General features: G+C 60.9%; 45 protein-coding genes, 3 tRNA genes and 1 pseudogene (2 of these 49 running past the window's edge). 14 read left to right on the top strand and 35 right to left on the bottom strand.

Annotated elements, in window-relative coordinates; all coding sequences use genetic code 11:
- Positions 1-1,112, top strand: partial view of an ABC transporter ATP-binding protein gene (locus N8H22_RS05280; protein WP_264589568.1) — the 3' portion only. It extends 535 nt beyond the left edge of the window; the window shows 1,112 of its 1,647 coding nt (coding positions 536-1,647); its start codon lies beyond the left edge, outside the window; its stop codon occupies positions 1,110-1,112.
- Positions 1,093-1,887: an enoyl-ACP reductase FabI gene (fabI, locus tag N8H22_RS05275; RefSeq protein ID WP_264589567.1), complete on the top strand. Its 795-nt coding sequence runs from the start codon at positions 1,093-1,095 to the stop codon at positions 1,885-1,887. The genes N8H22_RS05280 and fabI overlap by 20 nt, the downstream gene beginning before the upstream one ends.
- 66 nt (positions 1,888-1,953) lie before the next feature.
- Here fabI and N8H22_RS05270 read toward each other — a convergent pair whose 3' ends face one another.
- The 16 genes from N8H22_RS05270 to N8H22_RS05195 form a co-directional block, all read right to left on the bottom strand.
- Positions 1,954-3,798 carry a SurA N-terminal domain-containing protein gene (locus N8H22_RS05270; RefSeq protein WP_264589566.1) on the bottom strand — a complete coding sequence of 615 codons (1,845 nt, stop codon included), beginning with the start codon at positions 3,796-3,798 and terminating at the stop codon, positions 1,954-1,956.
- Positions 3,799-4,004: 206 nt separating this feature from the next.
- Positions 4,005-4,277 carry a nucleoid-associated protein HU-beta gene (gene hupB, locus N8H22_RS05265; RefSeq protein WP_003282502.1) on the bottom strand — a complete coding sequence of 91 codons (273 nt, stop codon included), beginning with the start codon at positions 4,275-4,277 and terminating at the stop codon, positions 4,005-4,007.
- A gap of 133 nt (positions 4,278-4,410) precedes the next feature.
- Entirely contained in the window at positions 4,411-6,807 is a 2,397-nt protein-coding gene (lon, locus tag N8H22_RS05260) for an endopeptidase La (protein ID WP_264589565.1), read from the bottom strand.
- Positions 6,808-6,932: 125 nt separating this feature from the next.
- Entirely contained in the window at positions 6,933-8,213 is a 1,281-nt protein-coding gene (gene clpX / locus N8H22_RS05255; RefSeq protein ID WP_264589564.1) for an ATP-dependent Clp protease ATP-binding subunit ClpX, read from the bottom strand.
- A gap of 97 nt (positions 8,214-8,310) precedes the next feature.
- The gene (gene clpP, locus N8H22_RS05250; RefSeq protein WP_264589563.1) at positions 8,311-8,949 is read right to left on the bottom strand and encodes an ATP-dependent Clp endopeptidase proteolytic subunit ClpP; all 639 of its coding nucleotides are present in this window, start codon (positions 8,947-8,949) and stop codon (positions 8,311-8,313) included.
- Between the two features lie 89 nt (positions 8,950-9,038).
- Positions 9,039-10,349 (bottom strand): trigger factor, encoded by a 1,311-nt coding sequence (tig, locus tag N8H22_RS05245; protein ID WP_264589562.1) that lies wholly within the window; start codon positions 10,347-10,349, stop codon positions 9,039-9,041.
- Positions 10,350-10,561: 212 nt separating this feature from the next.
- A complete protein-coding gene (locus tag N8H22_RS05240; RefSeq protein ID WP_264589561.1) occupies positions 10,562-13,633 on the bottom strand; it encodes an error-prone DNA polymerase in 3,072 nt (1,023 codons plus the stop codon).
- Positions 13,630-15,042, bottom strand: a complete 1,413-nt coding sequence (locus tag N8H22_RS05235; RefSeq protein ID WP_264589560.1) for a DNA polymerase Y family protein — start codon at positions 15,040-15,042, stop codon at positions 13,630-13,632. The genes N8H22_RS05240 and N8H22_RS05235 overlap by 4 nt, the downstream gene beginning before the upstream one ends.
- A 7-nt stretch (positions 15,043-15,049) precedes the next feature.
- On the bottom strand, positions 15,050-15,664 hold the full coding sequence (gene imuA / locus N8H22_RS05230) for a translesion DNA synthesis-associated protein ImuA (protein ID WP_264589559.1): 615 nt from the start codon (positions 15,662-15,664) through the stop codon (positions 15,050-15,052).
- Positions 15,665-15,976: 312 nt separating this feature from the next.
- Positions 15,977-16,225, bottom strand: coding sequence for a hypothetical protein (locus N8H22_RS05225; RefSeq protein ID WP_264589558.1), 249 nt, complete (start codon positions 16,223-16,225; stop codon positions 15,977-15,979).
- Between the two features lie 377 nt (positions 16,226-16,602).
- Positions 16,603-18,558, bottom strand: a complete 1,956-nt coding sequence (locus N8H22_RS05220; protein ID WP_264589557.1) for a PhoX family phosphatase — start codon at positions 18,556-18,558, stop codon at positions 16,603-16,605.
- A 47-nt stretch (positions 18,559-18,605) separates the two neighbouring features.
- Positions 18,606-19,385 carry an energy transducer TonB gene (locus N8H22_RS05215; protein ID WP_264589556.1) on the bottom strand — a complete coding sequence of 260 codons (780 nt, stop codon included), beginning with the start codon at positions 19,383-19,385 and terminating at the stop codon, positions 18,606-18,608.
- A complete protein-coding gene (tolR, locus tag N8H22_RS05210) occupies positions 19,382-19,828 on the bottom strand; it encodes a protein TolR (RefSeq protein ID WP_264589555.1) in 447 nt (148 codons plus the stop codon). Before tolR ends, N8H22_RS05215 begins: the two co-directional genes overlap by 4 nt.
- Positions 19,829-19,838: 10 nt before the next feature.
- Positions 19,839-20,546 carry a protein TolQ gene (tolQ, locus tag N8H22_RS05205; RefSeq protein WP_264589554.1) on the bottom strand — a complete coding sequence of 236 codons (708 nt, stop codon included), beginning with the start codon at positions 20,544-20,546 and terminating at the stop codon, positions 19,839-19,841.
- 120 nt (positions 20,547-20,666) lie between these two features.
- Positions 20,667-22,613 carry a phytase gene (locus N8H22_RS05200; RefSeq protein WP_264589553.1) on the bottom strand — a complete coding sequence of 649 codons (1,947 nt, stop codon included), beginning with the start codon at positions 22,611-22,613 and terminating at the stop codon, positions 20,667-20,669.
- Between the two features lie 64 nt (positions 22,614-22,677).
- Positions 22,678-25,194, bottom strand: a complete 2,517-nt coding sequence (locus N8H22_RS05195) for a TonB-dependent receptor (RefSeq protein WP_264589832.1) — start codon at positions 25,192-25,194, stop codon at positions 22,678-22,680.
- Positions 25,195-25,535: 341 nt separating this feature from the next.
- Here N8H22_RS05195 and N8H22_RS05190 point away from each other — a divergent pair, with 341 nt between their 5' ends.
- Together N8H22_RS05190 and N8H22_RS05185 are read left to right on the top strand one after the other, a co-directional pair.
- On the top strand, positions 25,536-26,450 hold the full coding sequence (locus tag N8H22_RS05190) for a GGDEF domain-containing protein (protein WP_264589552.1): 915 nt from the start codon (positions 25,536-25,538) through the stop codon (positions 26,448-26,450).
- 6 nt (positions 26,451-26,456) lie between these two features.
- Positions 26,457-27,491: an AraC family transcriptional regulator gene (locus N8H22_RS05185; RefSeq protein WP_264589551.1), complete on the top strand. Its 1,035-nt coding sequence runs from the start codon at positions 26,457-26,459 to the stop codon at positions 27,489-27,491.
- A gap of 69 nt (positions 27,492-27,560) precedes the next feature.
- Here N8H22_RS05185 and N8H22_RS05180 read toward each other — a convergent pair whose 3' ends face one another.
- Both N8H22_RS05180 and N8H22_RS05175 read right to left on the bottom strand, forming a co-directional pair.
- Positions 27,561-28,040, bottom strand: coding sequence for a VOC family protein (locus tag N8H22_RS05180; protein ID WP_264589550.1), 480 nt, complete (start codon positions 28,038-28,040; stop codon positions 27,561-27,563).
- Between the two features lie 194 nt (positions 28,041-28,234).
- Positions 28,235-28,369: pseudogene (locus N8H22_RS05175) on the bottom strand (aromatic alcohol reductase); the annotation flags it as partial.
- 116 nt (positions 28,370-28,485) lie between these two features.
- Between N8H22_RS05175 and arcD the strand changes: the two are divergent.
- From arcD to arcC, 4 genes are read left to right on the top strand one after another with little or no spacing between them, the layout of a single operon-like run.
- Positions 28,486-29,913, top strand: a complete 1,428-nt coding sequence (arcD, locus tag N8H22_RS05170) for an arginine-ornithine antiporter (RefSeq protein WP_264589549.1) — start codon at positions 28,486-28,488, stop codon at positions 29,911-29,913.
- 50 nt (positions 29,914-29,963) lie between these two features.
- The gene (arcA, locus tag N8H22_RS05165) at positions 29,964-31,220 is read left to right on the top strand and encodes an arginine deiminase (protein ID WP_264589548.1); all 1,257 of its coding nucleotides are present in this window, start codon (positions 29,964-29,966) and stop codon (positions 31,218-31,220) included.
- Positions 31,221-31,230: 10 nt separating this feature from the next.
- A complete protein-coding gene (locus N8H22_RS05160) occupies positions 31,231-32,241 on the top strand; it encodes an ornithine carbamoyltransferase (protein ID WP_264589547.1) in 1,011 nt (336 codons plus the stop codon).
- A gap of 15 nt (positions 32,242-32,256) precedes the next feature.
- Complete coding sequence (gene arcC / locus N8H22_RS05155) at positions 32,257-33,186, top strand: carbamate kinase (RefSeq protein WP_264589546.1); 930 nt, start codon at positions 32,257-32,259, stop codon at positions 33,184-33,186.
- 206 nt (positions 33,187-33,392) lie between these two features.
- Here the strand turns inward: arcC and N8H22_RS05150 are convergent.
- The 3 genes from N8H22_RS05150 to N8H22_RS05140 all read right to left on the bottom strand — a co-directional run bounded on the left by N8H22_RS05150 (position 33,393) and on the right by N8H22_RS05140 (position 33,718).
- Positions 33,393-33,477, bottom strand: a tRNA-Leu gene (locus N8H22_RS05150).
- 53 nt (positions 33,478-33,530) lie between these two features.
- A tRNA-His gene (locus tag N8H22_RS05145) sits at positions 33,531-33,606 on the bottom strand.
- Positions 33,607-33,641: 35 nt separating this feature from the next.
- A tRNA-Arg gene (locus N8H22_RS05140) sits at positions 33,642-33,718 on the bottom strand.
- Between the two features lie 274 nt (positions 33,719-33,992).
- Between N8H22_RS05140 and folD the strand changes: the two genes are divergently transcribed.
- Positions 33,993-34,847, top strand: coding sequence for a bifunctional methylenetetrahydrofolate dehydrogenase/methenyltetrahydrofolate cyclohydrolase FolD (folD, locus tag N8H22_RS05135; RefSeq protein WP_264589545.1), 855 nt, complete (start codon positions 33,993-33,995; stop codon positions 34,845-34,847).
- 62 nt (positions 34,848-34,909) lie between these two features.
- Here the strand turns inward: folD and cysS are convergent, their stop codons facing one another.
- On the bottom strand, positions 34,910-36,295 hold the full coding sequence (gene cysS / locus N8H22_RS05130) for a cysteine--tRNA ligase (RefSeq protein WP_264589544.1): 1,386 nt from the start codon (positions 36,293-36,295) through the stop codon (positions 34,910-34,912).
- Positions 36,295-37,965 (bottom strand): glutamine--tRNA ligase/YqeY domain fusion protein, encoded by a 1,671-nt coding sequence (locus N8H22_RS05125; RefSeq protein ID WP_264589543.1) that lies wholly within the window; start codon positions 37,963-37,965, stop codon positions 36,295-36,297. Before N8H22_RS05125 ends, cysS begins: the two co-directional genes overlap by 1 nt.
- Positions 37,966-38,162: 197 nt before the next feature.
- Between N8H22_RS05125 and N8H22_RS05120 the strand changes: the two genes are divergently transcribed.
- Positions 38,163-38,657 (top strand): peptidylprolyl isomerase, encoded by a 495-nt coding sequence (locus tag N8H22_RS05120; protein WP_264589542.1) that lies wholly within the window; start codon positions 38,163-38,165, stop codon positions 38,655-38,657.
- A gap of 7 nt (positions 38,658-38,664) precedes the next feature.
- Positions 38,665-39,387, top strand: a complete 723-nt coding sequence (gene lpxH / locus N8H22_RS05115) for a UDP-2,3-diacylglucosamine diphosphatase (protein WP_264589541.1) — start codon at positions 38,665-38,667, stop codon at positions 39,385-39,387.
- Between the two features lie 4 nt (positions 39,388-39,391).
- On the opposite strand, the gene miaE is transcribed toward lpxH, so the two are convergent.
- Positions 39,392-40,024: a tRNA isopentenyl-2-thiomethyl-A-37 hydroxylase MiaE gene (miaE, locus tag N8H22_RS05110; RefSeq protein WP_264589540.1), complete on the bottom strand. Its 633-nt coding sequence runs from the start codon at positions 40,022-40,024 to the stop codon at positions 39,392-39,394.
- Positions 40,025-40,292: 268 nt separating this feature from the next.
- Between miaE and N8H22_RS05105 the strand changes: the two genes are divergently transcribed.
- Complete coding sequence (locus N8H22_RS05105; protein ID WP_264589539.1) at positions 40,293-41,153, top strand: universal stress protein; 861 nt, start codon at positions 40,293-40,295, stop codon at positions 41,151-41,153.
- 31 nt (positions 41,154-41,184) lie between these two features.
- Here N8H22_RS05105 and N8H22_RS05100 read toward each other — a convergent pair whose 3' ends face one another.
- A complete protein-coding gene (locus tag N8H22_RS05100) occupies positions 41,185-41,661 on the bottom strand; it encodes a DUF1289 domain-containing protein (protein WP_264589538.1) in 477 nt (158 codons plus the stop codon).
- A gap of 402 nt (positions 41,662-42,063) precedes the next feature.
- On the opposite strand from N8H22_RS05100, the gene acnB reads away from it, so the two are divergent.
- Positions 42,064-44,673: a bifunctional aconitate hydratase 2/2-methylisocitrate dehydratase gene (acnB, locus tag N8H22_RS05095; RefSeq protein WP_264589831.1), complete on the top strand. Its 2,610-nt coding sequence runs from the start codon at positions 42,064-42,066 to the stop codon at positions 44,671-44,673.
- Between the two features lie 273 nt (positions 44,674-44,946).
- Here acnB and N8H22_RS05090 read toward each other — a convergent pair whose 3' ends face one another.
- The 7 genes from N8H22_RS05090 to ppsA all read right to left on the bottom strand — a co-directional run bounded on the left by N8H22_RS05090 (position 44,947) and on the right by ppsA (position 51,950).
- Positions 44,947-45,933 carry an OmpA family protein gene (locus N8H22_RS05090; RefSeq protein WP_264589537.1) on the bottom strand — a complete coding sequence of 329 codons (987 nt, stop codon included), beginning with the start codon at positions 45,931-45,933 and terminating at the stop codon, positions 44,947-44,949.
- Between the two features lie 99 nt (positions 45,934-46,032).
- On the bottom strand, positions 46,033-46,623 hold the full coding sequence (gene sigX, locus N8H22_RS05085) for an RNA polymerase sigma factor SigX (RefSeq protein ID WP_264589536.1): 591 nt from the start codon (positions 46,621-46,623) through the stop codon (positions 46,033-46,035).
- Positions 46,624-46,705: 82 nt separating this feature from the next.
- Positions 46,706-47,530, bottom strand: a complete 825-nt coding sequence (locus N8H22_RS05080) for a mechanosensitive ion channel domain-containing protein (protein ID WP_264589535.1) — start codon at positions 47,528-47,530, stop codon at positions 46,706-46,708.
- A 2-nt stretch (positions 47,531-47,532) separates the two neighbouring features.
- Positions 47,533-47,775, bottom strand: coding sequence for a CrfX protein (locus N8H22_RS05075; RefSeq protein ID WP_264589534.1), 243 nt, complete (start codon positions 47,773-47,775; stop codon positions 47,533-47,535).
- A 56-nt stretch (positions 47,776-47,831) separates the two neighbouring features.
- Positions 47,832-48,827 carry a CorA family divalent cation transporter gene (locus N8H22_RS05070; RefSeq protein WP_264589533.1) on the bottom strand — a complete coding sequence of 332 codons (996 nt, stop codon included), beginning with the start codon at positions 48,825-48,827 and terminating at the stop codon, positions 47,832-47,834.
- A gap of 82 nt (positions 48,828-48,909) precedes the next feature.
- On the bottom strand, positions 48,910-49,398 hold the full coding sequence (rraA, locus tag N8H22_RS05065; protein ID WP_264589532.1) for a ribonuclease E activity regulator RraA: 489 nt from the start codon (positions 49,396-49,398) through the stop codon (positions 48,910-48,912).
- 182 nt (positions 49,399-49,580) lie between these two features.
- Positions 49,581-51,950, bottom strand: a complete 2,370-nt coding sequence (ppsA, locus tag N8H22_RS05060; protein ID WP_264589531.1) for a phosphoenolpyruvate synthase — start codon at positions 51,948-51,950, stop codon at positions 49,581-49,583.
- A 156-nt stretch (positions 51,951-52,106) separates the two neighbouring features.
- On the opposite strand from ppsA, the gene N8H22_RS05055 reads away from it, so the two are divergent.
- The gene (locus N8H22_RS05055) at positions 52,107-52,925 is read left to right on the top strand and encodes a pyruvate, water dikinase regulatory protein (RefSeq protein WP_264589530.1); all 819 of its coding nucleotides are present in this window, start codon (positions 52,107-52,109) and stop codon (positions 52,923-52,925) included.
- 107 nt (positions 52,926-53,032) lie between these two features.
- Here the strand turns inward: N8H22_RS05055 and prpF are convergent, their stop codons facing one another.
- The 3 genes from prpF to prpC all read right to left on the bottom strand — a co-directional run.
- Positions 53,033-54,220, bottom strand: coding sequence for a 2-methylaconitate cis-trans isomerase PrpF (gene prpF / locus N8H22_RS05050; protein ID WP_264589529.1), 1,188 nt, complete (start codon positions 54,218-54,220; stop codon positions 53,033-53,035).
- Positions 54,221-54,334: 114 nt separating this feature from the next.
- Entirely contained in the window at positions 54,335-56,938 is a 2,604-nt protein-coding gene (gene acnD / locus N8H22_RS05045) for a Fe/S-dependent 2-methylisocitrate dehydratase AcnD (RefSeq protein WP_264589528.1), read from the bottom strand.
- A 75-nt stretch (positions 56,939-57,013) separates the two neighbouring features.
- A protein-coding gene (gene prpC / locus N8H22_RS05040) for a 2-methylcitrate synthase (protein WP_264589527.1) crosses the window boundary here: on the bottom strand, positions 57,014-57,671 show its 3' portion. Its footprint extends 470 nt past the window's final position; only the last 658 of its 1,128 coding nucleotides appear in the window; its start codon lies off the right edge, out of view; the stop codon is at positions 57,014-57,016.

The raw sequence follows: 57,671 nt of genomic DNA, 5'->3' as shown, positions 1-57,671 counted from the left end.
TCGCCGATGAACCGACTACCGCCCTGGATGTCACCGTCCAGTTAAAGATTCTCGAACTGCTGAAGAATCTGCAGGCCCAGCTGGGCATGGCCTTGCTGCTGATCAGCCACGACCTCAACCTGGTGCGACGTGTCGCGCATCGCGTATGTGTCATGCAACGCGGTCGCGTCGTCGAACAGGCATCGTGTGAAGATCTGTTCCGCTCGCCCCAACATCCTTACACCCAGGAGTTGCTCGGGGCGGAACCAAGCGGTGGTCCAGTGCCAGTCGCAGAGTCAGCTCCGTTGCTGGAAGTCGAAGACTTGCGTGTCTGGTTTCCGATAAAGAAGGGCCTGCTGCGGCGGACGGTGGACCATGTCAAAGCGGTGGATGGCGTCAGTTTCAGCCTACCGAAAGGACAGACACTGGGCATCGTCGGCGAAAGCGGCTCCGGCAAGTCGACGCTGGGATTGGCGATCCTCCGCCTGCTGGGTAGTCGCGGAGTGATCCGCTTCCAGGATCGCGACCTGCAACAGTTGTCACAGCGCGAGATTCGTCCGCTGCGGCGGCAGATGCAGGTGGTGTTCCAGGATCCGTTCGGCAGCCTGAGTCCGCGCATGTCGGTGGGCCAGATTATCGGTGAGGGCCTGCACATTCATCGCATGGGATCCGCTGCCGAGCAGGAACAGGTAATCATCGATGCACTCCGGGAGGTAGGCCTGGATCCGGAAACCCGGCACCGCTACCCTCACGAGTTTTCCGGCGGGCAACGGCAGCGCATTGCCATTGCCCGAGCTCTGGTATTGAAGCCGGCGCTGATCCTGCTAGACGAGCCCACCTCGGCGCTCGATCGAACAGTCCAGCGGCAAGTGGTAGAGCTTCTGCGCTCCCTGCAGGCCAAGTACAACCTGACCTACCTGTTCATCAGCCATGACTTGGCAGTGGTACGGGCATTGAGCCATCAGATGATGGTCGTCAAACAAGGACAGGTAGTGGAACAAGGCGTGGCAGCCGAGATCTTCGCCGCGCCGCAACATCCATATACGCAGCAGTTGCTGGAATCCGCCTTGCTGGCGCCGGCCACTGATGAACAACCAGAAGAGGGAAAAGCACATGGGTTTTCTTACCGGTAAGCGCGTACTGATCGTCGGCGTTGCCAGCAAATTGTCGATCGCCTCGGGCATTGCAGCCGCGATGCATCGTGAAGGTGCCGAACTGGCCTTTACCTATCAGAACGACAAGCTTAAAGGCCGGGTTGAGGAGTTCGCCACCAGCTGGGGGTCCAGCGCCGAGTTCTGCTTCCCCTGTGATGTGGCCAACGACGAGGACATCGCCAAGGTTTTCGAAGCACTGAGCAAGAAGTGGGATGGACTGGACTGCATCGTCCACTCGGTCGGCTTCGCCCCGGGCGACCAGCTCAACGGCGATTTCACCGAAGTAACCACCCGTGAAGGTTTCAAGATCGCGCACGATATCAGCGCTTACAGCTTCGTGGCCCTAGCCAAGGCTGGCCGCGAGATGATGAAAGGCCGCAACGGCAGCCTGCTGACGCTTTCCTATCTGGGTGCTGAACGCACCATGCCCAACTACAACGTGATGGGCATGGCCAAGGCCAGTCTGGAGGCGGGCGTACGCTATCTAGCTGGCAGCCTCGGCCCAGAAGGCACACGTGTGAACTGTATTTCCGCCGGGCCAATCCGCACCTTGGCCGCGTCCGGCATCGCCAGCTTCCGCAAGATGCTCGCGGCCAACGAAAAGCAGACCCCACTGCGTCGTAATGTAACTATCGAAGAAGTCGGCAACGCTGGTGCCTTCCTCTGCTCCGATCTGGCCTCCGGGATCAGTGGCGAGATTCTCTACGTCGACGGGGGATTCAACACCACAGCAATGGGTGCCCTGGAAGACTGAGCCGATCCCCACAGGCAGAAAAAAACCCGCTTTAAGCGGGTTTTTTTCTGCCTGTGGGGACGCCAGTCAGAAGCGCTCGATCTCCGCTTCAGCCTGCAGTTTCTGGCGATACGCGGCGAAGTCCTGCTGACCAATACGGGACGCTAGGAAGCGCCGGTAATTATCCTTCTCTTCTTCGGAAAGCGCCTTCTCCGGCTCATTGACACCACTGAGCCGCAGCACGACGAAATCACCGTTGGCGAGCGATACGCCGGCATAGCTTGGCTGATTTTTGAGAGCGGGTTTCGGCATACGGAATACCGCCTGCAACACAGCCGGCTGAACACCTTCCTGGTTGCGCGTAGCGGCTTCTGTGACCTGCCATTTCCCTTCTCCCGGCTGTCCGTCACGCAGCTGCGCAAGCAGACCCTGGCCGTCGTTACGCGCCTTGTCCGCAGCCTTGCTACGTTGCAGCTGCTGCACGATACCGTCTCGAACCTGCTCAAGTGGCAGCGCTTCCGCTTTCAGGTGCTGTTTGACTCGCAACACGATGGCCGTGTCTGGATCCAACTCGATCAGCGAACTGTTCGCGCCGTCAACCAATACTTCATCGCTGAACGCCGCCTGGATGACCTGACGATTTGCAGCGATACCTTCTCCACCTTCACGGGGGAAAGCAGGCGTCGTTTTTACCGTAAGCTTAAGCTCTTGGGCAGGCTGCAGCAGATCAGCAGCTTCGAATGCCGAATCTTCCAGCTGCTTGCTGACCTCGACATAACGCTGCTCCACTTGCTGCGCCTTGAGCTCACGCACCAGCTCGGACTTCATACTGTCAAAGCTCGGGACTTCAGGCGACTGAACACCCAGTAGCTTAATCAGATGCCAGCCGAACTCGGTTTGCACCGGAGCGGAGACCTGTCCCTCCTGCAGTGCGTAAAGGGCCTCCTCGAAAGCGGGGTCATACACGTCACGGCCAGCAAAACCAAGATCACCGCCCTCGCCCGCCGAACCCGGATCCTGCGAGTACTCCTTGGCCAGCGTCGCGAAATCCTCGCCGGCCTGGAGGCGATTGGCGAGCTCTTCAAGCTTGCTCTTGGCCTGAGCGTCGCTTGCTTCGATCAGGATATGCGCCGCCCGGCGTTGTTCCGACAGGTTGGCGATCTGCTTCTGGTAGAGCTCCTGCAGTTCCTCTTCAGAAACCTCGACCTGATCGAAGAAGGCCTCCTTGTTCAACTCGACATACTCAAGAACGACCTGTTCCGGCGACCGGAAGCGTGCAGCGTTCTCAGCATAGAACTGACTGATTTCGTCTTCAGTTATCTGCACCGCGCTCGCATCCGCGGCAATGACCAGGCTGGCAAAATCACGGGTCTGCATTTCCAGGCGAGCGAAGCTCTCGACCTGTTGCTCCGTTACGAACCCTGTTCCGGAGATGCCTGCCCGTACCTGGCCAATCAGCATTTCCTGCTTGAGCAATTCGCGGAACTGGAGACGCGAATACCCCATCTGCTGAATCACCTGATCGAAACGTGCTGCACTAAAAGCGCCGTCAACTTGGAATTCCGGGGTTTGCAGAATCAGCTGATCCAACGCTTGGGAAGAAAAGTCGAAATTCGCCTTTTGTGCGCCCTGCAACAGCAACATGCGCTCGATCAGCGAGCTCAGCGCCGCATTACGCAGCAGTTTGTCATCAAGCAACGAGGCATCAAAATCGCCACCCAATTGCTGCGCCAACTGGCGACGCTGCATGTTCACCGCCTGCTCAAGATCGTAGCGGGAAATCTTCTCGCCATTAACCTCGGCAGCATTTTGGTCATTGCTGGCCGCATTGAAGATTGCATCGAAGCCCGTCAGTGCCAGCAGCACTACAATGACACCGATGATAGTTTTGGCAATCCAGCCTTGTGAATTGTCCCTGATGTTCTGAAGCATGCGTCCCCCAAGGAGTCAGCGGCGCGATGGGATGCGCAGCGCGGGTGGAAACCGGATAAAAGAAAGGCGCATCCAGGGATGCGCCTTCTCGGAGCTTTGGAGCGGTTGGCCTCTTCCCCAAGCCATGATGCAATGGTTAAGACCTTTTCGAGCAACCGCCCCGAGCCAGGGTCAGCGTAGTTGACAACTGGCCGGATCGAAGACGCTTAGTTAACCGCGTCCTTCAGAGCCTTACCAGCCTTGAAACCCGGGATCTTCGCAGCGGCGATGTTGATCGGCTTGCCAGTCTGCGGATTGCGGCCAGTACGTGCAGCGCGCTCTTTGACAGCGAAGGTGCCGAAACCAACCAGCACTACGGAATCACCAGCCTTCAGGGCGCCGGTGACGGATTCGATCACTGCATCCAGCGCGCGGCCAGCAACAGCTTTTGGGATATCAGCAGATGCAGCGATAGCATCGATCAGTTCCGACTTGTTCACTCTAAGTCCCCTTATTTCTGTTGAGTCGTATCTTTAATTTTCGGGTGTAAGCAAAGCGGTGCTGGAACGGCACTGACATAAAGGGCCGATTTATAACAAGGGCCCTGAAAATATGTCAAGAAAGCCTCCCCGGCTAATGCGTGCTGATTCGCTCCTTGGAATCAGACTCGCGATTGTCTTCCTTTGCAACAATCTCGGGAGCCGCATCGGGCAAGGGCTCCGGCGCGTATTGCAGCGCAATTTGCAGGACCTCGTCAATCCACTTGACCGGTTTAATCTGCAGGTCCTGCTTAATATTTTCAGGAATCTCTTTCAGATCACGCTGGTTTTCTTCCGGGATGATTACCGTCTTGATTCCGCCACGGTGAGCAGCCAGTAGTTTTTCCTTCAAACCGCCAATGGCAAGTACCTGCCCCCGCAGAGTGATTTCACCTGTCATTGCGACATCTGCGCGCACCGGGATCTGCGTCAATGCTGAAACAAGCGCAGTGCACATGCCGATACCCGCGCTGGGGCCATCCTTCGGTGTCGCACCCTCCGGCACATGAATATGGATGTCCTGCTTTTCGTGGAAGTCCGGCGCGATTCCCATCGCTTTTGCCCGACTGCGCACGACGGTCAGCGCGGCGGTGATCGACTCACCCATCACTTCACCCAGCGAGCCCGTTTTGGTCAATCTGCCCTTGCCAGGCACGACTGCCGCCTCGATGGTCAATAGCTCGCCCCCCACCTGAGTCCAGGCCAGGCCAGTGACCTGACCAACCTGGTCCTGCAACTCAGCCAGGCCATAGCGGAACTTGCGAACCCCTAGGAAATGCTCAAGCGTCTCGGCATTGACCTCGACATGGAAGCGCTTCTCGGCCGCATGCTCCTTAACCACCTTCCGGCATACCTTGGCGATCTGTCGCTCGAGACTGCGCACTCCCGCTTCGCGGGTGTAGTAGCGAATGATGTCGCGAATCGCCGACTCGTCGATGGTGAGCTCATCCTTCTTAAGGCCATTGGCCTGGATCTGCTTGGGCGCCAAATAGCGAGTCGCGATGTTGATCTTCTCGTCTTCGGTGTAACCGGGCAGCCGGATAACCTCCATGCGATCAAGCAATGGCGCCGGGATGTTCATAGAGTTTGCGGTACAGATGAACATCACGTCCGAGAGGTCGTAATCCACCTCAAGATAATGATCGTTGAAGTTGTGATTCTGTTCGGGATCGAGCACCTCGAGCAGTGCAGATGCCGGATCGCCGCGCATGTCGCTCGCCATCTTATCGATCTCATCGAGCAGGAATAGCGGGTTGCGTACGCCAACCTTGGTCATTTTCTGGATCAAGCGTCCAGGCATGGAACCGATATAGGTACGGCGATGGCCACGGATCTCCGCTTCGTCACGCACGCCACCGAGCGCCATGCGCACGAACTTGCGATTGGTCGAGCGGGCAATGGACTCTGCTAGCGATGTTTTGCCAACACCGGGAGGGCCTACCAGACAAAGCACGGGGCCTTTGAGCTTCTTGACTCGCTTCTGAACCGCAAGATATTCAAGAATACGATCCTTGACTTCGTCCAAGCCGTAATGATCCGTATCCAGCACCTCTTCTGCCTTGGCGAGATCCAGGCGCACCTTGCTGGCAGCCTTCCAGGGCACGTTCACCAGCCAATCGATATAGGTGCGAACTACTGTCGCTTCTGCTGACATCGGCGACATCTGCTTCAGCTTGTTCAGCTCGGCTTGCGCCTTGGCATAAGCGTCCTTGCTCAGTCCGGCGTTTTCGATGCGCTTCTTCAGATCATCGATTTCGTTGTGCCCTTCATCGATGTCGCCGAGTTCCTTCTGAATGGCCTTCATTTGCTCATTCAGGTAGTACTCGCGCTGGCTGCGCTCCATCTGCTTCTTCACGCGACCACGGATGCGTTTTTCTACTTGCAGCAGGTCGATTTCGGCATCTAGCAGCGCCAGGACATGTTCTACACGGGCTGGAAGTTCGGTGATTTCCAGAATCGCTTGTTTCTGCTCGATCTTGAGCGCCATGTGCGCCGCCATCGTATCGACCAGCCGCGCCGGATCATCGATACCGGTGAGCGACGATAGCACTTCGGCTGGAACCTTCTTGCCCAGCTGCACATATTGTTCGAACTGTCCGAGCAGGCTTCGGGTGAAGACCTCCGCTTCGCGGGAGTCGACAACCGACTCATCGATCAGCTGAACCTCCGCACGGCAATGCTCGTCAACCTCGAAGAAACGCTCTATGACGCCCCGCTGTTCGCCCTCTACGAGAACCTTCACAGTGCCGTCAGGCAGCTTGAGCAGCTGCAACACGGTAGCAACCGTGCCGACGCGATAAAGAGCATCTTCAGCAGGATCGTCGTCTGCCGGGTTCTTCTGGGCCACGAGAAGAATCTGCTTCTCACCGGCCATGGCGGACTCGAGCGCTTCGATGGATTTCTCACGGCCAACGAAGAGCGGGATCACCATGTGCGGGTACACCACGACATCGCGCAGTGGCAAAAGGGGCAATTCGATGGTTGTCTTCATAAATTCAGCTCTGCGACGGCCATACGGCGATAAACGGACGGGTTGCCTGTGCAACTAAGATGGGGGCGTACCTGCTAAAAAACAAGGAGCCTAAAATGCGAAGGGGCCCGCAGGCCCCTTGTCTATCATGCGTCAGGCGCAGCCTTGGCCGGCGGTTCGTTATTTTCGTAGATCAGCAGCGGCTTGGAGGTCCCCTCGATCACACTCTCGTCGATCACGACTTTACTAACATCTTTCTGCGAGGGAATCTCGTACATGGTGTCCAGCAACACCCCCTCGAGAATCGAGCGCAGACCGCGCGCGCCTGTCTTACGCTCCAACGCACGGCTTGCGATGGCCTTAAGCGCATCGGGACGGAACTCCAGATCCACCCCTTCCAGTTCGAAGAGTTTGGCGTACTGCTTGGTCAGGGCGTTCTTGGGCTCGGTGAGAATCTGAATCAGAGCAGGCTCATCCAGCTCGTCGAGGGTCGCAATGACCGGCAGGCGTCCGACAAACTCGGGAATCAACCCGAACTTGACCAGATCGTCCGGTTCCACAGAGCGCAGTGCCTCGCCAATTTTCTTGCCTGGGTCCTTGCTGCGAACCTCAGCACTGAATCCAATGCCACCCTGAGTCGAGCGCGCCTGGATGACCTTCTCCAAACCAGCGAATGCACCACCGCAAATGAAGAGGATATTGCGCGTATCGACTTGCAGGAATTCCTGCTGTGGATGTTTGCGTCCGCCCTGCGGCGGTACTGACGCGACGGTGCCCTCGATCAGCTTGAGCAATGCCTGCTGCACGCCTTCACCTGACACATCACGAGTAATGGATGGGTTGTCAGATTTGCGGGAAATCTTGTCGATTTCGTCGATATAGACGATGCCCATCTGGGCCTTTTCGACGTCGTAATCGCATTTCTGCAGCAGCTTCTGGATGATGTTCTCGACATCTTCGCCCACATAACCCGCCTCAGTGAGGGTGGTGGCATCGGCGATGGTGAATGGCACATTGAGCAGGCGGGCCAATGTCTCGGCCAATAGGGTCTTGCCCGAGCCGGTTGGACCGATCAGCAGAATGTTGCTCTTGCCCAGCTCAACTTCTTCCTTCTTGTCTCGCTGGTTGAGGCGCTTGTAATGGTTGTAAACCGCCACGGCCAGGATCTTCTTAGCGCGCTCCTGACCAATGACGTACTGGTCGAGAATGCCGCTGATCTCCTTGGGCGCAGGCAGCTTGTGCGCGCTGCTTTCGGCCTGAGCTTCCTGCACCTCCTCGCGGATGATGTCGTTGCACAGGTCGACGCACTCGTCGCAGATGAAAACGGAGGGTCCGGCAATCAACTTGCGTACTTCATGCTGGCTTTTGCCGCAGAAAGAGCAATAAAGCAGTTTGCCGGAATCCTCGCCGTTGCGGGTGTCAGTCATTCGATCGATCCAATCGGGAAGGCTTGAAACACAAGATGAAGGCAATCGTGGGCTTTTTCAAGCCCACGGCACAGCCACATATCGAGGGCTGTAGAGATCAGACCGCCAGCTGGCGCTGCGTCAGAACCTGGTCGATCAAGCCGTACTTGACGGCCTCTTCGCCACTCATGAAGTTGTCGCGGTCAGTATCACGCGCAATGACATCCATCGGCTGGCCAGTGTGGTGCGCCAGAACCTTGTTCAGTCGCTCACGGATGGTCAGGATCTCCCGAGCATGGATCTCGATATCCGAAGCCTGACCTTGGAACCCGCCCAGAGGCTGGTGGATCATCATGCGCGAATGAGGCAAGCAGTAGCGCTTGCCAGCCGCCCCGCCGGTCAGAAGCAACGCGCCCATGCTGCAGGCTTGACCAATGCAGATGGTCGACACATCCGGCTTAATGAACTGCATCGTGTCGTAAATCGACATGCCGGCAGTCACCGAGCCACCTGGGGAGTTGATATAGAGGTGGATGTCCTTCTCCGGATTCTCCGCCTCAAGGAACAGCAACTGGGCGACGATCAGGTTGGCCATGTAGTCCTCGACCTGACCCACCATGAAAATCACCCGCTCCTTCAGGAGCCGGGAATAGATGTCATAGGCGCGTTCGCCGCGTGCGGACTGCTCGATCACCATCGGGACCAGGCCACCGGCGGCCTGAATGTCCGGAACTTGCATAAAAGGATTGCGGGACATGTTCCAACGATACTCCCTATGTCATGCCTCAAAAGACATAAGCCAGCACGAGGCTGGCTTATGTTTGTGCACTCGGATATATGAAGAAATCAGGCTGCTTGCGGGGCTTCCGCAGGCTTGACAGCTTCTTCGTACGAGACCGATTTATCGGTCACTTTAGCCTGCTGCAGGACAGTATCTACAACTTGCTCTTCGAGCACAACCGAACGGACTTCGTTCAATTGTTCAGCGTTCTTGTAGTACCAGGCAACTACCTGTTCCGGCTCCTGATAGGCCGAAGCCATCTCTTCGATCAGCTCGCGAACGCGGGCCTCATCAGGCTTCAGCTCTTTCTGCTTGACGACTTCCGCGACGATCAGCCCCAAGACTACGCGGCGCTTGGCCTGCTCCTGGAAAAGCTCGGCTGGCAGCTGGTCAGGCTTGATGTTGCCACCAAACTGCTGAACAGCCTGAACGCGCAAGCGGTTCACCTCATTGTCGATCAGGGCCTTGGGCACCTCGATCGGGTTACCAGCTACCAACCCTTCCATCACCTGGTTCTTGACCTTGCTCTTGATGGCTTGGCGCAGCTCGCGCTCCATATTCTTCTTCACTTCAGCGCGGAAACCTTCGAGGCCGCCCTCTTGCACACCGAACTGAGCGAAGAACTCGTCACTCAGTTCCGGCAGCTGAGGAGCTGCGACACTGTTGACGGTCACGGTGAACTCGGCAGTTTTGCCGGCCAGATCAAGATTCTGATAATCCTCGGGGAAGGTCGGATTGATCACACGTTCTTCGCCAGCCTTGGCACCGACCAGCGCATCCTCGAAGCCCGGAATCATGCGACCCGAACCCAGCACCAGTTGGGTACCCTTGGCCGAGCCACCGGCAAAGACTTCGCCGTCGATCTTGCCAACGAAGTCGATGTTCAGCTGGTCGCCATTCTCGGCGGCACGCTCGACGTTCTCGAAGCGAGTGTTCTGCTTGCGCAGGATTTCCAGCATGTTGTCGACGTCGGCCTCGCTTACTTCGGCCTGCAGACGCTCGATTTCAATGTTTTCGAAACCGGCCACTGCAAACTCGGGGAACACTTCGAAAGTGGCGACGTATTCCAGATCCTTGCCCTTTTCGAAGACCTTCGGCTCGACGGACGGAGCACCGGCGGGATTCAGCTTCTCGGCGACGATGGCTTCGTAGAAGGTGGCCTGAATCAGATCGCCCAGCGCTTCCTGACGAGCGGCTTCTTCGTAGCGCTGACGGATCACGCTCATCGGCACCTTGCCGGGGCGGAAACCTGGAATTTTTGCACGACTGGCGGTCTGTTGCAGACGCTTGTTGACTTCGGTCTCGATGCGCTCGACCGGCACGCCAATGGTCATGCGGCGCTCAAGAGCGGAGGTGCTTTCAACAGAAACTTGCATGGATTTTCCTCGTTGCACAGACATAAGCCGGGCGTTCCGGCCCCAGAATGGGCAAGCATTCTAGTAGCTCGAATGGCAGAAGTCACCCCGCCTAAAAACCAGCACGAGAAGCACGATGCTACGTGCTGATGCTCGATGGCCTGAAGCCAATGTGACAGAGATCTTATCGGAAAGACGCCACGGATCGCCTGCAAACACCCGAACACATCGACTCACCGGAAGTCCCGACTGCGAACATCCAGACCATTGAGCAACGCGGTGAGATTCCGCAGACGCCGAGCAATCAGATGAATAACGCCATCTTGCACTTCCAGACGACCATCCACACGCAACAGGCGTGAAGCGATTAGCTCCTGCCGCTGCCGCTCGGCCAGATCGGACCAGACCACGACGTTGACCATCCCAAACTCATCTTCCAGCGTAACGAAGATCACCCCGCTAGCCGTCTGGGGTTTCTGGCGACCAGTCACCAGCCCCGCAACAGCCACGCTTCGACCATGCTTGATGCCGGCGAGCTCACGCGAACTGCGGCAGCCGCGAAGCTGCCTTCGCAACAGCGAGAGCGGATGGGGACCAAGCGTGGTTCCGACCGTGGCATAGTCGGCACTCATGTCCTCTGCCACCGATGGCAGAGGCAATGCGACAGCCGTCTCGGACACTGGCCCACCCGCAAACAACGGCAACTGCGTTTCCACCCCTGCGACCGCCCAGCGCGCCCGATGCCGATGACCGGCCAGCCCGCGCAGAGCGCCGGCATCCGCCAGGACTTCGCGCGCACGAGTATCCAGTTGCGCGCGCGCACAAAGGTCGCCGACATCGTCGTACGCGCGCAGACTGCGGAGAGCTTCGATGCGTCGCCCGTCGGCCTCTCGCAGGCCGCGCACCATGCGCAGCCCCAGACGAATACCAAGTCGGGCATCCCGTGCAGACTCAAGCGAGCAATCCCAGTCGCTGTAACGTACATCCACGGGGAAAATCTCGATGCGATGGCGGCGAGCATCCTGGAGGATCTGATCGGGGCTGTAGAAACCCATCGGCCAACTATTGATCAGTGCACAAGCGTAGGCAGCCGGCTCATGGCACTTCAGCCAGCAACTGGCATAGGTCAACAGAGCGAAACTGGCGGCATGCGATTCGGGGAAGCCATAGCTGCCGAACCCTTTGATCTGCTCGAAGATACGCGCGGCAAACTCATGACTGTAGCCACGCGCGACCATGCGCTCGGTCAGACGTTGCTGATGCGGCTCCAGCCCGCCATGACGCTTCCAGGCCGCCATCGAGCGACGCAACTGGTCAGCCTCGCCGGGTGTGTATTCGGCGGCCACGATGGCCAGTTCCATCACCTGCTCCTGAAACAGCGGCACCCCCAGTGTGCGCTCGAACACCGGTATCAGTTCCGCCTTCGGATAGCTCACCGGCTCTTCACCATTGCGCCGCCGCAGGTAGGGATGGACCATGTCGCCGACGATTGGCCCCGGACGAACGATGGCCACCTCGATCACCAGGTCATAGAAGGTTTTGGGCTTTAGCCGTGGCAGCATGGCCATCTGCGCCCGCGACTCGATCTGGAACACGCCGACGGTGTCAGCACGACCAATCATTTCGTAAGTCGCACTGTCCTCCTGGGGCAGAGTGGCGAGCGTCCAGCGCTGCCCTCGGTAGCGCTCGATCAGATCGAAACAACGGCGCAGTGCGCTGAGCATCCCCAGCGCAAGGATGTCCACCTTGAGCAAACCAATCAGATCGAGATCGTCCTTGTCCCACTGGATGATCGTGCGCTCAGCCATGGCCGCATTCTCCACCGGCACCAGGGTTTCCAGCGGCTGCTCGGAAATGACGAACCCTCCCGGATGCTGCGACAGATGGCGCGGAAAGCCGATCAGTTGCGCGCTAAGCGCCAGCACTCGCCGCAGCACCGGGCTTTCCAGATCAAAGCCACGTTCACGCAAACGCTCAGGTTTCGGCAGCTCTCCCCCCCAATGACCGCAACATGCCGCCAGGGCGTTGAGCTGATCGGGAGGCAATCCGAGAGCCTTGCCGACGTCCCGTAGTGCGCCCGTGGCCCGATAGGAACTGGCCACCGCAGTCAGCGCCGCGCGACCCCGCCCGTAGCGACGGAAGACATACTGGATCACCTCCTCCCGACGCTCATGCTCGAAATCCACGTCGATATCCGGCGGCTCGTTACGCTCTCTGGACAGAAAGCGCTCGAACAGCAGATTGCTCCGCGACGGATCCAGCTCGGTGATACCCAGTACGTAGCAGACCGCCGAGTTGGCAGCCGAGCCGCGCCCCTGGCACAGGATGCTTTGCTCTCGGGCATAACGAACGATGTCATGCACGGTCAGGAAGTAGCTTTCGTAACCCAGCTCGGCAATCAGCTCGAGCTCCTTGAAGACCTGCGCCCTGGCCTTCTCCGGAGTCCCCTGCGGCCAGCGCCAGCGCATCCCCTGCATGCTCAGCTCGCGCAGCCAGGTAGTCGGCGTCTGTCCCGGCGGCACCAGCTCACAGGGGTACTCGTAGCGCAGCTGGCCGAGGTCGAAGCTACAGCGCTCGGCGATGCGCAATGTTTCGGCAAGCAGCTGCGGCGGATACAACTCGGCGAGCTGCGCGCAGCTGCGCAAATGACGCTCGCCATTGGCGAACAGACGCAACCCCGCTTCCGCCACGGTGCAGTGATGGCGGATAGCTGTCATGCAGTCCTGCAGCGCGCGACGTCCGCGAGCATGCATATGCACGTCGCCGGCGGCGACCAGCGGAAGGCCCAGGCGCGCTGCCAGCACCTGCAACTCGGCCAACTGCCGTGCGTCGTCGGGCCCGCGATGCAGTTCGACCGCTAGCCACAGGCGATCGGCAAAGACCTCGCGCAACCAGGCACCGACCTCTGCGTCGCGTGGCGAATCCGGCGTCCAGAGGGCCAGCAATCCCTCTGGCAGTGCCGCCAGATCTTCGGGCAACAAGATGTACTCGCCCTTCTTCGCCCGGCGTCGGGCCTGGGTGATCAATCGGCACAGGGCCTGATAGCCATCCAGGTTCTCGACCAGCAGCACCAGCTTGGGTCCACCACGGACACGCATTTCGCTGCCGACTATCAGCGGCACCCCGACTTCCCTGGCGGCCTGCCAGGCACGCACGATACCCGCCAGGGTGCATTCATCGGTGATCGCCAAGGCCTTGTAGCCATGCTGGCTGGCACGCTCGAACAGTTCCCTTGCGCTGGAGGCCCCGCGCTGGAAGCTGAAGTTGGACAGGCAATGCAGCTCGGCATAGCCAGCAATGTTCATGCAAACCACCCGTGCAGCAGCAGCGGCCCGCGCTCGCCCACCACGCGATAGGCCCAGCCTCGCTGCCCTTTGCGCGACTCGATCAGGTAGTAGTCACGACGGATATCGTCGCCATCCCACCAGCCGGTTTCGATACGCTCGGGGCCGGCGAGCACACGCCAATCGTTATCACGCAAAACCTGCGGCCGGGACAGCAGCCAGCCGGGGCGACCGGCTGCATATGCGGCTATCACTGCACCTTCGCCGTCCGTCTGCCAGGCGCGTTCGGGGCGGTGATCGGCCTGAGCAGTCAGTCCGTGGACAGCCTCATCACCCAAGCGGGCCCGAAGTCGTTCACGCAGTTTCTCCCAAGGCAAAGTCTGCTGCGCTCGCTCATCGAACAATGCCCGATGCTCCGGCACGAACGCCGGCAGATCCCGTGCCGTCAGCTGCATCGCCTGAGTCGGTGCGCACAGACTGACCTGTTCCAGGCGCCCGCGGGCCAGCTCGAAAAGCATGGCCGGGTCGCGCTCCGCGCTCAGCAACCCGACCGCAACCTCCGTGCGCGCCCTTTGGGCATGCTCGAGATAAAGAGTGAAGCGCTGCACACCGCTGTCCCGTCCGGCGAGGAAAGCCGCCAGATCTGCAGTCAGTCGACGCAACGGAAACAGCAGTGCCTGATGGGAGGTGACGTCGAAATTCAGCTCGATGCGCGAGTCAAAGAAATCCGGCGGAGCATAGAACTCCAGCACCAACGCCCGCTCACCCAGCAGAACATCCAAATGCTGCAGCACCGTCTGGGGAAAACGTCGCGCCAGCGCATCACGCGGCAGCGCCAGCACCTGACGCACAGTACGCAACCCCATGCGTGACAAAGCCGTAGCCACCTCGCGGGGAAGCCCGACCCGCTCCACCGGCATGTTTCCCAACCGCTGGCAAAGCGCCTGTCGATCCGCAACGGCCAGGCCATCATGCGCGTTGGCCAGCGCACGAGCTGCCGCCGGATTCGGCGCCACGACGATGCGATGACGAAATCCCAGGGCCGACAGCTCCTCACGCAATCGCGCCTCCAGCTGCGGCCAGGGGCCGAACAGGCCGAGACTCGAGCCGACCTCCATCAACAATGTCTGTGGGTAATGCAGACTGACTTGGGAGCTGAAGCGGTACGCCCAGGCCGCCAGGAAGCCCCGCCAACGCTCGATCTCCAGCGGATCGTATTCCGCCACCCGCAGATTGCTGGCCAGGGTTCGCGCCGCACTCAGCGATTGCCCCGGTCGCAGCCCGAGCGCACGCGCAGCTGGGCAGATGGCACGCACCACTCGCCGCTGGGGTGGACCACTGACCAGCGCCAGCGGCGCTCCATCGGCATGATCACGGCGCAACACGCCATCGAGAGCCAAGTGCGGAAACAGTACACAGACCCAGCGCATGACCGCCTCAGTGCCATGCTGAAACAGGAATGGCGGCCGGATCGACAAAGCCACCGCGACTCTTGAGCACGCGCAACTGTGCCGGCCGGGCATCCACGGCGATACGCAAGGCGGCCGGCGAAGGATTCAGCGCTTCCTTCAGCGGACGATAGGCAAAAGCCCGTGTCTGCCCGGTCTCAGCAGCCACCTGCAAGCGCCGCAAGGCGCGATCGTCCGCCTGTTTCGGCCAGCACAGCACTGCACCACAACTACCAGAACGCAGACACTGCTCTGCAGCCCATAACGCCTCCTTGCCGCTCGCCTCGATCAATGCCAGATGGCGCAAATCAATCCCGGCCGCCATCCAGCGCTGCGGATAAGGCACATACGGCGGCGCAACCAGTACCACGCGTTCGGCTGCAGTCGTCAGACGGGCCAGCGCCGGCCAGAGCAGCTGCAGCTCACCGATGCCTTCCGCTTCGATCAGAATCTCGCTAAGCGCCGCCTCCGGCCAGCCTCCGCTGGGGAGCCGCTCATCCAACTGCGTATGCCCGGTCGACAGCCCCGACGACAGACGCGCGGCGGGTTGCCCCTTCCAGACCCGACGCTGATCCAGCAGCGAATCCAGAGCCACTACACCCATCAGCGAGGCCCTGCAAAACCGCGCGCAGGCGAAGCCATCGGCGACTGCACTGACATGCGGATGGTGGCCACAGAGCGTTCATGTAGCCGCACAGGCAGGCCCCGGCAGCACGCAGGCGCCCCCCAAATGGTGAAATAAACAGCCTGGTCCGCAACACTGATCAACATGGCTCACACTCCTGATTACTGTCTAAATATACAGTATCCAAAAATCGAGAACCATGACCATTCACCGGGAGATACCCGGAGCAAGACCGAGCAACTGCCAGCCTCAGGGACTTCGGCTAGCTGAAAGGCTGTGACTTGCTTGCAGCTACCGCTGCGCTACGCAGCGAATGTGCAGCTCGGCCCGGTTGAACCCCTGCTCCGCACTCAGGGTTTCATAGCCGTCCGGGCAGGCTTCTGCTGCTTTCTGCGCGCACATGTCGTCTTGACCGGCCTGATCGCAGGCCAAGACATACTCGTCAGCGCCCTCAACGGGCGGCACTGTCTCGACCAGCGAACAGCCGCCAAGCAGAACAGCCACGCCGAAACCGCACCAGTGATGGATCAGCTGCTTCATAAGTTCCCCCTTCGCAGTGAACCCATTAGGGCCCCCCGCTGCGGGGTTTGTTGCATGCCCTGGGCAAGCCAGCCATCCGAGAGCCGCGATACGCTGCTTCCCTGACTTAAGCTGGCCGCCCGCACCAACAGCCGAACCGCGGTGAGCTCGCGGCCGTTCGCCGCAGGTTAGGATTGAACCGATAAAACCTTGATTGAAAAGGAAAATTTACCACTGATGAAAAATCAGCCAGTCTGTACGCAGAGCACGCCTCCTCTGCTTTCGCAGCCGGATCGGAGGTTGATATCCACGTGCTTATCCACAGTTTTTGTGGATTAAGTCTTTGCGCCCGACCTTGAGCAGCTCCAGCTCGGCCGAAACATCCGCTCAACCTGCCATCAGCTCCCGATGACACCGCCATCAACACGGGTGATCAACAGCGTGGTCGAGCGTGGACGACTCTTGCCGTCGCTGGCCGGGAAACTCAGCTCGGGATGCTGGATATTGGCCCACATCGCCCTGCCGTCCGGACTCCAGGCCAGGCCGGTGATCTCGCAGCCGCGCGGGCCGACGAGAAAGCGGCGAACTTCCCGACTCACCGGATCGGCACACAGCAACTGATTGCAGCCCATGTTGTGCATGGCCGGTTCGCGATCATCGTAATCAGTCTGAATCCACAGGCGGCCCGCCGCATCGAAGGCCAACCCATCGGGCGAGGAGAACAAATCGCCACTGATGGTTCCGGTGACGTTGGCGGGCACCGGCTTGCCATCCTTACCCCTGGCACCGCTGGCCTCGCCGGCAAGAAGAAAAATTTCCCAGGTGAAACGTGTGGCCGTCGGATCGTTGCCCTGCTCCTGAAAGCGCAGGATCTGCCCATGCAGGTTGTGCGGCCTCGGATTGGCCTTGTCCACCGGCTGCTTGTCACCGCGTTCATCGTTATTGGTCAGGGTTACATACACCTCCCGCGTCTGCGGATGGACCGCAGCCCATTCCGGACGGTCCAGCGGAGTGGCGCCGACGTGGTCGGCCGCAGCCCGCGCATTGACCAGCACCTCGGCCTGGCTGGCGAAGCCCTGCTCCGCGCTCAGACCATTCTGCCCATGCTGCAGCGCCAGCCACTGACCACTTCCATCGGCAGCGAGCTGCGCCACATAGAGCATGCCGTCGTCCAGCAGATCGCGGTTGGCCTGCGGATCGGCCGCGTCGTAGCGACCGCTGGGAACGAACTTGTAGAGGTATTCGCCCCTGGCATCATCACCCGAATAGAACGCCATGCGGCCATCGGCACCGAGGCTGAGCGCCGCGCACTCCCGGCTGAATCGGCCAAAGGCCGTGCGCTTGATCGGCTGCGCCTGGGGGTCGAACGGATCGATCTCCACCACCCAGCCAAAGCGGTTGGGCTCGTTGACATGCCCGCCGTAAGGCTGGTCGGCATGAGGCGTGGCATCGAATCGAGGGTCGGCGGTTTCCCACGCGTAATTCTTGCTGGTGCCCTCACAGGCCAGGCCGTAGCGCTTGTGCGCCACTCGGGCGGCGTAATCCCGCTGGTCACGATTGATGAAATAGTTCGGCCAGTTCTCCTCGCAAGTGAGGAAGGTACCCCACGGGGTAACACCGGTGGCGCAATTGTTGAGGGTGCCAAGCACTTCCAGCCCCCGCGGGTCGCTGGCGGTTTTCATCAGTTCATGGGCCGCCAAGGGGCCAGCCAGACGGATTGGCGTAAGCATGCTGATTCGCCGGTTGTAGGGCGAATCCATCACCCGCTGCCACTGGCCATCGGCAGCCTGTTTCACCTCGATTATCGAGACCCCGTGGGCCGCCTGCTCCTTGCGCACTTCGCCAAGCGGGCGCGGCCTGGATTGGTCGATCCGGCCGGAGGGATGCAGCGACGGGTTGACGTACTCGTGATTCATCACCAACAGGCCACGACGATCGTCGCCGGGGAAGGCGAAGAAATTCATGCCATCGTGATTGTCGCCAGCCTGCTTGAGCTGGGCCTGCCAGTCGTCGCTGGCGTCCGCTTTCCAGGCGGGCGCTCCGGGTTCAACCGGGTCCCCCCAGGAGAAAAACGGCACGGCGCGATACCCCTGCGCCAGCAACACGCGGTCGAAGTTGGTGTCCAGCTGTACCGGTACGCTGTTGAAACCCAGCAACGGACTGGTCCCGACCTTGCGGCAGGCACCGATACCGCCGGCAAAGAAGCCCAACGCGGCCAGGCCAAGACCGCCCTTGAGCACATGGCGGCGGGCCGGGTTGACCAGTCCCGTCAAAGGGGCGTTACGGCTGGGGTTGATGACGACGTCATCATGAGCTTGCAGACGCTCATGGAATTGGCTGTGCTCGTGACTCATTGCGGTACTCGATAGTCGTGCCCGATTGAACCAGCGCTGGCGCGGGTCTATTCGATGCGGTAGTGGAAAGTGTTCTTCACGTTGGGCACGCGCACCGCGCGGCCGTCGACGATGCGCGGCCGATAGCGAAAGGTGCGTGCCGCCGCCAGCGAAGGCCGGACGAACAAGGGGTGGCAATCGCCCAGCACCTGCGGATTCTCCACACGGCCGTCGGGCGTCACGCCGTAGGTCACCGTGCAGTCGCCTTCGATGCCTTTGTCCAGCGCGCGGTCCGGGTAGTCGGGCGCTTGCTTGCTTATCGGGAGGTAAGGCCGGCTGGCGGCAGCCAGCGCCTCGGCCGCCGCACGGGCCTTGGCCGCCGCGGCCGCCTGCTCCGCTGCAACGGCCTGCTGACGTTGCTCTTCAGCACGCGCCTGCGCCTCGGCAGCCAGTTGTCGCTCCCGCTTCAGCCGGGCGGCACGCTGCAGTTCGGCCACCCGTCGCACCTCGTTCTGGCGCGGCTCGACGCGCTTGCGGGCCAGGGCCGCAACCTCTGGTTCAGGCGACTCGACCCGCGGCGAGGGCTCAACCGGTTCAGGCACCGTTTCAGCTACCGGCCTGATGCGCTCAGCCACGGCAACAGCTGGCGGTGGCAGACTGATCAATCGCGTCGACAAGGTGCGGACCTGCGGCTCGACCGGCGGCACAACCTGCCAGTGCCCGAGCAGAGCGGCGAGCACCAGGACGTGCAGCCCTATGGCCACGCTCAGAGCCAGTGCATGGCGACGACGGCCGCGGCTCGGCCAATGCGCTCGCTGCATCGACATCGGCATCGAAATGCCCGTCATGGCCGGGGCGCCTCGGTGATCAGCCCGAGGTTTGCCACGCCGCCCTGCTGCAAGGCAGCCATACCCGCCACCACGGTGGCGTAGTCGGCGTGCTGATCGGCGCGGATATACACCTGAGTGTCGCCGCTCGAGGCGATGATCGCGCCAACCTTGGCGGTCATTTCCTCCAGGCTCACAGCGCTGTCGGTGTGCTGCTCCGTCTCGAGCTCACTACCCAGGTTCCAGTAGTAGCTGCCGTCAGCCTTCACCGAAAGCGTGAGAATCTGCTGCTGGCTGTTGCTGGCCAGTGCCTCGGCGGCGACCTTGGGCAACTCGACCTTCACGCCCTGGGTGAGCATCGGTGCGGTGACCATGAAGATCACCAGCAGGACCAGCATCACGTCGATGTAAGGCACCACGTTCATTTCGGCCTTGGGGCCATGCTTGCGACAGGGCTTGCGCATCGGCTGACCCTCAGGCGGCTTGCGACAGGCAACTGGCGGCCTGCAGCTTGCGATGCAGCCGGCCCTGCAGCTCGTTGCCGAAGGCATAGAAGCGCGTGCTGAGCGTCTCGACGCGGGCGGCGAAGCGGTTGTAGGCCACGACCGCGGGAATCGCCGCGAACAGCCCGATAGCAGTCGCGATCAGCGCTTCGGCGATGCCCGGTGCTACGGTACTGAGCGTGGCCTGCTGTACCTGCGACAGGCCGATGAAGGAATTCATGATCCCCCATACCGTGCCGAACAAGCCGATATAGGGACTCACCGAACCCACGGTGGCAAGAAAGGCCAAGCCCTTCTCCAGGCGCTCCTGCTCTTCACTGATGCTCACCAGCAAACGCCTTTCGACACCATCGATGACCGCATCGGCGCCGATGCCGGGCTCACGCTTGAGGTGGCTGAACTCGCCATAACCTTCGCGGAAAATCCGCTCCAGGCTGGCGTCTTCATCGGTATCGCCGCTGTTCTCGCGATAGAGCTGCGCCAGGTCGTTGCTGTTGCGAAAGCGCAACTGGAACTGCCTGAGCAGGCGATCGTTGCGCGCCAGCAATAGACCGCGCTGGACGATCAGATACCAGCTGGCCAGCGAAGCCAGCAACAGGGTCAGCATCACGCCCTTGACCAGCAGCGAGGCATCTCCGATCAGCCCCCAGATGGTCATGTGCTCGAGTGTCGCGTGCATGGTTTTGATTCCTCTTGATGAACGCGGGCCGGCCGTCGCCGCCCGCTGCTCTGCCCGCCAGCGCGGGAGAGTTGCCGTGTTATTCGATTACGTGCGGGTTACCGGCCGATGACAGCCGCGTCAGTCCAGCTCCAGGGCTTGCGCCACCGCCGTCCAGGGCACCAGTTTGAAGTTCTGGGTCGCCTCGGGTAGCCGCTTGCGCCCGTCCTGCACTACCAGCAGTCCCTGACTCCAGGGGCCACCGAGGTTGGCCGAGCTGACTTCCAGGCCGTCTGTCTCGGACGCCCCATCGATACCCAGCGCGCCGTTCAGACCGATACGCAACGCACCGCGCACTGCAAACGGCGGAGCCGCATCCAGCAGCACATAGCTGTCGTTGCCCTGACTGGAAACCACCAGATAACTGCCTTGCGCACCGTGATACAGCCCTAGTCCCTCGACGTCGGCCCGCAGCACATCACCCACCTTGAGCACGCTGCTCAGCTTGGCCGGTGCATGCGCACGGGCATCCAGCGTCCAGACACCGACGTCTTCCTCACCAATGAACAGGCGCTGCTGGCGGTCATCGGCCACACAGCCTTCAGGCTGACTGGCGACCTGGAAGCGCCGGACCTGTTCGCCATGCACCTGACCGGTCGCGTCGCTGCTCAGGCGGTACTGCAGAAAAGTGCCGTCTTTGGCATTGGCGAAGGCATAGAGCTCATCGCTGTGCGGCTGAAACAGACAGATGCCGTAGATATCCCCGAGCGGCGTGCGGATCTCACCGGCTTCGCGCAACTCGCCACTGAGCCGGTCGATGGCGAACAGGCTGATGCTGTTGTGATCGCGATTGCTCGCCACCGCCAGGTCCACCTGCTGCCCGCCCAGAGTGAAGCCGCTGCGCACGTCGACGTTATTCAGCCGGCCAACCGGCAGCTCCTGCAGCAACCGACCCTCCAGGTCATAGGCCAGCAGCCCCTGCTTCTTGTTGGTACCCAGTACCCGCGACAACTCAGGTTGCGTGGGATGCACCCAGATCGCCGGATCGTCGGCGGCGTCGCCATGCCGGCCAACCGGCTCGGTCTGCCGCAGTGGCACGACGTACGGCAGCGGGGGCGCGAGCAGCGGAGCCTCGGGTTTCCAGCTCAGCCGACCTTGATAGGCACGCCCCTGGTCATCGTCCTGAATCAGCAGGTCCAGCCCGTCGGTCGTGACGCGTGCATCCAGCCGCTCCGGCTCACTCAGCCCATCCAGCGGCAGGCGTGCGACGCTCTGCCAGCCTTGCGTTCGCCATTGGTAGAGGTGCAGTGCCGGTTCCTCGCCGTCCAGCGCCAGTAACCCGCCGGGCACGCTGACCAACGCTCCGGGGCTGCCCTTGAGGCCACCGAACGGCACACGCATATCCACTACCTGACGCCCGACGTCCGCTTCAGGCTGGGCTGCGAGCACCCATAGCCCCACGCCTTCCTCATTAATGAACAGGCGGTTGGTCGCATCGTCGGCGTGGCAGTACTCGGCACCCGGTGGCGTCGGCACACCGCGCAGACGCTGAGCCGCAGGCAACAGCTCATTCGCGCCGGCAACCAGCCACTGCTCACCCTGTCCCTCCTCCCCCAGCAGGAACAGATGCAGATTGCTCGCCTCGTCGCGGTACAGGCACAGCCCGGACAGGGCGAAATCACGCGGCGGCAGTTTCAGGGCGCGTTGCCAGCGGCGGCTCTGCACATCCAGCAGCACCAGCGCCACTTGCTGAGCGGTGCTGTCGAGGCTGGCTACCAATAGCTGTTCACCGAGCACACGGCTGTCCAGGCCGCTGAACGAGCCGGTCAGCCGTGCCAGTTCGCCCCCCTGACCATCCAGCAGCAGCAGGCCTCTGCGTTCGCTGGCAGCCAGACGCAGATCAGCAGCAGCGGTCAGCTCCGCCGGAACAAAGCGTACCTCTTCAGCCTCGACCCCAGCCGCCTGCCCCCAGGGGCTCAAACTCAAACCCGGCTGGGCGCTAGCGCCGGCCGGCGGCAGCGCATCGCAGGCGCCAAGTGCAATAGCCAGCCCGGCAAGCGCGAGAGAACGACTCAACGACAAATTCATGCAAAACAGATCCTTCTTGTAGACACGCAGACACCAGCCGCGCCCAGCGGGCGCGCAGCCAAGATCAGAAGTGGGTAAAGGTCAGGCCGAGCTTGTAAGTCGGGCCGTATTCCTCGTACTGGGCGTTGTAGGCGCTGCGGCCGGTGTAGACGTAGTAGGACTCGTCGGTGAGGTTTTGCGCCTCGAACGTCAGCTGCAGGTCCTTGGTCAGGAAATAGCGGGCGGTGAAGTCGACGAAGGTCTGGTCGTCGACATGCAGGTCGTGGTCCTCGTCATCCACCGCCGCGACCTCGTAGAGGTAGTCGGACTTGTAGTTGGCCGACAGGCGCAGGCTGAGCTTGTCGTTCTCCCAGCCGAGCATCAGGTTGCCGACGCTGTCGGATTGGAATGGCAGATCGATGTCCCGGCGCTGGCCCCGCGCGCCGATACTCGCATCGGAACGGCTGAAGGTGGCGTTGGCGCCTACCAGAACGCCGTTCCAGGGTGCCGGCAAGCCGCTGAACTTCTGCTGCCAGGCCAGCTCCAGGCCATACAGCTCGGCACTTTCGCCGTTGGCGTAGGTGTTGGCCTCGTCGAACGCAGCCCAGCGCCCGCTGCCGGCCAGGTCGGTGTTGTAAACGAAATTCTCGATGTCCTTGTAGAACACGAAAGCCGAGACCACGCCGTCCTTGTTCAGGTAATGCTCGATCCCCAGATCGAGGTTGCTCGACTCCAGCGGATCCAGACTCGGATTGCCGAACTCGGCTTCATCGCCGTCAATGACAAAGCCCGGCGCCAGCTGGTCGAACGTCGGCCGCACCACACTGTTGGTCCAGGCAGCGCGCAACTGCGTCTGCCGGTCCAGCTGGTAACGTACATGCACCCCCGGCAGCCAGTGGTCGTAATCGTTGCTGACCTGATTGGCGACAAAATTGCCGTCCTCGAGGCCGGTACCCTTGGCTTCGAACTCCGCGCCTTCGTAGCGCACGCCGACGATGAAGCGCCAGTCCTCCACATCCAGCGTGTGCATGAGGTAGGCGGCATTGATGTCCTCGCGCATGTCGAAGTCATTCACCCGTGACTGTTCTTCGTCGTAGAACGCGCTACGGTCGAGGCGGCCGAGCAGCGCCTCAACCGCGCCTGCACTGATCCCCGGACCGAAACGATCGAGGCCGTAATCCACCGACCCCTTGGTGAAGTTGCCGAGCAGCAACTGGTCGTCGCTGATGCCGAAACTGTCGAAGTCCTCGTAGGCCCAGGCATTGGTGTCATTGTCCTTGTCGCGGCGGCTGAGCTTGCCGCCGAACTTGAACTGCGCCGCGTGGCCGGCCAGCTCATAGTCACGCGCCAGGTCAAGCTTGAGGTTCTTCTCGGTATCGCTGGTGTTCTGCTCTTCCCACTCGACCTTGTCCAAACTGAAATTGGCCGGGTCATAGAAGGCGCTGTCGATATTCAGGCGAGGCTTGCTGGTGCTGCTGAAACCGCTGTCGGCGAAGTCGTCGTTGCCTTCGAACGCGGCCCCGGCAATGTGCCCGGGTGTGTCTTCGCTGGACTCGCTCCAGCCAGCCTGCACGTTGATCGTCCACGGGCCACGCAGATGCTCGCTACCCAGCACATAGGACTGGATTTCCTGGGTTTCCTCGCGGTCCTTCAGCTCGCGCCAGCCTTCGCTGTCGCCCAGCTCCCCGGCCGCCTGCGCATCGGCGAACTCGACACCGGCGGCATTGCGCGTCTCGCTGTCCTTGTAGCGGCTGTACAGCGTGCGCAGGTAGTAGCTGTTGAGATCATCCGCCTGGTAGTCGAAGTTCAGGCCCAGACCGCTGCGCTCACGGGTGATCTCGTAGTCGCGCTGCTCGAATTCGGCGAGCCTGGCACCGTTCTCGAAGTCCCAGGCACCACCGGTTTCGACGTTGTCCGAGCCGAAATCACGCTCGCCCCAGCTAATGGCAGCGGCCACACCGAAATTGTCGGTACCGCTACCGAGGCTGAAGCGGTTGCTCACCGCCCCGGAGAGTTTCGGGCTGTTCTCGCCGGTGTTTTCGTCGTGACTGGCCTCGACACTACCGGTGTAGAACAGGCCCTTGTGATCGAACGCCGACAGGCTTTCCACCTCGATGGTGCCGCCCAGCGAATTGGCATCCATGTCCGGCGTCAGGGTCTTGACCACCGACAGCGACTGCACCAGTTCGGACGGCAGTACGTCCAGCGCCACCGCGCGGGTACCGCTGTTCGGCGAAGGGATCAGCGTGCCGTTGATGGTCACACTGTTGAGATCAGGGCCCAGCCCGCGAACGCTGACGAAGCGTCCCTCGCCCTGATCGCGCTCGACGCTGACCCCGGGCAGGCGCTGCGCGGCCTCGGCGACGTTCTCATCGGGCAGCTGGGCCACACCATCGGCGCTGACCACGCTTTTCACGCTGTCGGACCGGCGCTGCTCCCGGATGGCCTTGTCCATGCTGACCGCCTGGCCCACCACATTGACATGCTCGGTGCCACTCTCGGAGTTTGGTTCGACCGCCAGGGCTGTCGTGGCGGCAACCGCCAGCGCCAGCGCGGTGAGGGCATGGCCGGCGCGACGGGCCGGTGCGCGGTGTTTCAACATCATCGGAATCTCCCCAGTGTCGACAAGGCCAGGCAATGGCCCGGCGAGTGGGGAGGCACGCTAGGCAGAGGGCATGACGCTTGCGTGACAGCTCTCCGGCAGCGCCGCGGCAAAGCGTCTTTTAGAGGGCTGCGACGGTACTCAATGGGCTGAAATGACCTGCGATCACGCCACTGCACCGGCAGCGCCACGATCCACAGCCCAGCAGTGACGATGGTCTGCGGCCAGTCATCGAAAAAAACCGCACGCTGCCCTGAGCCAATTTGACCTCCCGCGCTGCAACCTGGCCGTCACACGGCTCTGTTCAGCTGGACAGATTCACCGTTGAAGGACTCGTCTCCATGCCCAGCCTGCTGCACCAACATCGCCTCAAACTCGCCGCCCTGCTGGTGGCGGCGAACCTCGGTCTGCTCCTGCATCTGGCAGCCGGCGAGTTGAAGTCACTGAGCGAATGGGTCTGGCTGGATCTGATCGGCGAAGGCGGTTCCGCCCTGCTCGCCCTTGCCTGGCTGGGGCTGGTGCTCAAGAGTCGGCCGGCTGGCCGAGTGACCAACCTGCTGGCCATCGGCCTGGGCTGCGTGTTCTTCTCCTGGTGGATGGACCTGCTTGACGAGTTCATCCGTTTGCCGGACACCCTCGGCTGGGACAACTGGCTGGAATCGGCACCGATGCCGCTGGGCCTGCTGCTGCTCACCTATGGCCTGTACCACTGGCATCACGAGCAGCTGGCGATCAGCGCGCAAATGGAAAAACGCGAGCGTCTGTTTCGTGAACATCGCTTGTTCGACAAGCTCACCCCGCTAGGTGGCGCGGATTATCTACGCCGTCAGCTGGACTTGAGCCTGGCGCACAGCACGAACGAGCAACAACCGCTGTCGCTGGTGATCGTCGATATCGATGATTTCGACGGTATCAATCAACGCTACGGCCATGCCGAGGGTGATCGGGTACTGCTGGCAGTGACCCAGCAACTGCTGCTCAACCTGCGCCACCAGGATCTGCTCTGCCGTCTGGCCGGCGACCGCTTCGTCGCCCTGCTACCTAACACTGGAGAAACGCTGGCATCGCGCATGGCCACCGAATTTGCTGCGGCGATTGCGCACCTCGCACACAAGTCGCGCCAACACGGCGAGCGCATCCAGCTCAGCGCCAGCGTGGCTACGGTAATGGCCATGCAGGAAAGTCCCGAAACGCTGCTGCGCCGCCTCAACCTGGCGTTGGCCAAGGCCAAGCGGCCGCTGGCGCTACGAGCCTGAGCCACCATGACCCTGACCTGTCCCTGGTACGAATGCGACACCCGTTGCATTGCCGCACACCAACAGCCCGCCAGCCTGATCGAGCTGTGCCTGTCGCGCGGCATCGACAGCCATCGCCTGCTGCGCGGCACGGGTCTGTTTCTGGAAGATGTGCCACAGGCCGAGACACAGATCAGTCCGACCCAGTTCCTCATCCTGATCGACAATGCGCGGCGCCTGCTGGCTGCGGACGACTCCAGTTTCCTCTTCGGCCAGCGTTTGCTGCCCGGCCATCACGGCGCAGCCAGTCAGGCGCTGGGCCTGGCCAACAACCTGCAGCAAGCGCTGGAGCTGTTGGGCGAAATGCGCGCGCTGCTGTCTCCGCTGATGAGCCCCCGCCTGCTGCTGGATGAGCAACATGCTTACCTGTACTGGCTGGACAGCTGCGGGCTTGGATTACAGCGAGGCTTCATGCTCGAAGCGAGCATGACGGCGGTCGTGGCCATGAGCAGGCGGCTGAGTGGTGAACACCTGCCCTGGCAGTTCCATTTCCGCCAGGCGCTGCCTCGTCATATCGAACAGTACTGGGTTCACCTGGGCGAGGATCTGCTGTTCAACCGACCTTATGACCTTCTGCGCCTGCCACGCGAGTACCTGACCAACCCCTGGCCGCAAACGATCCAGAGCACAGCTCAGGTCGCGTACCAGCAAGCGCGCCAGCAATTGCAGGCACTCGGCGCCCGCTCCAGCCTGCTGGACACCCTGCAACGCTGGCTGCTGCGCCATGTCCGCGTGGCACCCAACCTGGAACACGCCGCCGAAGCGCTGGCCATGAGCCCAGCGACATTCAAACGCAAGCTGCATAAACACGGCACCAGCTATCAGGAGCAACACGACCAGATCCGGCTGCTGGTCGCGCTCTATCTGTACCAACTCAAGGGCTACAGCAACGAAGAGGTCGCCAATCACCTTCGCTTCCACGACGCCACCAACTTCCGCCGCTCGTTCAAGCGCTGGACTGGCCATCCGCCTAGCGCAGTGCTTGCCCTGCTGCGCAGCTGAATTCAGCGCACCGGCCCGAGCGTTAGGACGGGCAGGCGCTGGTGCATGAACGTGTTGGAGCGGCGAAGGTTATCGCCCCACAGCCACTTCGATCGCTGCAATGTCGATCTTCGTCATATGCATCATGGCGTCGAAGGCGCGCTTGGCCGTCGCTCGATCCGGGCTGGTAACGGCGCGCGTCAGGATCCGCGGTGTGATCTGCCAGGAGATGCCCCACCGGTCCTTGCACCAGCCACAGGCGCTCTCCTGACCGCCATTGCCGACAATGGCATTCCACAAGCGGTCCGTTTCAGCCTGATCGTCGGTGGCCACCTGGAACGAGAACGCCTCGTTGTGCTTGAACGCGGGGCCTCCGTTCAACCCAAGGCAAGGAATTCCCATCACGGTGAATTCGACCGTCAGGACATCCCCCTGCTTGCCGGCTGGGTAGTCGCCGGGCGCGTGATGGACGGCGTCCACGGTACTGTCAGGAAACGTTCTGGCATAGAACGCAGCGGCGTCGAGCGCAGTACCGTCGTACCACAGGCAGATGGTGTTCTTGCTGTTCATCGTGGCTCTCCGAAAAGTGGTCGCAGAAGCACGCCAAGCAAGCGCTCTCAGCGCAGCCGGCCGCCTCTTGACTGCCGTGACACCCCACCCGGCAAGCGTAGACCCTCCTCCCTGTTCAGCATGGACTCCGGAAGCCGGTGCCCGCGATTCCACTCAGCCGGCGCCCCTTGCGGCGACACGACAATACGGTGCGATCAACTCGAACGGGCACCTAGGTTCTGCCTGATCCACTCAACCGCGGTTGTCAGCTCGATTCCCTGCTTGGCATTTAAGGTGGTGGCCTGGTCCCAAGTCACGCCCCTGCCCTGGGCGAACACGGCCCGATACTTCATCGAATCGCTGGGAACGCCGGCTCTGCGAACAGTCGTAAAGCTGATGCAGGTCATCCCCAAACCAGCAACGCCGGCGCTTCATACATGGCAGTGGATGATAGGAGGGCTCTCGAATGTCTCAATCTGCGCAGAAACTGCGTCTGAGCGCGCTAGTTGCACTCGTGGTCGGTTCGATGATCGGCGGCGGTATCTTCTCGCTGCCGCAGAATATGGCGGCCAGCGCCGGGGCCGGCGCGGTGCTGATCGGCTGGGCGATAACCGGGGTCGGTATGCTCACCCTCGCCCTCGTGTTCCAGACGCTGGCCAATCGCAAACCCGAACTGGATACGGGCGTCTATGCCTACGCCAAGGCCGGGTTCGGCAACTATATGGGCTTCTCCTCGGCCTGGGGCTACTGGATCAGCGCCTGGATTGGCAATGTCAGCTACATGGTCCTGCTGTTCAGCACCCTTGGGCTGTTTTTCCCGATCTTCGGCGAAGGCAATACCGCCGCTGCGATCGCATGCGCTTCGCTGTTGCTCTGGGCTATCCACTTTCTGGTACTACGTGGCATCAGAGAGGCCGCATTTCTCAACCTGATAACCACCATCGCCAAGGTGGTGCCGCTGGTACTGTTCATCGTGATCACCGCACTGGCCTTCAGGCTCGACGTTTTTACGGCCGACTTCTGGGGTGCGGGCAACGTGGAACTGGGCAGCGTGATGGACCAGGTTCGCGGCATGATGCTGGTTACCGTCTGGGTGTTCATCGGCATCGAAGGCGCCAACATCTATTCGGCACGCGCGCAAAATCGCCGGGATATCGGCAAGGCAACGGTGATCGGCTTCTACGGCGTTCTGCTCCTGCTGGTGCTGGTGAACATGTTGTCGATGGGAATCATGAGCCAGCCGGAACTTGCCGCGCTGAAGAATCCATCCATGGCCGGCGTGCTCGAGCACGTGGTCGGGCGCTGGGGAGCGCTGCTGGTCAGCGTCGGGCTCATCGTCTCGCTACTCGGCGGCCTGCTGGCGTGGACGCTACTGTGCGCCGAGATACTGTTTGCCGGAGCGCGGGACCACACCATGCCGGAGTTCCTGCGCAAGGAGAATTCGAGGCAAGTACCCAGCAATGCCTTGTGGCTATCCAACGGTCTGATACAGCTGATGCTGATCATCACCCTGTTCAACGACGCGACCTATCTCAACCTGCTGTACCTCGCGACCTCGATGATCCTGGTGCCCTACTTCTGGTCGGCTGCCTATGCCGTAATGGTCAGCTGGCGCGGTGAGACCTACGAGAGCGACCCAGGTGCACGCAGCAAAGACCTTGCGGTATCTCTGGTCGCCCTACTGTATGCCGCGTGGCTGCTGTATGCCGGTGGCATCCAGTACCTGCTGCTGTCGGCGCTGCTCTATGCACCCGGTGCGCTGCTGTTCGCCAAGGCCAGGCGCGAGCTGGGAAAACCCGTGTTCACCACAATGGAAAGGCTTGTCTTCGCTGTCGTGCTCGCCGGGGCGCTGATCGCCGCCTATGGTCTTTACGACGGTTTCCTGAGCCTTTGACTCTCTCCTGGCCAATACCGAACAGGCCAGTCCGTGAAAGGAGATTTCCAATGCCCCTTACCACCCAGCAACTGGGCGTACATTCCGAGGTCGGCAAGCTGCGCAAGGTACTCGTCTGCTCCCCCGGTCTGGCACACCAGCGGCTCACCCCCTCGAACTGTGATGAGCTGCTGTTCGACGACGTGCTGTGGGTCAGCCAGGCCAAGCGCGATCACTTCGACTTCGTCACCAAGATGCGCGAGCGCGGCGTCGAGGTACTGGAGATGCACAACCTGCTCACCGAAGTCCTGCAGGATGCCGAAGCGAAGCGCTGGATTCTGGATCGCAAGCTCACGCCCAATCTCGTCGGCCTGGGCTTGCATGACGAAGTACGGGCGTGGCTACAAGAGATCGAACCGCGGCGGCTTGCCGAGTTCCTCATCGGTGGCGTATCCGCTGGTGACCTTCCGGCCAGCGATGGCAGCGATGTTGTACGAATGTTCAAGGAGTACCTCGGCCACTCCAGCTTCATCCTGCCACCGCTACCGAACACGCTATTCACCCGCGACACCACCTGCTGGATCTACGGCGGCGTAACGCTCAACCCCATGCATTGGACTGCGCGCCGCCAGGAGACCCTGCTAACCACGGCGATCTACAAGTTCCATCCCACTTTCGCCACCGCCGATTTCAGGATCTGGTACGGCGACCCGGACCTCGACCACGGGCTGGCCACGCTCGAGGGTGGCGACGTCATGCCAATCGGCAACGGCGTGGTGCTGGTCGGCATGGGGGAACGCTCCTCCCGTCAGGCCATCGGTCAGCTGGCGCAATCGCTGTTCCGTGGCGGCGCGGCCGAACGCGTGATCGTCGCCGGATTACCGGTCAATCGCTCGTCAATGCACCTGGATACCGTATTCAGTTTCTGCGATCGCGACCTGGTGACCATCTACCCTGAGGCTGTCCAGGCGATCACCCCTTTCAGCCTGCGTCCGGACGACAGCAAACCCGGCGGCATCGATGTACGCCGCGAGCAGAAGAGCTTCCTTGAGGTGGTTGCCGAGGCGCTGGGCATAGCGAAACTACGCACGGTGCAGACCGGCGGCGACAGCTACGAAGCCGAGCGCGAGCAGTGGGACGATGGCAACAACGTGGTAGCGCTGGAGCCCGGCGTGGTGATCGGCTACGACCGCAATACCTACACCAATACCCTGCTGCGCAAAGCCGGTGTCGAAGTCATCACCATCGACGCCAGCGAACTGGGCCGCGGGCGTGGCGGCGGCCACTGCATGACCTGTCCGATCATCCGCGACTCCGTTGACTACTGAGGCAATCGTCATGGCCTTCAATCTGCACAACCGCAACCTGCTCAGCCTCACCCACCACAGCGAGCGGGAGTTGCGCTACCTGCTCGATCTGGCCCGCGACCTCAAGCGCGCCAAATACAGCGGTACCGAACGTCAGCACCTCAAGGGCAGGAACATCGCGCTTATCTTCGAAAAGACCTCCACCCGCACCCGCTGTGCGTTCGAGGTCGCCGCGTACGATCAGGGCGCCAATGTCACCTACATCGATCCGACTTCCTCACAGATCGGCCACAAGGAAAGCATGAAGGACACCGCACGGGTGCTGGGGCGCATGTACGACGCCATCGAGTACCGGGGGTACAGCCAGCACATCGTGGACGAGCTGGCGCAGTTTTCCGGCGTACCGGTGTTCAATGGCCTGACCGATGAGTACCACCCCACCCAGATGCTCGCCGACGTGCTGACCATGCGCGAACATGGCGATAAGCCGCTGCATGAGATCAGCTACGCCTACGTGGGTGATGCGCGCAACAACATGGGCAATTCGCTGCTGCTGGTCGGTGCAAAGTTGGGCATGGACGTGCGAATCGGTGCACCCAGGGCGTTATGGCCGAACGAGGAACACCTTGACGCCTGCCGGGCCTTTGCCGAGCAATCCGGCGCCCGCCTGACGTTGACCGAAAGCGCGCATGAAGCAGTTCGCGGCGTCGACTTCGTCCACACCGACGTCTGGGTATCGATGGGCGAGCCGGTCGAGGCGTGGAGTGAGCGTATCGCCTTGTTGCTGCCCTACCAGGTCAACGGCGAGCTGATGAAGGCGACCGGCAATCCGCGGGTGAAGTTCATGCATTGCCTGCCGGCCTTCCACAACGCCGAAACCAAGGTGGGCAAAGAAATCGCCCAGCACCATCCGCAGCTGGCCGGTGGCATCGAGGTCACCGATGAGGTTTTCGAATCGCCCGCAAGCATTGTCTTCGACCAGGCTGAGAACCGCATGCACACCATCAAGGCCGTGCTGGTGGCGACGCTCGGCAATATCTGAGACGGAGGACCAACGATGCGTATCGTCATTGCCCTGGGTGGTAACGCCCTGCTGCGCCGCGGCGAACCGATGACCGCGGACCGGCAACGCGAGAACGTGCAGGTCGCCTGCCGCCAGATCGCGCTGATCGCGCCGGACAACCAGCTGGTGATCGCCCACGGCAACGGCCCCCAGGTGGGCCTGCTGGCACTACAGGGCGCGGCATACGCCCCGGACGGTGTCTATCCGCTCGACGTGCTGGGTGCGCAAACCGAGGGTATGATCGGCTACATGATCGAGCAGGAACTGGGTAACGTGCTGCCTGCCAACACACCCCTTGCCACGCTGCTGACCCAGGTCGAGGTGGATCCGGCCGACCCGGCTTTCGCCATGCCAACTAAACCCATCGGCCCGGTCTATCCTCGCGAGGAAGCCGAGCGTCTGGGATCGGAGAAGCGCTGGAGCATGGCCGTCGATGGCGAGCATTTCCGGCGCGTGGTCCCGAGCCCGCGCCCCCAGCGTATCTTGGAGATTCTGCCGATTCGCTGGCTGCTGGATCACGGCTGTGTGGTGATCTGCGCAGGCGGTGGCGGCATTCCGACCGTTCAGGACGAGCAACAGAGACTGCACGGCATCGAGGCTGTGATCGACAAAGACCTGTGCTCGGCACTCCTGGCCGAGACACTGCAGGCCGACCTGCTGCTGATTGCCACCGACGTCGACGCAGCCTATACGGATTGGGGCACGGCTCAACAACGGGCCGTCGCCCAGGCTCACCCCGACGAACTGGAGCGACTGCCGTTCGCTGCCGGCTCCATGGGCCCCAAGGTTCAGGCGGCCTGCGAGTTTGCCCGGCATACAGGCAAGGACGCGGTCATCGGCGCACTGGAAGATATCGAAGCGATCATTGAAGGGCGAGCTGGAACCCGGATCAGCGTAACCACCCTCGGCCTGTTTTATCGTTGATAGGCAAGCCGTCGCGTCCCTCCGCCATCCACGCTCTCATCACTGGGGCGCGCTTATCGTGAGGAGTGTCCAGTACCAGCTGAGCCAACCGGGAATCAGGCGTAGAGGAACCCTACCCCTGGTGAGAATCAAACAGGCATAAAAAAAGCCCTGTTACGGGCTTTCGGCAATTGTCGACGGCTAAAGAAGATCGAACAATCATGTGATGGTGCGGACGGAGAGACTCGAACTCTCACACCTTGCGGCGCCAGAACCTAAATCTGGTGTGTCTACCAATTTCACCACGTCCGCGAAAACGTGCTTCAAACGAAAACGCCAGGCAGTGCCTGGCGTTTTCTGGAATATGGGGTGGACGAAGGGGATCGAACCCTCGACACCAGGAGCCACAATCCTGTGCTCTACCAACTGAGCTACGCCCACCATATTGCATTTGCTTGCGTTGCCAGAGCCCATAATGGCGCACCCGGCAGGACTCGAACCTGCGACCATCCGCTTAGAAGGCGGATGCTCTATCCAGCTGAGCTACGGGCGCTCTTATCTGCATTCTGTTCGGAGCGCAGACTTGAAGCTCCGGCTATAGAAGAGGTCTCCCCTTCGAAAGCCATCTTACCCAGCAGCAGGCTGTGCTCGACAAGCGGGGCGCATGTTATAGAGGCTCCCACAGGCCGTCAACAGGAAAATCAAAAAAATTTCATTGAGATAAAGGAGTTACGGGAATTGCCTGTACCCCTGCCTTTGCCGTATCGCCTCGGCATGCGAGAATACGCGTCCTTTTTTAATCCTTTCCGAGTGGTTAACCAAGCGTCATGACCGCACAACTGATCGACGGTAAAACGATCGCTGCCAATATCCGCCAACAGATCGCCAGCCGCGTAATCGAGCGCCGCGCTCAAGGGCTTCGCGCGCCGGGACTGGCAGTCATTCTGGTCGGCAGCGACCCAGCTTCCCAGGTTTACGTAGCGCACAAGCGCAAGGACTGCGAAGAGGTGGGCTTCAATTCCATTGCTCACGACTTGCCGGCCGATACCCGCCAGGAAGATCTCCTGGCGCTGATCGATCAACTCAACGACGATCCGGCGATCGACGGGATCCTGGTCCAACTGCCCCTGCCCAAGCAACTTGATGCCTCGCAGCTGCTGGAGCGTATCCGCCCCGACAAGGACGTAGACGGCTTTCACCCCTATAACGTCGGCCGACTGGCTCAACGCATGCCACTGCTACGCCCCTGCACGCCCAAAGGCATCATGACGCTGCTGGCAAGCACCGGGGTCGATCTGCACGGCCTTGATGCCGTCGTTGTCGGCGCTTCGAACATCGTTGGTCGCCCCATGGCGCTGGAGTTGCTGCTGGCTGGCTGCACTACCACCGTGACCCACCGCTTTACCCGCAACCTTGCCGATCATGTAAAGCGCGCCGATCTGGTCGTGGTCGCCACCGGCATCACCGGCTTGGTAAAGGGCGAATGGATCAAACCTGGAGCCATCGTCATTGACGTGGGCATCAACCGTCAGGCCGACGGTCGCCTGCTTGGCGATGTGGAATTCGAGCCCGCCAGTGAGCGTGCGGCCTGGATCACGCCTGTGCCAGGTGGTGTCGGCCCGATGACCCGCGCGTGCCTGCTGGAGAACACCCTGCACGCTGCAGAACATCTGCACGGTTAACCGCTACAAGATCTCTAAACAGCAACGGCACCTTATGGTGCCGTTGCTGTTTAGTCTGTCGCTCAATCAGCCAAACGCCACGTCGTTCCACCCTTTCCATCCTCCAGCACCACGCCCATGGCGGTGAGCTGATCGCGGATGCGATCGGATTGGGCCCAGTTCTTCTCGGCGCGCGCGGCCAGGCGCGCGGCGATCAGCGCCTCGACCTCGGCGGCGTCGACCTTACCAGCGGCACCGGCCTGCAGGAAGGCGTCGGGATCGAGCTGCAACACCCCGAGCACACCGGCCAGTTCCTTGAGGCGCGCGGCCAGCGCGGCAGCGGCGTTCAGATCGCTGTCACGCAGGCGGTTGACCTCGCGGATCATCTCGAACAGCACCGCGCAGGCTTCCGGCGAGTTGAAGTCGTCATCCATCGCCGCGCCGAAGCGGGCGACGAACTCGTCGCCACCGGCAGGCGCTGCGTCCGGCAGACCCTTGAGGCCGTTGTAGAAGCGCTCCAACGCACCCTTGGCCTCGCGCAGGCTGTCCTCGGAGTAGTTGATCGGGCTGCGGTAGTGGCTGGACACCAGCAGGTAGCGCACCACCTCGGGGTGGTACTTCTCCAGCACCTCGCGGATGGTGAAGAAGTTGCCGAGGCTCTTGGACATCTTCTCGCCGTCGACGCGCACCGCGCCGGCGTGCATCCAGGCGTTGGCGTACAGCTTGCCGGTGGCCGCCTCGCTCTGCGCGATCTCGTTCTCGTGGTGCGGGAACACCAGGTCCGGGCCGCCGCCGTGGATGTCAAAGGTCTCGCCCAAGCAGCAGGTGGACATCACCGAGCACTCGATGTGCCAGCCCGGACGACCGGGACCCCACGGCGATTCCCAGCTCGGCTCGCCCGGCTTGGCACCCTTCCACAGCACGAAGTCGAGCGGGTCTTCCTTGGCCTCGTCGACCTCGATGCGCGCACCGATCTTCAGGTCCTCGATCTTGCGGCGCGACAGCTTGCCGTAGCCCTCGAACTTGCCGACCCGGTAGTAGACATCGCCGTTGCCCGGGGCGTAGGCGAAGCCCTTGTCGATCAGGGTCTGGATCATCGCGTGCATGCCGGCGATATGGTCGGTGGCACGCGGCTCGATATCCGGGCGCAGCACGTTGAGGCGCGCCTCGTCCTCGTGCATAGCGGCGATCATGCGGCCGACCAGATCCTGGAACGACTCGCCATTCTCCTTGGCGCGCTTGATGATCTTGTCGTCGATGTCGGTGATGTTGCGCACGTAGGTCAGCTCATAGCCGCGATGGCGCAGCCAGCGGGCGACCACGTCGAACGCCACCATCACCCGCGCATGGCCGATGTGGCAGAAGTCGTAGACGGTCATGCCGCACACGTACATGCGCACCTTGTTGCCTTCCAACGGCTTGAACGCGTCCTTGCTCTTGGACAGGGTGCTGTAGATGGAAAGCGTCATCACTGCCCCCAGGAATCGCGCAGGGTGACGGTGCGGTTGAACACCGGGGCGCCCGGCTTAGAATCCTTCAGGTCGGCGCAGAAGTAGCCCTCGCGCTCGAACTGGAAGCGTTCTTCCGGCGCGGCATTGGCCAGCGACGGTTCGGCGCGGCAGCCCTTGAGCACCACCAGCGACTCCGGATTGATGTTGTCGAGGAAGCTGCCGCCCTCCTCGTCGGTCTTCTCCGGGTTCGGGGCCTTGAACAGGCGGTCGTACAGGCGCACTTCGCACTCGACGCTCTCGGCGGCTGGCACCCAGTGGATCACGCCCTTGACCTTGCGCCCTTCCGGGTTCTTGCCCAAGGTGTTCTCGTCGTAGGAGCAGCGCAGCTCGACGATGTTGCCGGCTTCGTCCTTCACCGCCTCGTCGGCGCGGATCACGTAGCTGCCGCGCAGGCGCACTTCGCCGCCGGGGATCAGGCGCTTGTAGCCGGCCGGCGGGACTTCCTCGAAGTCGCTGGCGTCGATGTAGATCTCGCGGGAGAACGGCAGCACGCGCGCACCCATGTCCTGCTTGGGATGGCGCGGCAGTTCGAGGTTCTCGACCTGGCCTTGCGGATAGTTGGTGATCACCACCTTGAGCGGCTTGAGCACGCACATGGCGCGCGCGGCGTTGGCGTCCAGGTCCTCGCGGATGGCGAATTCCAGCATGCCGATGTCGACCAGGCCGCCGGCGCGGTTGACGCCGATCATGTCGCAGAAGGTGCGGATTGAGCCCGGGGTGTAGCCGCGGCGGCGATAGCCGCTCAGGGTCGACATGCGCGGGTCGTCCCAGCCCTCGACGTGATTCTCGTCAACCAGCTGCTTGAGCTTGCGCTTGCTGGTGATGGTGTAGTTCAGGTTGAGGCGGGCGAACTCGTACTGGCGCGGCTTGGCCGGCACCGGCAGGTTGTCGAGGAACCACTCGTAGAGCGGGCGGTGATCCTCGAACTCCAGGGTGCAGATCGAGTGGGTGATGCCTTCCAGGGCGTCCGACTGACCATGGGTGAAGTCGTAGCTCGGGTAGATGCACCACTTGTCGCCGGTCTGGTGGTGATGGGCGTGGCGAATGCGGTAGAGAATCGGGTCGCGCAGGTTCATGTTCGGCGACGCCATATCGATCTTGGCGCGCAGCGCACGGGCGCCGTCCGGGAATTCGCCGGCTTTCATACGCGCGAAAAGGTCGAGGTTTTCCTCCACGCTGCGCTCGCGGAACGGGCTGTTCTTGCCCGGCTCGGTCAGGTTACCGCGGTATTCGCGGGCCTCGTCGGAGGACAGGTCGCAGACATAGGCCTTGCCGGCTTTGATCAGATGAATCGCCCAGTCATGCAACTGGTCGAAATAGTCCGAGGCGTAATGCTCCTCGCCGGCCCACTTGAAGCCCAGCCACTCGACGTCAGCCTTGATGGCATCGATGTATTCCTGGTCTTCCTTGGCCGGATTGGTGTCGTCGAAACGCAGGTTACACTCGCCACCAAACTCCTCGGCCAGGCCGAAGTTCAGGCAGATCGACTTGGCGTGACCGATATGCAGGTAGCCGTTGGGCTCCGGCGGGAAGCGGGTAATGATCTTGGTATGCTTGCCGCTGTCCAGGTCGGCCTGGACGATCGGGCGCAGGAAGTTGGCGGCTTTTTCGACGGTGGGCTTGCTCATGGTGTCCTTAGCGATCAGCGAGTGCGGCTCAGGGTAGGCCGACCAAAACAAAGCGCTTATCATAGCGGACCCGTCAACCCCCTGACAGAGCAAAGCGCCTTGCGCAAGGCTGTCACCTGGGCCGGCGACACCTCGGACACGGCTCGTCAGCGCACTGACCGCGTCCTCCCTGCCTGCCACCGAAACGGAATCCACCGATGATCAAACTGCATACCAACTACGGCGTCATCACCGTCAAGCTGTTCGAAGACAAGGCCCCGGAGACCACGGCCAACTTCAAGGAATACGTGAAGAGCGGCCACTACGACGGCACCATCTTTCACCGCGTGATCGGCAATTTCATGATCCAGGGCGGCGGTTTCGAGCCAGGCATGAAGCAAAAAACTACTCGCGCGCCGATCAAGAACGAAGCCAACAACGGCCTTTCGAACAAGACCGGTACGTTGGCGATGGCCCGCACCATGGAACCCCACTCTGCCTCTGCGCAGTTTTTCATCAACGTCAAGGACAACGATTTCCTCGACCACAGCGCGCCGACCGTACAAGGCTGGGGCTATGCCGTATTCGGCGAAGTCACCGACGGCATGGAGGTAGTGGAAAAGATCAAGGGCGTGCCGACCACCATGAAATCCGGACATCAGGACGTTCCGGTGGAGGACGTGGTAATCGAGAAGGCCGAGATCGTCGAGTAACTCACGCGTGATACTGCTGATCTCCGATCTGCATCTCGAAGAGGAACGCCCGGATATAACCCGGGCGTTCCTCTATTTTCTCGAGAGCCGCGCCTGCAAGGCCGATGCACTGTACATCCTCGGTGACTTCTTCGAAGTCTGGATTGGCGACGATGCCATGACGCCTTTCCACCACTCCATCGCCCGCGCCTTGCGCCACCTGAGCGATCAAGGCACGCGAGTATTTCTCATGCACGGCAACCGCGACTTTCTGCTCGGTAAAGCTTTTTGCCGCGAAGCTGGCTGCTCACTCCTGCCCGACCCCAGCCGCATCGAGCTGAATGGACAGCATGTTCTACTGCTGCACGGCGACAGTCTGTGCACCCGCGACGAAGCCTACATGCATCTGCGCCGCCGGCTAAGGAACCCGCTCAGTCTGTTCATCCTGCGCCACCTGCCTCTATCCACGCGCCGCAAGCTGGCCCGCAAGCTACGCAAGGAAAGCCGAGCGCAGACGCGAATGAAAGCCAGCGACATCGTCGACGTCACACTGGACGAAGTGCCGCGCCTGATGCGCGAGCATGACGTGCGCACTCTGATCCACGGGCATACGCATCGCCCGGCGACCCACACGCTGGAACTCGATGGTCAACCTGCGCAACGCATTGTCTTAGGCGACTGGGACCGCCAGGGCTGGGCACTGCAAGTCGACGAGCATGGCTTCCATCAGACCCCATTCAGCCTGAGCTGAAATCTCAGGCCGCGTGCGGTACGCCACTGTGAAAGCGAAACTCGGTGTCAGGACTCTCAATCAATTCGCGCTCGACGAGCCGCACCCGCTCGATCGAACGATCGACATCAGCAACCTCACCGTACTGGTAAGCAAAGCGCAGATAATTCTGGAAATGCCGGGCCTCTGACTTCAACAAGCCGAAATAGAATCTGCCCAATTCCTCATCGAGATGCGGCACAAGTGCCTCGAAACGCTCGCAGGAACGCGCTTCGATAAACGCGCCAACCACTAGGGTATCCGTGAGCTTGTGCGGTTCATGCGTGCGAACAACCGCGCGTAACCCCGACGCGTAGCGGCTCGCCGACACCGGGCGAAGCGCGATTTTCCGCCGCTTGAGAATCCGCAGCACCTGCTCGTGGTGAACCAATTCCTCACGAGCCAGACGCGACATGTAATTGATCAGATCGATGTGCTGGCCGTACTTAGCAATCAGGCTCAACGCGGTTGAGGCGGCCTTGAACTCACAGTTTTTGTGGTCGAGGAGCATCACCTCCGGCTGGGACAACGCGGCACCAACCCAAGCATCAGGGGTCCGGCATCCGAGGAAATCGTGTATTTCAGGCAGCGTAGCCGCCCTTCTTGCCTTGTCGTTCATTGCCGAATCCAGATCGCAGTCGTCGTCCCGCATTCGCCGGGGCGTACAGCCCGATGGCGGCTGCGCCTCTATCGATTGCCCGGATCGATCAGCTACCTCTCGATATTCACGACGGTAATAAGCATGTGAAGCCATGGCCGGGCGTGTCATGGGGCGGGCATTATACGAATGCTGGGCAACCCGGCCAGTGTTGCTTGATATACATCAGCGCCAGCACCGCCGGGTTGTTTATAGTTGACCAACCCGCATCAAGGAAATGGAGCCGATCATGCTGGCCATTCGCTGCATCCTCGTGGTATTGGACCCCAATCAGCCACAATCGCTGGCTCTCAAGCGTGCCCACCTGATATCCAGTGTCAGCCAGTCGCGCCTGCACCTGTTGGTTTGCGATGGCAAGCACGACCACAGTGCCTATCTCGAATCGCTGCGCGAGCAGTTGACGAGTGAAGGTCATAACGTAAGCGTGCAGCAGGCCTGGCACGAAAACGTCCATCAAACGATCATCACCGTGCAACAAGCCGAAGGATGCGGACTGGTCATCAAGCAACACGTGCCAGACAGCCCGCTCAAGCGTGCGCTGCTGACACCGGAAGACTGGAAGCTGCTGCGTTATTGCCCATGTCCGGTACTCATGGTGAAAACCGATACGCCCTGGAAAGGCGGCAACATCCTCGCCGCGGTGGATGTCGGCAATGCCGATCTGGAGCACCGCACACTACACGCCACCATCGTCAGCCACGGCTATGAGATTGCCGGCCTTGCCGATGGCCAGCTCCACGTCATCAGCGCGCACCCCTCGGCGATGTTGTCCGCGGCCGACCCTGCGTTTCAATTGAAGGAAACCATCGAGGCGCGCTATCGCGAGGCGTGCAAACAGTTTCAGGCGGACTACGGCATTGCCGACACGCAGCTGCATATCGAAGAAGGTCCAGCCGACGCACTGATTCCCCGCGTCTGTCACCAGATCAAAGCTGTGGTAACGGTCATTGGCACGGTCGCGCGGACCGGCTTCTCCGGCGCGCTGATGGGCAACACTGCCGAGGTGGTGCTCGATACCCTGGAAAGCGATGTGCTCGTACTCAAACCGGATGAGATCATCGACCACCTAGAGGATCTTGTCCGCCATTGACCTGCGCGCAAGTCGCGCTGAGCGACTTGCGCTAAATACGCTGTTCGATGCCGGCGACGAGAAAACGCGGCGCTATATATCGCTCGTAATGCGCCGCCGACAGCAGAAAGAACTCTCGATCGATGGCATCGCGCAGCTGCGGCAACGACCACTGTCGAAACTCAGGCAGCAGGGCAACGCCATACGCCTCCAGTTGCTGGATGACCCGAGAACCGCGCGCGAGCAACTGATAAGCCCAGCAGTACGGTGATTGCTCGACTACGAAACGGATCTGCCGAGTCTCCAGCTGCTGACGCAGCAAGCGCGCATCGAATACCTCCAGCTTCGCGGTCATCACCTGGGCTAGCAGCTTCTCCAGCCGCAGCCAAACCGCCCGCTTCTCCTCATTGCTATAAGCATTCCAATTCACCACCTCATGGTGGAAACGCTTGCAGCCACGGCAAACCAGGTCACCGTAAACCGTCGAGCAAAGACCCACGCATGGGGTTTTGATACGTTGATTGGACATAGCACAAACAGCTGAAAGATCGGCGCAGCATCTTAGACTTTTGTCCAACCGCGGTCATCCTGAATGACGAACGTCAAGACAACGCAGCCGCCCGCAACGCTACGGATTGCGCCACTTGAACGCCACAGCCGGAGCCTTTCCAGACAAGCGAAACCCAAGCTGCAAGCGGCGTTCGACTTAACTTTGCGAGCCCGTTCCAGTAGAATCGGCCCGCCGTTTTCGGCGCCTACTCCACAAGAAGCTGTTTTCAAAGCGTCACGAGCACAGTTGGACCGGTCGACTGCCGGGTGGCAGACCCTCATTCCTGCCGACCCGGTCACCTCAACCGGCGTAAAACTTTGAAAACAGCTTCCGGATGCGCGTCCCGAAACACCCAAGGGACCAATGATGAGGGTAAAAACTGTGCTTGAAGCCTATCGCAAACACGTAGAAGAGCGTGCCGCCCAGGGCGTCGTGCCCCAGCCGCTGAACGCCGAGCAGACCGCAGGCCTGGTCGAGCTACTGAAGAATCCACCGGCTGGCGAAGAAGAATTCCTGGTTGACCTGATCACCAACCGCGTTCCTGCTGGTGTGGACGAAGCTGCCTACGTCAAGGCCGGCTTCCTGACCGCCCTGGCCAAGGGCGAAGCCACTTCCCCACTGCTGACCAAGACCCGCGCCGTCGAGCTGCTGGGTACCATGCAGGGCGGCTACAACATCGCGACCCTGGTCGAACTGCTGGACAACGCTGAGCTGGCCGCGGTCGCCGCTGAGCAGCTCAAGCACACCCTGCTGATGTTCGACGCTTTCCACGATGTCGCGGAGAAAGCCAAGGCCGGTAACGAGCATGCCAAAGCCGTCATGCAGTCCTGGGCCGAAGGCGAATGGTTCCAGAATCGCCCTGCCGTGCCGGAAAAAGTTACCCTGACCGTATTCAAGGTCACTGGCGAAACCAACACTGACGACCTGTCGCCGGCCCCGGACGCCTGGTCCCGCCCTGACATCCCGCTGCACGCTCTGGCCATGCTGAAAATGGCCCGCGACGGCATCAACCCGGATCAGCCGGGTTCCGTCGGCCCGATCACGCAGATGGAAGCCTTGAAAGCCAAGGGTTACCCGGTTGCCTACGTCGGTGACGTGGTCGGTACCGGCTCCTCCCGTAAGTCGGCTACCAACTCCGTGCTGTGGTTCTTCGGTGACGACATTCCGAACGTGCCGAACAAGCGCGCCGGTGGTTTCTGCTTCGGCACCAAGATCGCTCCGATCTTCTACAACACCATGGAAGATGCCGGTGCCCTGCCGATCGAATTCGATTGCACCAACCTGGCCATGGGCGACGTCATCGACGTGTACCCGTACGCTGGCAAGGTCTGCAAAGCTGGCACTGACGAAGTCATCACCACTTTCGAACTGAAGACCGACGTGCTGCTGGACGAAGTCCGCGCCGGCGGCCGTATCCCGCTGATCGTCGGCCGCGGCCTGACCGAGAAGGCCCGCGCCGAGTTGGGCCTGGCTCCGTCTACCCTATTCAAGAAGCCTGAGTCCCCTGTTGACAGCGGCAAGGGCTTCACCTTGGCGCAGAAGATGGTCGGTCGTGCCTGCGGTCTTCCGGAAGGCAAAGGCGTTCGTCCGGGCACCTACTGCGAACCGAAGATGACCACCGTCGGCTCCCAGGACACCACTGGCCCAATGACTCGCGACGAGCTGAAGGATCTGGCCTGCCTGGGCTTCTCGGCAGACCTGGTAATGCAGTCTTTCTGCCACACCGCCGCCTACCCGAAGCCGATCGACGTCAATACCCACCACACGCTGCCGGACTTCATCATGACCCGCGGCGGTGTATCCCTGCGCCCTGGCGACGGCATCATCCACAGCTGGCTGAACCGCATGCTGCTGCCGGACACTGTTGGCACCGGTGGCGACTCGCACACCCGCTTCCCGATGGGCATCTCCTTCCCGGCCGGTTCCGGCCTCGTGGCCTTCGCCGCCGCCACCGGCGTCATGCCGCTGGACATGCCGGAATCCGTACTGGTGCGTTTCAAGGGCAAGCTGCAGCCGGGCATCACCCTGCGTGACCTGGTCCATGCCATCCCGTACTACGCCATCCAGCAGGGCCTGCTGACCGTCGAGAAGAAGGGCAAGAAGAACATCTTCTCCGGCCGCATCCTCGAGATCGAAGGTCTCAACGAGCTGACCGTCGAGCAAGCCTTCGAGCTGTCCGACGCCTCGGCTGAGCGTTCGGCCGCCGGTTGCACCATCAAGCTGCCGGAAGAGTCGATCGCCGAGTATCTGAAGTCCAACATCACCATGCTGCGCTGGATGATCTCCGAAGGCTACGGTGATGCCCGCACCCTGGAGCGTCGCGCCCAGGCTATGGAAGCCTGGCTGGCCGCCCCGCAACTGCTGGAAGCCGACAAGGATGCTGAATACGCTGCCGTGATCGAAATCGATCTGGCCGACGTAAAAGAGCCGGTCCTTTGCGCGCCAAACGATCCGGACGATGCCCGCCTGCTGTCGACCGTTGCCGGCGAGAAGATCGACGAAGTGTTCATCGGTTCCTGCATGACCAACATCGGCCACTTCCGCGCTGCCGGCAAGCTGCTCGACAAGGTCAAAGGCGGTATCCCGACCCGTCTGTGGCTGGCTCCGCCGACCAAGATGGACGCTCACCAGCTGACCGAAGAAGGCTACTACGGCATCTACGGAAAGGCTGGCGCGCGCATGGAAATGCCGGGCTGCTCGCTGTGCATGGGTAACCAGGCTCGCGTACAGACCGGTTCGACCGTGGTTTCCACTTCGACCCGTAACTTCCCGAACCGCCTGGGCGACGCAACCAACGTGTACCTGGCTTCCGCTGAACTTGCAGCAGTCGCATCGATCATCGGCAAGCTGCCGACCGTCGAAGAGTACATGCAGTATGCGAAGGACATCGACAGCATGGCTGCCGACGTTTATCGCTACCTGTCCTTCGATCAGATCGCCGAGTTCCGCGAGGCTGCGGAAAAAGCGAAGATCCAAGTCGTCGAAGTCTGACGATAAGGCAATAAAGAACCCCGCCTCGGCGGGGTTTTTTATTGCCGTTCGCCGGGCCACTACTCACAGTGGATCCATGCTGCATCAGCACCCAACTGATGCTTTTTGTCAGTCGTACCAACGCTAGCCGCATGTCACTTATGCAGTTCATGTCGCCTGGGATAGCTGCGGCAGGACTTGCGAGCCACACGCCCAACAATGACTACGCGGCGTTATTTACCGCAAAAACAAAGCCCGGCAAATGCCGGGCTTTGTTATGAAGCGACGCGCAGATTACTGAACCTGAGCTTCCACTTCGGCTTCGACGCGACGGTTGATCTGACGACCTTCCTCGGTCGCATTGTCCGCAACCGGGCGGGACTCGCCGTAACCTACCGAGTTAACACGTCCACCCTCTACGCCATACTGGTTAACCAGAACCTCACGAACCGCTTCTGCACGACGCTCGGACAGACGCTGGTTGTACTGGTCGGTACCCACCGAGTCAGTGTGACCTTCAACAGTCGTGCTGGTCTGCGGATACTGCTGCATGAAGTCAGCAAGGTTCTTGATGTCGCCATAACTTTCTTCGCGAACGCGCGACTTATCGAAGTCGAACTTGACGTCCAGCTCGACGCGCACCAGTTCCGGAGCCGGTTCCGGCTCGGTGTCCACGATCGGAGCAGGAGCCGGCTCCGGCGTCGGCTCAACGGCCGCGACCGGGCGAGAACCACCACCGAAGTTCAGACCCACACCGACACCAGCCATCCACTCGGAATCGCCTTGGTCGATATTGTGCATGCCATCGACGCTCGCCTTGGCAAACAGATTCTCAGTGAAGTAGTACTTCAGACCTGCACCAATGTTGGCGAAGGTGCTGTGATCACGACCACTGCGAGCAGCTTGGCCAATGCTCTGGTGAGCAACACCAGCGGACACGTACGGACGCAGACCAACGCCCGGCGCACCGAAGTGGTAAGCCGCATCCAGGGAGGTCAGGCTGCCCTTGATGTTCTTGTGGCTACCATCGACCGGATCGTCAGAAGTGACGTCATGGTATTCGCCGTATGACAGGCCCAGGGAAACGTCGTCGGTCAGGAAATAGCTGGCGCCAGCCCCGTACAGTTCGCCTTCGTCCTCGAAACCGCGCGAGCTATCGGAGAAATAATGCTTGCCGAACGCCTCAACTTCGACAGCGCCTTGGCCTTGGGCCAACGCACTAAGAGAGGTAGCGGCAACCATCGAGCCAATCACGGCGCCCAAGGTATTTTTAAGTTTCATCCGTAAATCCCCATCTGGTGGTTAGTATCAGAACAATCTAAGGAGACGCGGCTGTCTTATGCCAAAGCTGTTCGCTGCACATAAGACAACTTTTCACAATTAAGTTTCGACCGGATCGGAAAAATTTTCGCGAAGTTTATCTAAAGCGCGCTTATAGCGCATCTTCGTTGCGCTTAAACCCATATGCATGATGTCAGCAATCTCCTGAAACTCCAGTTCCGCTACAAAACGCAACACTAGAATCTCACGATCGATCGGATTGACATGAACTAACCAGCGATCAAGCCCGCCCTTGTCTTCCAGCTTGGGAGCCTTCTCTTCGGAAGCCTCCTCCTGCGGATCAAGACTCAAGGCGTCGAGCAAACGGCGCTTACGCCGCTCCTTTCGATACTGAGTAATACATTCATTATAGGTAATGCTGTATAGCCAGGTCTTGAACTTCGACTTACCTTCAAAATTCTTCAGCCCATATAGAACCTTGAGCATGACTTCCTGACACACATCATCTGCGTCGCGATCATTGCCTAGATAACGCGCACAAACATTGAACAGCGTGCGCTGATATCGCCGCATGAGTTCTTCATATGCGCGGGTAATATGGAATAGTTCGACGCGCGCATACTGAACCAGCTCTTCATCGGAGAGTTGGCGAGGATCGTAGCGCGGGATGGTCGATTGGGTTTTAGTCAAGACGCTTCGAGCCGGCAGTCAGACCGCGGCCGCCTGTCAGGGAAACCGAAAAAAGGCGGCGCATTCTATCAGATAACCGCAGCTAGCGGCTGCCCACGCGCCGCTCCAGAACCACTCGATTCGCTATGGAAACGAGCTCGCCGCTATCGGTAAGTAACAAAGTCTTGACCGTCCCGATCTCTTCAATATGCCCTTCGACGTCATCAATCGCGATATGTTGCCCTACCTCGTACAGCTCCCGCACATAAATCCCCGCGAGAATCTGACTGACCAGCTCTCGACTACCCAGACCGAGCGCGAGCGCCACAGCCAGCCCCACCGTGATCAGCACGATGGCGATGACGTAGTTCAGCAGTTCCGTTTTGATCTCCAGCTGCCCGATCGCCACGGAGATGCTGATGATGATTACCAACCCCTGTGCGATACGTGCCAGGCCATTGGCGTACTCGATACCAACGCCTTCAGCCGCACCACGGACCACACCGCTGAGCAGTTGCGCGAGCAGCACACCGGCAACCAGGATCAGTGCTGCACCGAAGACTTTCGGTACATACAAGGCGAGCATGTCCAGCGTGGCCGATACACGCTCGAGGCCTAGCGATTCCGCTGCCGAGACCAGGAAGATCAGCAATACGAACCAGTAAACGACCTTACCGATCAACACCGAAACCGGCACTCGAATGCCCGCGCGGTTCAGCAATTTGGTCAGCCCGGTGCCACCCATTAGGCGGTCAAGCCCCAACTTGGCGAGCACCTTGGACAACAAGGTGTCGAGCAACTTGGCCACAACAAAACCAAGCAGCACAACCACCAGCGCGCCAAACAGTCGCGGAATAAATGCCGCAACGGACGCCCACAGGGAGCTCATTGCAGAAAGCAGACTTTGGGTCCAGGGATCGAATTCCATGATCAATCGGCCTTATCGAACGAACGGTTAGAAGAATGACGACGGGAAACCGGTGCTACGTGGCCCGAGCCACTATTGATCGCCATCAGCAACGCCTGCAGCCAATGCCCCATGAGGCCGAAGAGATCTCCGACACCAACCTGGCGGTTTGCCGTCTTGAGCACGCGCCCCAAGCGCGCATCGTCATCACGTGCCGACGGCTTGTTGAGCAGATCACGCAGTGATTCTTCAAAAGGATCGGGCATGTAAACCTCGCTGGAACATGTCGGCTAGACGGCCTCTCGGTAGCTTCGAGTCACATTCAGAGCCAGCGCAGGCGGCGAAAAATCCACCACTGGAACAGTGCTATCAAGGCGATCAGCAGGCTGGCAGCGGCGAAGCCGTATGAGCTATCCGAGCCTGGAATCCCACCCACGTTGATTCCGAGCAGACCGGTCAGAAACGTCATCGGCAGGAAAAAGCCGGTAATGATACCCAAAAGGTACATTGTGCGGTTCATTCGCTCGCTTAATCGGCGCTGCTCGGATTCGAGCACGAGATTGACCCGCTCCCGGACCAGATCCAATTCTTCCAGATAGCGGATCAGCCGATTGCTCAACTCGTTCCAGTAATCGGAGTCATCCTCGACGAACCAACTCAGGCGGTTGCGCGTCAGCTGCGCGTAGATTTCTCGCTGCGGCAACAGAAACCGCCGCAGACTAGCGGCTCGCCGACGCAGCGAAAGCATGCTGTCATGTTCAGGGGTGTAGCGCTCATCAAGCTCTAGGCGTTCTTCTTCCCTGTCGACGCTTTCTGCCAGCTGCACCACCAGATCGTTCACCCGGTCGGTCATCGAATCCGCCAGATACACCAGCACTTCAGACGCAGTCTTCGGCCCCTTTCCTTCTGCAAGCAGACGGATGACTGCCTCGGTCGAGCGCAGTGGCCGCAAGCGCAGCGAAAGGACCCTTCGCGCGTCGGCGAACACTCGCAGTGAGACCATATCCTCCGGTGCTGCATCAGGATTGAGATTGACACCTCGCAGGAAGAGCAGCAGCTCTTCGTTTGGCAGTGCCAGAACACGCGGTCGTGTGTCCTCCTCCAGCAGCACATCACAGGCAAAGACGGTGAGTCCGCTTTGGCTACGTAGCCAGGCTTGCGCCGAAGGATGGCTACGATCCCAGTGCAACCAGAGGCTCTCGGCCTCGCCTAGCTGCAGATCTACCAGCTCTCCATAGGTGATCGCGCGCGCACTCCCCAGCCCGTCAAGCACAAAGGCATGGATCAACCCCCACTGCTGCGTGTCATCCGCCAGCATGAACGCCCTCCCCTCGAGTACACGTGAAAAGCCCGGCATCGCCGGGCTTTGAGTTACAACGCATTGGGTCGAATGCAGCGAATCACTCAGGCATCTTCAGCGGCTCGGGCGATACGATGATTCCGTTGTTGTCCGCATAGATGTAATCGCCTGGGCGGAAGGTAACGCCGCAAAAAGTAACCGGAACATTGAGATCACCAATGCCGCGCTTGTCCGTCTTCATTGGATGGCTGGCCAGAGCCTGTACACCGAGATCAGTCTGCGCGATCACATCGACATCGCGAACACACCCATAGACAACGATGCCTTCCCAACCATTACGAGCAGCCTTCTCGGCCAGCATGTCACCGAGCAACGCACGACGTAGCGAGCCGCCACCGTCGACGACCAGCACTTTGCCGGTACCGTCCACGTCAACCTGATCCTTGACCAGGGAGTTGTCCTCGAAGCACTTGATGGTGACGATCTGGCCACCAAACGAGTCGCGACCGCCGAAGTTGCTGAAAATCGGCTCGACCACCTGTACCAGTTCCGGATAGGCGTCGCACAGATCAGGAGTGACGTATTGCATGAAAAGCTCCTTTGCTTGGAAACACATCTTGACTTCAACGCTCTGTCGATCCGAAACGCCGAATCGACGGAACGCCATTCCAGGCTCACCGCGCAGCACGCGATTGTTGAAGTGAACCGCCGACACACAACAGGGCGGAAATCCGCCCTGTTGTAGTACGCATCACGCTAGCCGGTCAGCCTTCAGACTTGAGCATCTGCCAGGAAGAACCACGTATCGAGAACCGAATCAGGGTTCAGCGACACGCTTTCGATGCCTTGCTCCATCAGCCACTTGGCCAGATCCGGATGGTCCGACGGACCCTGACCACAAATACCGATGTACTTGCCAGCCTTGTTGCATGCTTGGATAGCGTTGGCGAGGAGCTTCTTGACGGCGGGGTTACGCTCATCGAAGAGATGCGCAATGATCCCCGAATCACGGTCCAGGCCGAGCGTCAGCTGGGTCATGTCATTCGAGCCGATAGAGAAGCCATCGAAGTACTCCAGGAACTCATCGGCCAGCAACGCATTCGATGGCAGCTCGCACATCATGATGACGCGCAGGCCATTCTCGCCACGCTTGAGACCGTACTTGGCCAGCAGGTCGATGACCTGCGAGGCTTCGCCGAGGGTGCGCACGAAGGGCACCATCAGCTCGACATTGGTCAGCCCCATCACGTCGCGCACCTTGCGCATTGCGCGGCATTCCAGCTCGAAGCAGTCGCGGAACGAGTCGCTGATATAGCGCGAGGCACCACGGAAGCCCAGCATTGGGTTCTCTTCTTCCGGCTCATAGAGCTTGCCGCCGATCAGGTTGGCGTACTCGTTGGACTTGAAGTCCGACAGACGCACGATGACCTTTTTCGGCCAGAACGCAGCGGCCAGGGTGCTGACACCTTCGACCAGCTTCTCGACGTAGAAGTTGACCGGGTCATCGTAACCCGCGATGCGCTTCTCGACGCTGCTCTTCACATCGACCGGCAGGCCGTCGAAATTCAGTAGCGCCTTGGGGTGCACGCCGATCATGCGGTTGATAATGAACTCAAGACGCGCCAGGCCCACGCCTTCGTTCGGCAGATGGGCGAAGTCAAACGCTCGGTCGGGGTTACCGACGTTCATCATGATCTTGAACGGCAGCTCCGGCATCGCATCGATGGAGTTCTGCCGGATGTCGAAACCAAGTTCGCCTTCGAAAATCAGACCGGTATCACCCTCGGCGCAGGATACGGTGACGCGCTGGCCATCCTTGAGCATCTCGGTGGCGTTGCCGCAACCGACTACCGCAGGGATACCCAGCTCACGAGCGATAATGGCTGCGTGGCAAGTGCGCCCGCCGCGGTTGGTGACGATGGCGCTGGCGCGCTTCATCACCGGCTCCCAGTCCGGGTCGGTCATATCGGAAACCAGCACGTCGCCAGGCTGAACCTTATCCATCTCGGTGACATCGTGGATGACCTTGACCGGGCCGGCGCCAATGCGCTGACCGATGGCACGGCCTTCGACCAATACCGTGCCCTTCTCCTTCAGCAGGTAACGCTCCATTACGTTGGCGCTGCTGCGGCTCTTCACGGTTTCCGGACGCGCCTGGACGATGTACAGCTTGCCGTCGTCTCCATCTTTGGCCCACTCGATGTCCATCGGGCGGCCGTAGTGCTTTTCGATGATCATCGCCTGCTTAGCGAGGTTGGTCACCTCTTCGTCAGTCAGACAGAAACGCGCGCGGTCGGCGGCGTCAACTTCGACGGTCTTGACCGATTTGCCGGCCTTGGCTTCGTCGCCGTAGACCATTTTGATCGCCTTGCTGCCCAGGTTGCGGCGCAAGATCGCGGGGCGCCCGGATTCCAGCGTCTGCTTGTGAACATAGAATTCGTCCGGGTTGACTGCGCCCTGAACAACGGTCTCGCCCAGGCCATAGGCTCCAGTGATGAACACCACGTCACGGAAACCGGATTCGGTATCCAGCGTGAACATGACGCCAGCGGTACCGGTTTCCGAACGAACCATGCGCTGCACACCCGCGGAGAGAGCAACCAGCTTGTGGTCGAAACCCTGGTGCACGCGGTAGGCGATGGCGCGGTCGTTGAATAGCGACGCGAATACTTCCTTGGCAGCACGGATCACATTGTCCACACCACGGATGTTGAGGAAGGTTTCCTGCTGACCGGCGAACGACGCATCCGGCAGGTCTTCGGCAGTTGCCGAGGAGCGCACCGCAACCGCCATATTGTCGTTGCCGCCAGACATCTCGGCGAAGGCCTTGCGAATGTCGGCGTCCAGTTGCGGCGGGAATTCGGCGTCCATCACCCACTGACGGATCTGCGCGCCGGCTTTGGCCAGGGCATTGACGTCGTCGACGTCCAGCTTGTCGAGCAGATCGTGGATCTGATCGTTCAGACCGCTTTGCTCGAGGAAGTCCCGATAGGCCTGAGCCGTTGTGGCGAAACCGCCCGGTACGGAAACACCGGCACCGGCGAGGTTGCTGATCATCTCGCCCAGGGAGGCGTTCTTGCCCCCTACACGCTCAACATCATGATTGCCGAGCTTATCGAGGGAAACTACGTACTCTACCAAGGTGATCTCTCCACGTTAGTGTTGGAAACTCAACCGGAGCCCTGCCGCATGACTGTGGCCTGGCCCTGCAAAATAAGTAACAATGCCCGCCAATCCGGGCCTGGCGAAGGGGCCTACTATAGCTGAGAACCGTTCTTGACTTAAGGCCCAAGCTCCATGAAACGAACCGCTTTCTTCATTTCTGACGGTACAGGCATCACCGCGGAAACTCTGGGCCAGAGTCTGCTCGCACAGTTCGAAAACATCAGCTTCACCAAGCTGACCCGACCATACATCGACACCGCGGAAAAGGCGCGGGCAATGGTACAGCAAATCAATAGTGCCGCGGACAAGGACGGCGCTCGTCCGATCATTTTCGACACGCTGGTCAACCAGGAAATCCGCGACATCCTCGCCGAATCGAACGGTTTCATGATCGACATCTTCTCTTCGTTTCTTGCGCCGCTGGAACATGAGCTGATGTCCCGCTCCTCCTACTCCGTAGGCAAATCCCACTCCATCAGTCACAACGCCAACTACATGGAGCGGATCGATGCCGTCAATTTCGCCCTCGACAACGACGATGGCGCGCGCACCCGCCACTACGACAAGGCCGACCTGATTCTCGTCGGCGTTTCACGCTGCGGCAAAACCCCAACCTGCCTGTACATGGCCATGCAATACGGCATTCGCGCAGCGAACTACCCGCTGACCGAGGACGACATGGAGCGTCTGCAGCTGCCGTCCTCGCTCAAGCCATACAAGGACAAGTTGTTCGGCCTGACCATCGATTCCGATCGCCTCGCCGCCATTCGCAACGAGCGTAAACCCAACAGCCGTTACGCCAGCTTCGCCCAGTGCGAGTTCGAAGTACGCGAGGTGGAAAACCTGTTCCGTCGCGAGAACATCAACTACATCAACTCGACACATTTCTCCGTCGAGGAAATCTCCGCCAAGATCCTGGTGGAAAAAGGCGTCGAGCGAAGACTCAAATAATCGCCGCTTCGCTAGACAACAAAAAGTCCGCTTGGTGCGGACTTTTTGCATTTCAGACGTAAGAAAAGCGCTTCTGGAGAACCCTAATCACGACTGAGCACAAAGCGTTAGAAGGTGTCAGCGGGTACACGTACCCAGCCTTCCATCAACACTCGCGCGCTGCGACTCATGATCGCCTTAGTCACGGTCCACTCGCCATCGACCTGTTTTGCTTCAGCGCCGACACGCAAGGTGCCAGACGGATGACCAAAGCGCACGGCCTCGCGCTCGCCGCCGCCAGCGGCAAGATTGACCAGCGTACCCGGCACCGCAGCCGCCGTGCCGATGGCAACAGCGCAGGTGCCCATCATGGCGTGGTGCAGCTTACCCATGGACAGTGCACGGACGAGCAAATCCACCTCACCCGCTTCGATGGTCTTGCCGCTGGACGCCTTGTAACTTTTCGGCGGCGACACGAAGGCGATCTTCGGCGTGTGCTGGCGGGTCAGCGCTTCTTCGGCCGTCTTGATCAAACCCATGCGCAGCGCACCGGCCACGCGAATCGCCTCGAAGCGTGCCAATTGCGCCGGGTCGCCGTTGATGTCTTCGCGCAGTTCGGTGCCCTGGTAGCCGATGTCCCCGGCATTGACGAATACCGTCGGAATACCCGCGCTGATCATGGTCGCCTTGAGCGTACCGATGCCGGGCACCTCCAACTCGTCGACCAGGTTGCCGGTGGGGAACATCGAGCCGCCCTCCTCGCCGTCGTCGGACGGATCGAGGAACTCCAGCACGATTTCTGCGGCCGGGAAGGTGACGCCGTCCAGCTCGAAGTCACCGATTTCCTGCACCTGTCCGTTGACAACCGGCACGTGCGCAATGATGGTCTTGCCGATATTGGCCTGCCAGATTCGCACCACGCAGGTGCCGTTCTGCGGAATGCGCTCGGCATCCACCAGGCCGGCATGCAGGGCAAAGGCACCCGCGCCAGTGGACAGGTTGCCGCAGTTGCCGCTCCAGTCGACGAAGGGCTTGTCGATGGATACCTGACCGTAGAGGTATTCCACGTCGTGGTCGGGCCGGGTGCTCTTCGACAGGATCACGCATTTGCTGGTGCTGGACGTGGCGCCGCCCATACCGTCGATATGCGCCGAGTACGGATCGGGGCTGCCGATCACGCGCATGAAAAGCTTGTCACGCTCAGCACCCGGCACCTGGCAGCTTTCCGGCAGGTCCTGCAGGCGGAAGAACACGCCCTTGCTGGTGCCGCCGCGCATGTAGGTGGCGGGTATCCTGATCTGGGGAAGATGGGCCATGCGAATGTTGTCCTCATGAAGCTGCGCCACCGGACGGCAGCGCAGGAATGAAATGTCGCTGCTCCGCACACACCCCGCGAACAAGCCGCGGAGCGCGTGCTGAATGGAGCTGACTCAGGCCTGACCGAGGAAGTCCTTGGCGAAGCGCTGCAGCACGCCGCCAGCCTGGTAGACGCTAACCTCGGCCGCGGTATCGAGACGGCAGGTCACCGGCACACGGGTTTCCTCACCGTTCTTACGATGCACGACCAGGGTCAGATCGCAACGCGGCGACAGCTCGCCCTCGATGTCGTAGCTTTCGGTGCCATCGAGGCCGAGGGTCAGACGGGTGGTGCCCGGCTTAAACTCGACCGGCAGCACGCCCATGCCAACCAGGTTGGTGCGATGGATGCGCTCGAAACCTTCGGCGACGATCACCTCCACACCGGCCAGACGCACGCCCTTGGCCGCCCAGTCACGCGAGCTGCCCTGGCCATAGTCGGCACCGGCCACGATGATCAGGTTCTGCTTGCGGTTCATGTAGGTTTCGATGGCTTCCCACATGCGCATCACCTTGCCTTCCGGCTCGACGCGCGCCAGCGAACCCTTCTGCACCTTGCCATCGACCACAGCCATCTCGTTGACCAGCTGCGGGTTGGCGAAGGTTGCCCGCTGCGCCGTTAGGTGATCGCCACGGTGGGTGGCGTAGGAATTGAAGTCTTCCTCCGGCAGGCCCATCTTCGCCAGGTACTCACCGGCGGCCGAATCCAGCAGGATCGCGTTGGACGGCGACAGGTGATCGGTGGTGATGTTGTCCGGCAGGATCGCCAACGGGCGCATGCCTTTCAGTGTGCGCTCGCCAGCCAGCGCGCCTTCCCAATACGGCGGACGGCGGATGTAGGTGGACATCGGACGCCAGTCATACAGCGGGCTCTTGGCTTCCTCGATGCTGCCCAGATCGAACATCGGGATGTAGACCTGCTTGAACTGCTCCGGCTTGACCGAGGCGGCGACGATGGCGTCGATCTCCTCGTCGGATGGCCAGAGATCCTTCAGGATGACCGGGTTGCCGTTCTTATCGGTGCCCAGCACATCCTGTTCGATATCGAAGCGCACGGTACCGGCAATGGCGTAAGCCACCACCAGCGGCGGCGAGGCCAGGAAGGCCTGCTTGGCGTACGGGTGGATGCGGCCGTCGAAGTTGCGGTTGCCGGACAGCACCGCCGTGGCGTACAGGTCACGGTCAATGATTTCCTGCTGGATCTTCGGATCCAGCGCGCCGGACATGCCGTTACAGGTGGTGCAGGCATAGGCGACGATGCCGAAGCCGAGCTTCTCCAGCTCCGGCAGCAAGCCCGCCTCCTCCAAGTACAGCTTGGCCACCTTCGAACCCGGCGCGAAGGACGTCTTCACCCATGGCTTGCGCACCAGACCAAGCTCGTTGGCCTTCTTGGCCAGCAGGCCGGCGGCAACCACATTGCGCGGGTTGGAGGTGTTGGTGCAACTGGTAATGGCAGCAATGATCACCGCCCCATCCGGCAACAGACCTTCGGCCTCTTCGGCACGCGCCGCGGCCAGCTTGGCTTCGTCGGCAATGCCGCGCTCGTGCAGCGCAGAAGTCGGCAGGCGCTTGTGCGGGTTGGACGGGCCAGCCATGTTGCGCACCACGCTGGACAGGTCGAATTCGAGCACGCGCTCGTACTCGGCGCCTTCCAGGGCGGTCGCCCAGAGGCCGGTTTCCTTGGCGTACTGCTCGACCAGGGCGACCTGTTCAGGCTCGCGACCGGTCAGCTTGAGGTAATCGATGGTCTGCTGGTCGATGTAGAACATCGAAGCGGTGGCGCCATACTCCGGGCACATGTTGGAGATGGTCGCACGATCGCCGATGGTCAGGCTGTCGGCACCTTCGCCGAAGAACTCGACCCAGGCTCCGACCACACGCTCCTTGCGCAGGAATTCGGTCAGTGCCAGGACGATATCGGTGGCGGTGATGCCGGGCTGACGCTTGCCGGTCAAACGTACGCCGACGATGTCGGGCAGACGCATCATCGATGGCAGGCCGAGCATCACGGTTTCAGCCTCCAGGCCGCCAACACCGATGGCGATCACACCCAGCGCATCGACGTGCGGCGTATGCGAGTCGGTGCCGACGCATGTATCCGGGAAGGCCACGCCGCCGCGAGCCTGGATCACTGGCGACATCTTCTCCAGGTTGATCTGGTGCATGATGCCGTTGCCGGCCGGGATCACGTCGACGTTCTTGAACGCGGTCTTGGTCCACTCGATGAAGTGGAAGCGGTCCTCGTTGCGACGCTCCTCAACGGCACGGTTCTTCTCGAAGGCATCCGGATCGAAACCGGCATATTCCACCGCCAGCGAGTGGTCGACGATCAGCTGTGTCGGCACCACCGGGTTGACCTTGGCCGGATCACCGCCCTGCTCCGCGATCGCGTCACGCAGGCCGGCGAGATCGACCAACGCGGTCTGGCCGAGAATGTCGTGGCAGACGACGCGAGCCGGATACCAGGGAAAGTCGAGGTCGCGCTTGCGCTCGATAATCTGCTTCAGCGAATCGGTCAGCGCTTCGGGCTCACAGCGACGCACCAGCTGTTCGGCCAGCACACGGGAGGTATAGGGCAGCTTGTCATAGGCGCCCGGCTGAATCGCTTCGATCGCCTCGCGGGTGTCGAAGTAGTCAAGCCCAGTGCCAGGCAAAGGTTTGCGGTGTTGTGTATTCATGCCGGAAGAACTCAATCCAGTAATGTTCCGAGGGGCAAGGTCTGGAGAGCCCGCGCGGCGGGCTCTCCGTTCCGATCAGCGCTGAGCGATCGGAACGACCTTGCGCTGTTCCGGACCGATGTACTCGGCGCTCGGCCGAATGATCCGGTTGTTGCTGCGTTGTTCGAACACATGGGACGCCCAGCCGGTGACGCGCGAACAGACGAAGATCGGCGTGAACAGCTTGGTGGGAATGCCCATGAAGTGATAGGCGGACGCATGGTAGAAGTCGGCGTTGGGGAACAGCTTCTTCTGCTCCCACATGGTTTCGTCGACGGCAACCGAGACCGGGTAGAGCACAGTGTCGCCCACTTCGTCGGCGAGCTTCTTGGCCCAGACCTTGATGACCTCGTTGCGTGGGTCGGAAACGCTGTAGATCGCGTGGCCGAAGCCCATGATCTTGTCCTTGCGCTCGAGCATGCCGAGGATCGCTTCGCGCGCTTCTTCCGGGCTCTTCCATTGCTCGATCATGTCCATCGCCGCTTCGTTGGCGCCGCCATGCAGCGGGCCGCGCAGCGAACCGATGGCACCGGTCACGCAGGAATAGAGATCGGACAGCGTCGAGGCGCAGACACGGGCAGTGAAGGTCGAGGCGTTGAACTCGTGCTCGGCGTAGAGGATCAGCGAGACGTTCATCACCTTGACGTGCAGGTCGCTCGGCTTCTTGTCGTGCAGCAGCGCGAGGAAATGCCCG

It is taken from the genome of Stutzerimonas sp. S1, assembly GCF_025966695.1.
In the GTDB taxonomy this organism is placed as follows: Bacteria; Pseudomonadota; Gammaproteobacteria; order Pseudomonadales; family Pseudomonadaceae; genus Stutzerimonas.
This window is presented reverse-complemented; position numbering and strand designations above follow the sequence as displayed.

What these genes read in the sequence shown, in the direction of transcription:
- N8H22_RS05100 (WP_264589538.1), bottom strand. Translation starts at nt 41,661, where the DNA reads ATGTCCAATCAACGTATCAAAACCCCATGCGTGGGTCTTTGCTCGACG.
- arcC (WP_264589546.1), top strand. Translation starts at nt 32,257, where the DNA reads ATGCGTATCGTCATTGCCCTGGGTGGTAACGCCCTGCTGCGCCGCGGC.
- N8H22_RS05120 (WP_264589542.1), top strand. Translation starts at nt 38,163, where the DNA reads ATGATCAAACTGCATACCAACTACGGCGTCATCACCGTCAAGCTGTTC.
- N8H22_RS05240 (WP_264589561.1), bottom strand. Translation starts at nt 13,633, where the DNA reads ATGAACATTGCTGGCTATGCCGAGCTGCATTGCCTGTCCAACTTCAGC.
- N8H22_RS05185 (WP_264589551.1), top strand. Translation starts at nt 26,457, where the DNA reads ATGACCCTGACCTGTCCCTGGTACGAATGCGACACCCGTTGCATTGCC.
- fabI (WP_264589567.1), top strand. Translation starts at nt 1,093, where the DNA reads ATGGGTTTTCTTACCGGTAAGCGCGTACTGATCGTCGGCGTTGCCAGC.
- N8H22_RS05235 (WP_264589560.1), bottom strand. Translation starts at nt 15,042, where the DNA reads ATGCGCTGGGTCTGTGTACTGTTTCCGCACTTGGCTCTCGATGGCGTG.
- N8H22_RS05070 (WP_264589533.1), bottom strand. Translation starts at nt 48,827, where the DNA reads ATGCTGGCGGATGACACGCAGCAGTGGGGGTTGATCCATGCCTTTGTG.
- N8H22_RS05080 (WP_264589535.1), bottom strand. Translation starts at nt 47,530, where the DNA reads ATGGAATTCGATCCCTGGACCCAAAGTCTGCTTTCTGCAATGAGCTCC.
- N8H22_RS05105 (WP_264589539.1), top strand. Translation starts at nt 40,293, where the DNA reads ATGCTGGCCATTCGCTGCATCCTCGTGGTATTGGACCCCAATCAGCCA.
- arcD (WP_264589549.1), top strand. Translation starts at nt 28,486, where the DNA reads ATGTCTCAATCTGCGCAGAAACTGCGTCTGAGCGCGCTAGTTGCACTC.
- tig (WP_264589562.1), bottom strand. Translation starts at nt 10,349, where the DNA reads ATGCAAGTTTCTGTTGAAAGCACCTCCGCTCTTGAGCGCCGCATGACC.
- N8H22_RS05215 (WP_264589556.1), bottom strand. Translation starts at nt 19,385, where the DNA reads ATGACGGGCATTTCGATGCCGATGTCGATGCAGCGAGCGCATTGGCCG.
- N8H22_RS05220 (WP_264589557.1), bottom strand. Translation starts at nt 18,558, where the DNA reads ATGAGTCACGAGCACAGCCAATTCCATGAGCGTCTGCAAGCTCATGAT.
- clpX (WP_264589564.1), bottom strand. Translation starts at nt 8,213, where the DNA reads ATGACTGACACCCGCAACGGCGAGGATTCCGGCAAACTGCTTTATTGC.
- N8H22_RS05180 (WP_264589550.1), bottom strand. Translation starts at nt 28,040, where the DNA reads ATGAACAGCAAGAACACCATCTGCCTGTGGTACGACGGTACTGCGCTC.
- tolR (WP_264589555.1), bottom strand. Translation starts at nt 19,828, where the DNA reads ATGCGCAAGCCCTGTCGCAAGCATGGCCCCAAGGCCGAAATGAACGTG.
- N8H22_RS05125 (WP_264589543.1), bottom strand. Translation starts at nt 37,965, where the DNA reads ATGAGCAAGCCCACCGTCGAAAAAGCCGCCAACTTCCTGCGCCCGATC.
- cysS (WP_264589544.1), bottom strand. Translation starts at nt 36,295, where the DNA reads ATGACGCTTTCCATCTACAGCACCCTGTCCAAGAGCAAGGACGCGTTC.
- N8H22_RS05270 (WP_264589566.1), bottom strand. Translation starts at nt 3,798, where the DNA reads ATGCTTCAGAACATCAGGGACAATTCACAAGGCTGGATTGCCAAAACT.
- lon (WP_264589565.1), bottom strand. Translation starts at nt 6,807, where the DNA reads ATGAAGACAACCATCGAATTGCCCCTTTTGCCACTGCGCGATGTCGTG.
- N8H22_RS05090 (WP_264589537.1), bottom strand. Translation starts at nt 45,933, where the DNA reads ATGAAACTTAAAAATACCTTGGGCGCCGTGATTGGCTCGATGGTTGCC.
- arcA (WP_264589548.1), top strand. Translation starts at nt 29,964, where the DNA reads ATGCCCCTTACCACCCAGCAACTGGGCGTACATTCCGAGGTCGGCAAG.
- rraA (WP_264589532.1), bottom strand. Translation starts at nt 49,398, where the DNA reads ATGCAATACGTCACTCCTGATCTGTGCGACGCCTATCCGGAACTGGTA.
- N8H22_RS05160 (WP_264589547.1), top strand. Translation starts at nt 31,231, where the DNA reads ATGGCCTTCAATCTGCACAACCGCAACCTGCTCAGCCTCACCCACCAC.
- prpF (WP_264589529.1), bottom strand. Translation starts at nt 54,220, where the DNA reads ATGGCCCATCTTCCCCAGATCAGGATACCCGCCACCTACATGCGCGGC.
- acnD (WP_264589528.1), bottom strand. Translation starts at nt 56,938, where the DNA reads ATGAATACACAACACCGCAAACCTTTGCCTGGCACTGGGCTTGACTAC.
- N8H22_RS05225 (WP_264589558.1), bottom strand. Translation starts at nt 16,225, where the DNA reads ATGAAGCAGCTGATCCATCACTGGTGCGGTTTCGGCGTGGCTGTTCTG.
- N8H22_RS05195 (WP_264589832.1), bottom strand. Translation starts at nt 25,194, where the DNA reads ATGTTGAAACACCGCGCACCGGCCCGTCGCGCCGGCCATGCCCTCACC.
- tolQ (WP_264589554.1), bottom strand. Translation starts at nt 20,546, where the DNA reads ATGCACGCGACACTCGAGCACATGACCATCTGGGGGCTGATCGGAGAT.
- miaE (WP_264589540.1), bottom strand. Translation starts at nt 40,024, where the DNA reads ATGAACGACAAGGCAAGAAGGGCGGCTACGCTGCCTGAAATACACGAT.
- N8H22_RS05075 (WP_264589534.1), bottom strand. Translation starts at nt 47,775, where the DNA reads ATGCCCGATCCTTTTGAAGAATCACTGCGTGATCTGCTCAACAAGCCG.
- clpP (WP_264589563.1), bottom strand. Translation starts at nt 8,949, where the DNA reads ATGTCCCGCAATCCTTTTATGCAAGTTCCGGACATTCAGGCCGCCGGT.
- N8H22_RS05055 (WP_264589530.1), top strand. Translation starts at nt 52,107, where the DNA reads ATGAAACGAACCGCTTTCTTCATTTCTGACGGTACAGGCATCACCGCG.
- imuA (WP_264589559.1), bottom strand. Translation starts at nt 15,664, where the DNA reads ATGGGTGTAGTGGCTCTGGATTCGCTGCTGGATCAGCGTCGGGTCTGG.
- N8H22_RS05200 (WP_264589553.1), bottom strand. Translation starts at nt 22,613, where the DNA reads ATGAATTTGTCGTTGAGTCGTTCTCTCGCGCTTGCCGGGCTGGCTATT.
- N8H22_RS05190 (WP_264589552.1), top strand. Translation starts at nt 25,536, where the DNA reads ATGCCCAGCCTGCTGCACCAACATCGCCTCAAACTCGCCGCCCTGCTG.
- folD (WP_264589545.1), top strand. Translation starts at nt 33,993, where the DNA reads ATGACCGCACAACTGATCGACGGTAAAACGATCGCTGCCAATATCCGC.